Genomic DNA, 46795 nt, shown 5'->3' on the forward strand with positions numbered 1-46795 from the left:
GCCGGAGTTAGCCGTTATGCGTGCGAAGCAGAGTATCCTTGGCCTCGTTTACCCGGGCAGCGAGATACGTCGAGCCCCCCTGGTCGGGATGGAGTTTCTTCATCAGGGATTTGTGGGCCCGGCTGATGTCGTCGCGCCCCGCTCCCGGCTGCAAGCCAAGGATCTGATAGGCTTCCTCCGCCGTCATTTTGCTGCTCGCCGCCGTGCGGCGCTGCCGCCCTGCCGTATCGCCCTGCGCGTTCTGACGCCAAGCGGGAAACCGGCGGTCCAGATAGCTTTCAAGTAGGGCCACGCTCTCGGCGTCGAACGTCGGGACCATCACGAGCAAGCCGGCGAGATCGAATTCGTCGAGATTGCGCCCGGCATGAGGCCCCGCAACGATCTGGCCAGAAAGCTGGCCGGAATCGTGGTCGAGCCGCATGTCCAGAAATTGCGAGCGCACCCGCGAGGCCTGCCCGGACGGGCGCGTCGCACCGCCGCCGAACAGCCCGCCGACATTGCCGAAGCCGGCATTCGCGAGTGGTGTCCAGCCGAGCAGGCCCGCGCCGAAAATTCCGAGCGGGATCGCAACCGCCAGCTCGCCGCGCAAGCCGGTGAAGGCCGCAACCACCAGCGCCAGCACGCCGCCGCCGAACTTGAGGGTGCGCGCCAGCACCGCTGGATTGGCGGAGCGGAACATCTGGAGCAGCAGGTACAGCGTGATAACGGCGACAGCGCCGGCGATCAGGGTCATGGCCGGAATATAGTCGTGCTGTTGTCAAAAAGCATGGCGCCCAGCGCCGCAAGCCGCACCGGCCGGGCCGCTATTTCATCTGGCTGATCAGCTTCGCCGCGCCACTCACGCTTCCAGCCAGCTTCAACAGCGCCTCACGTCCACCCGCGGCATAGGCCGCAGCTGCCCGCAACAGCTCGCGCAGCTGCGCTGCCGCACCGGGATCGAACCGGCACCAGGCACCGCCAGTCAGCCGCGCCATCTCGCGGAAGGCCTGTTCGGCGACCGCGTCATGGCCCTCCTGAAAGACGAATACGGGCACCTTGAGCATGCCGAGCTCGCCGGCCTTGGCGCAGAGCTCGTCGATGTCTTCCTCCATGGCATCGCCGACGAAGACCACGGCCCGCACGCCGGATGCGACTGCCTCGCGCCTAGCCTCGCTCAGGACCTTGCCGATCTGGGTATCGCCGCCGCGGCAATCGATCTTGCTCATCAGCGTCGCCAGCCTGGCGCTGTCTGAAATCCAAGCCGTGGCGCGGCACTCGTTGAGGCCGCGATAGTAGACCAGCCGGATGTCGAGACTGCCGAGCGCTGCGGTCTCGCGAAACATGTCGGCCTGGAGCGCGCAGGCCATGTCCCAGGTCGGCTGCCGGCTCATGGTCGCATCCAGCGCGAAGATCAGCCGCCCCCTCGCGCCCGGGGCATGCGGCGAGAGGGTCCGCGCCTTGGCAACGAACGCGGCGATGTCTTCCGAGGTCGAGGTTTGCGCTTGCGGCAGCACGCCGTCTGCTCGCGCCGAGACGGTATCGCGGCCGCGCGGTTTGATGGGTTCGCCCGACATCGCAGCTACACCTTGCGTCAGCAGCTAATGTGGTCAGCGCATGCGGCCCGGTCAATGCGCAAAGCCTCCGCGGGCGGGCGCCGGCGGAGGCTTCGACGATTGGTGCAGCCTTGCGACGACGTCAGCTCGGTAAGCTCTTGGACGTCAGCTCTTGGCAGGAGCCATCAGGGCGACCGGGCCCGGCTCCAGGATCTTGGGCGGGGCGGACTGCGTGTCGACCGGTGCGATCTCGCTGTCGGTCGCGCTCAGGAACTTGTCGAGCATGCTCTGGATCGAGCTTTTCGCCACATCCGGACCGGTATCGCGCATGTCGTTGTGCTGGAACTCGGTCTTCACGACCTGAATGCCTGCCTGCTCGCATTCCTCGTCGGTCGGAATCACGCCGGCGTCGGCCTTGAACTGCGGATCCTGGGAGCGGAACGACAGGATCTTGAACTTGCCCGCGGTGACGAAGGGCACGCGCAGATTGTCGAGGGTGACGACCTTCTTGACCTCATCCGGATACTGCTTGGCGAAGTACATGGTGATGTCGCCGCCCATGGAATGGCCGACCATCGTAACCTTGTCGTAATCGGCGTTGGGCTGAACCTTCTTCATCTCGTGCACGGCGAGATGGATGTTGGCGACGCCGCGCAGGATCTGCGGCAGCCGGCCGACATAGAGCTCGCCGGGCTTGGTGACCATCGGAGGATCAGTCGGCAGATCGTGCTGCGGGCTCATGACCATGTAGCCGCGCGCAGCGAAGATGTTGGCGAGGAAGCCGTATTCGGTGTTCTTGACGGTGTTGCCGTGATTGATCACCGCGACGGGCAGCTTGATCATGCCGGCATTGGCCTGCATTTCCTTGTCGCGGCGCACCGCGATTGAAACAGGCACCGGACGGTTATCGCGCGAGGCATCGTAGAATGTGATGGTCTCGTGCTTGATCGCCCACTTGCTCGCCGTGAAATAGGCGATGCCGCAGAGGGCACTGACCGAAACCAGAACGGCAATTCCACGCTTCATTTTCGTCCTCAGCCTCAGGCCTAAGCGGCCTGAATCCCTGTTGAAAATCGTGTTCTCCGGGGCTCTTCGTCCCCTTGTCGCCTATTCCCTAATATATGTCACAGCAGCGTGACAGGAAGGCTAAATGTTGTGAATCGGCAGCCCTTTCATTGTGCGTTGCACTCGTTCGGTGAGCACCCCATTCTCATACCGCTACGTGAGGGTGCAGGTCCCTATTCGACGCAACCGGTCTTGATCGGGTTCGACTCGCGGTAAATGCAGGGTGAAAACGCGCGCGGCGCAGCCCCGGTTCCCGCGTCGGCCGAAGGCCCGGATCGGCCGGGAGTAGCCTTATACCGCGAGGTCAGGCGCCGAGGATATCGTGGACCTCGAGCGGCTTGTCGACCTGGCTGAACCACTCGGCCCGGTTAGCCGCGCGGCGGCGGCCGCGCTCGTCGAGCGGGAGCTTGAGCTGGCGGAGCAGGCTCGTCACCTCCTCCCGCGCAGTGAGATGGCCGAGATTGGGCCGCATGCCGAGCGTGGCCTCGTCGATATCATCGAGGGCGGTCAGGCCGCGCGGGAAGAATTCGCGGTACACGACGCGCTCGGCGAAGCCGTCGACGTAGCGGAAGCCGAGCCGCAGCGACAGATCCTTCAGGCCCTCGGCGACGAGCTGCTTGTTGCGCGAGCCGAGCATGGACAGGCGGTTGCGCACGACGATCCAGTCGGTGGTCGCGCCGTCGAGCTGGCGTCGCTTGCGCCTGACGTCACGCACCATCTCGGCGTAGTGGCTCTCGCCCGTCACTGCGTAAGTCGCGGGATCGACGGTGCCGAGCACGTCGAAATCGAGGAAGCTGTCGTTGATCGGCGTGACCAGGGTGTCGGCCATCGAATGCGCGAGCCGCATCAGATAGCTGTCGGTTCCGGGCGTATCGATGACGATGAAGTCGAAGCTGCTCTCGACCGCGGAGACGGCTTCCATGAACTGCTGGAACTCGGAATTCTCGTTCTCGGCAATCTGCATGGTCTCGCCGAGCTTGATGCAGCGATGCACCGGCAGCTCGAGGTCGAGCTTGGTACGTTGCGCCCAGGCGGACCGGTTGCCGATGTAGCGCGTGAAGCTCTGCTGGCGACAATCGAGGTCGATGGTGGCGACGCGCTGGCCGGCCTTCAGAAGTGCAACGGCGATGTGCAAGGCCGTGGTCGATTTGCCGGAGCCGCCCTTCTCGTTGCCGAGCACGACCACGTGCGCCGAGCCGGATTGGCCTTGGCTAGCCTGCACAAGCATGGCGATCCTCAACACCCCTTGCGAATATCTTCGAGTTGACCGCGTCAGCGGTCAAGTGAAATGCGTGACAGGAAATGCAAATTGCAACGCGCCGTTCTCACGATGTGTCGCGGCGCCGTCTTTCGTCTGTGATCCAGCCCAAAATGTCGCGACGTTCTACGCCGCCTTGCGCGGGATGCTGTGCCGCATCCGGATGCATGGCGTCCACGATCGCCGCTTGTTAAGGTTAGCCGGCCGGGCGCGACGCCCGCACCTGCGCCGCTTCCCAATCGTCGAGTCCCAATGTCAGCAAGCCCATTGATCGCCCGCACGGTCCCCGCCCTGCGACGCGCCGTCGACAATCTCCGCAAGCGAAAGGCCACGATCGCACTGGTCCCGACCATGGGGGCACTCCATGACGGGCATGTGTCGCTGGTTCGCCTCGCCAAGCGGCGCGCCAGCCGCGTCGTGGTGTCGATCTTCGTCAACCCGACCCAGTTCGCTCCGACCGAGGATTTCGGCGCCTATCCGCGCACCTGGAAGTCCGACATCGCCAAGCTCGCGGCCGAGGACGTCGATATCGTCTGGCACCCGGGCGTCGCGGCCATGTATCCGGAGGGGTTTGCCACCCGCATCGCGCCGGAGGGGCCGGCGCTCGCCGGCCTCGAGGACCGCTTCCGCCCGCACTTCTTCGGCGGTGTCGCCACGGTCGTCGGCAAGCTGTTCACGCAAGTCCGGCCGGATGTCGCGATCTTCGGCGAAAAGGATTTCCAGCAATTGCGCGTGGTGACGCAGATGGCGCGCGACCTCGACCTCGGTGTCAAGGTGATCGGCTCCCGCACCGTGCGCGAGCGCGACGGACTCGCGATGTCCTCGCGCAACGTCTACCTCTCGCCCGAGGAGCGCCAGACCGCCATTGTCCTCTACCGCGCCATGAGAGAGAGCGCCGGGCGCATCCGTGCCGGCGATTCGATCGCGCCGGCGATGGCCGGCGGTGCGGACATGGTCAAGGCGGCCGGCTTGGTGCTCGACTATTACGAGGTCCGCCATGCCGAGACGCTGGCACCGGTCACCTCGCGCAAGGACGGCCCCTTGCGGATCCTGGTCGCAGCCAAGCTCGGCACCACCCGGCTGATCGACAATATGGCTGTTTAGAGCAGTCCGAGGTCACGCAGCTCGCGCCGCATCGGCTCCGGCATCGCCGCAATCGAGCCGGCCGCTGACTTGCCGAGATCGGCCGGCACGGAATCGTCGGTCAGATAGCGCCAGCCCTGGAACGGGCGCATCGGCCGCGGCGAGACCGAGATCACTTTCGGCTGCATCACGATCCGGCAGCGCCCGATGCCGTCCTTGTCGCGGAACGGCTCGATGCCGATGATCTTTTCGCGCGCGGCGATCTCGCCCTTGATCACCCAGTAGAGCGAGCCGCCGGCGAGGATCTCGGCGTCGCGCTTGGGCACCATGCGCGTGATGTGGATGTGATGTTGCGGCAGACCCTTCTTCTTGGCGGTCTGCATCCGTTCGGCCACCCACTCCTTCAATTCCTTGACGGAGTCGCAGCCGACGGCGAGCTTGATCAGATGGAGTGGCATGCCCAAGCATTAGCCGGGCAACCCAGCATTTGGAATGCCGATCTACTCGTTATCCGCAGGCGCGGGCGCGGCGGTCGAGGCCGGCGGCGGCGCGAGCGGAACCGGCGCCGCAGGCGCACGCGCAGCCTTTTGGGGCGGCGGCTTCTTCGCAGCCGGCGGGCTCGATGCCGGAGGCGCTGCGGCCTGTGCGGAGGCCGCGGCCGGCGCACGCGGTGCTGCCGCCGCATTTGCGGCCGGCGCGGCCTGGCGCGTCGCCGCCGTGGGCTCCGGATTCATGATGCTCACCGGCGGCGTCGAGGACGCGCTCGGGAACTCGGCATTGGTCGGCCTGCCCGTCGGCATTGACGGCGGCAGTCCGGCGAGCGCGGCGTTGGCGGGCATCGCCGCTGCGGCTGCTGCGGGCGCGTTCCAGGTCGGCGCATAGCGCGCGACCAGGGTCTCGTAGAGATGGGAGTCCATGTTGGCGGCAACCTGCTGCTGGTCGGTCAGCGAGCGGAACGCGGCGCAATCGAACTTCGTGCAGCCGTCACGCGCCACCAGCACATGTGCAACGAGACCGTAACGATCTCGCTCGAGCGACTTGCGCAGCACCTTCATGTCGAGGGTCAGGCTCTTCTCCGCCGTGGCGACATCGCCGAGCGCGGTCAGGCGGTCGATCCTGGCGGCGGTGTAGGAGACCGCCGCGGCCGCAGCGTCAGGCGCGCCGAACAGCGCCTTCTCGCAGCCGGCGCCAACGGCATCGCCGGCGAGATCGTCGAGACAGGACAGCGCAGGCAGACTCGCGCTCACCACAGCTTGCGCGCGCGCCTCGGCCGGAGCGGACGGCGCGTCCGGTCCATAGAGACGCACCGTGGCTGCGCCGGCGATCGCGATGGATAGCAGGGTAATGACGGTCAGCGCGCCGTTCGCGACCGATCTGTCGGCGCGCAACAGCGTGATCAGCAGAATCAATCCGAAGAATCCGGCAGCCGCCAGCGTCATCCAAATCGGGAAGGCCGGCGAGAGCCAGATTTGGTCGAGCGAAGTGGCCCATGCCCAGTTCATGCGCGACGTCCCCTCACGCGAGCAAAGAGCGGATGGTCAAGCGAGCACCGCGAGTCGGCAACTGCCCCCGCCCACCCTTGTGAAGGTGAAGCGGGCCTTTTGACGGCGGCAGAGTACAATTCCCGGGAGGCGCCTATGCACTGACGGCGTCGGCCTTCAGGAGAGCGCGAGCTGGCTTTCCTTGGCGACGCGCTCGAAGGCTTCGGTCGAGCTTTTGATCCGATACTGGCAGTCGTCGCCTTCGGTCGGGAGCAGACGGATGACCTCATACGCGCCGCTCGCAGCCGGACGCGCGACATTGCTGGCCGTGAATAGGACGCGCGTTCCCACGGGGAATTTGTGCTTCAACACCCTCTCCATTACTCAAACAGCGCCCGCCTCGCCCAGTGTCCCACTGCGAGGGCCGGCCGGAAACCCGGGCGGCTGTATAGCACGCGTCCGATGCTTTTGGCCAGCGCCATGCCGGCATGGCCCGCGCACAATTTTTGCAGTTATTTCAGGATGATAACGGGACAGCCGGTGGGGCGATGGTACCGGCGGAGCTGCTTATTCCGCCGACCTGTCGCAGGCCTGTCGCACCCTCCTCCCGATCGGCTGGCGTCCTCGCCTCCGGCCGGCGCCGGTCGGACTGCCGCTCAGGCGTCCTCGAACTTGGCGATGACGAGCGTTTCGGCCAGTCCATCCCGGGTCCATTCCTGGAACGCCGGCAGCGCCATCATGGTCTCCATGTAGGCCCTGGTGTCCGGCGCCACCTCGATCGCATAGGTGCGGAAGCGGTGCACGACGGGGGCATACATGGCGTCCGCCGCACCGAAGCGGCCGAACAGGAACGGTCCCTGTGCGCCATAGCGGGTGCGGCACTCGCGCCAGATCTCCTCGATGCGCGCGATGTTCGCCTTGGCATCCGCCGACAGCGCCACGGCGCGGATCGGCCGATGCAGGTTCATGCCGCATTCGTTGCGCAGCGCCACAAAGCCGGAATGCATTTCGGCGCATACCGACCTGGCATGCGCGCGCGCGGCGACGTCGTCAGGCCAGAGCTTCGCTTCCGGATAGCGCTCGGCGACGTACTCGATGATGGCAAGCGAATCCCACACGGTGACGTCGCCGTCGACCAGCACGGGCACCTTGCCGGCGCGGCTGAAGGACAGGATCTGCGCCTTGTCGGCGGGATCGTCGGTGTAGAGCGGGATCAGCGTCTCCACGAACGGGATGTCGTTGGCGCGGAGCGCGAGCCAGGGCCGCATCGACCATGACGAGTAGTTCTTGTTGCCGATCGCGAGTTTCAGCGCAGCCATGTCACTGGTCCTTCGTTGAGTCCTGCAGTTGCAGCCGCTTTTAGCGCCATCGCCTGCCGCCAATCAATCGTTGCTCGCCCGCTTTGTGGGAGCTGAAATGCGTCGGCCTCGTGCTGATTTGCGTCTACGCCTTCTTCAAATTCGCCTGGGCCTATCGCCTGTTCAACTATGTCGCAATCCTGTTCGGCGGTATGCCGCCGGCCTCACAGCGCGACACCCCCGAGGCCGAAGCCCACGTCATCCGCACCTCGCGCCTGTTCGAATCCGCCGGCCGCCACTTCAACCGCGGCCAGCGTGCCTTCTTCTTCGCGCTCGGCTATCTCGGCTGGTTCGTCAGCCCCTGGGTGCTGTTCGTGACCACGGCAGCGGTCGTGGTCGTGACCTGGCGGCGGCAGTTCGCGTCCAGCGCCTGGGCCGCGATGGCGCCGGAGGTGGTGAATGGTGGCGAGGGGATGAAGCGGGGGCATTGAGGCACGTGTCCCGGACGCGATACAGCGCGAAGCGCTGCTTCGCCGAGCCGGGACCCAGCGCCACACGGATTGCTCGGAGACATGGGCCCCGGCTCTGCAGCGCACTGTCGAACCGGACGATGCTTCGCATCGCCGGGGGGACGCTGCGCTGCGTCCGGGGCACGAGATCGGATCACAGACATGCCTTCGCGATCTCGCGGCTGCTTCGCCCGAGCTTTGCTTCGTCTCGCCGCCCTCTTAGCCAAGAGGGCGCAGGGAAGGCCGGGTGCCGGCGGCACCCGCGGTCCGCTGCGCTAGAGCACACGCAGGAAGAACCGCACAGCAGCATACAGGTGAAGCCCAACACACGGCCTCCCCTGCGCGATGGTCGGACGGCTTATGCCGCGCTCTCCCGGGAGCCGAGTTCCCTCTGGCCTCCCTCACTCCCGCGAAAGTCGCCGGCACCGCGCCGGTTGACGCGAGGGCCGCATTCGCCAGAGCTTGGCCGTAGCAACGACGGCCAGGACCACACGGTTTTGCCGTACGCGCGGTTCGTTGGCGCCGCAGGGTTCGACGGCGTTGTGCACGTTGCCATCGAAATGCCGGCGCGACGAACCTGACGGCGCCGCTCGTCCGTACAAAGCCTCGGGCTCACGGAGAGCAATCCGCCCTGCCCTCAGCTCTCGTACACGACGCTGCCGCGTCCACCGCAAGCCCGGCTCGCGACAATGACGACCTCATGATCGCCCCTCGAGATTGAGCCGGGATGGGCGACACATACGTCATTTCCGAATTTCGGTAAAGCGGAATATTTTAGAGCGGGCAGGTTGACAGAGAAGCGAAACACCCTGCTCTCGTAGCCCGGATGGAGCGCGAGCGTAATCCGGGACAATTCGAGCTGCCGGGCGAGCAGCCCCGGATTACGCTTTGCTCATCCGGGCTACACGACTACACGACGACGCGCTATCCGCCGAAATCCTTCGGGCTGAACGGCAGATCCAGCACCTTCCATTCCCCGTACAGATTGGCCGGCAACATCTTGTAGGGTTGGCAGTTCTGCAGCGCGCTCGTTGCGGACTTGACGATGGCCACGCCCTTGGCGGACGGCGGCGCCTCGATCAGGATGGGCTCGCGCGCCAGCGTGCCGTCGGTGGCGAACACGGTGCGCAGCTTGACATGAACGTTGTCGGTCGGTGCGACGCCGGGCGGCAGCTTGGCGCAGCCGCGCAAGTGACGGCGAAGCTCCGCGATGACCTCGGGCGGAAGCTTCGCAGCGATTGAATCGTTGGCATCCCCGCCGTCGTCCTTGGCGCCTTTCGGCTCGACCGGCAATTCGGGCGGCAAGCCCAGCATGACCCCGTACTTGATGGTGACGTCCGGTTGCGGCGTCTGATAGGCCGGCGGCGGCGCGGCCGGCGGCGGCGGCTGCGCGTTGGCCTCACGCTGCTTCGAGGCCTGCGGCTGCTTCTGCTGCTGCTCAGGCGAGGCCTGCTGTGATGGCGATGGTGCTGCCGCCTGCGGCCTGGCCGCAGGCTTCGATGCCTCCGCCTTGTCCGTGATATCCGGCTTCGGCAGCTTCAGATCGGGGAGCGGCTCTGGCGGCTTCGCCTCTTCCTTCTTCTCCTCGGCCTTGGTTTCCTCCTGCTTCACCTGCTCCGGCGTGACGATGTCGACCGCGACGGTTTCGGGCGGCTGGCTATGAAACGGACGGACCTCGCTGATCACGATGATCAGCGCCACCAGCGTCAGATGGGCGATTGCCGAGGCGGCAATGTCCGTCCGTATGATCTTCCCCAGTTCCATCGACCGATCTTGGGTTGCCGCCGCGGTCCTAGCATACCCCGGGTCCCTCTTAATCCCATTTCGGGGCGAAGCCAAAGTCGGTCAGGCGTCCCTTCGGATTGGCGAGCGCGGCGATCCGGTCCATCTCGTCTTCCGACAGCTCGAAATCGAAGATCTCGATGTTCTCCGACAGGCGCTCGATGCGCGAGGTGCGCGGGATCGCAGCGACATTCTGCTGCACCAGCCAGCGCAGGCAGACCTGCGCCGCCGTCTTGCGGTGGACGCGACCGATCTCGGCCAGCGTCTGGTCGGACTTGATGCGGCCCTTGGCGATCGGGCTGTAGGCGACGAGGGCAAGGCCATGCTGGTCGCAGGCCGCCCGTACCTTCGCCTGATCGAGATAGGGGTGATACTCGACCTGGTTGCAGACCAGCGGCTCCGCCGACAGCGCGACCGCCTGCTCGATCAGTGCCACGGTGAAATTGGAGACGCCGATGTGGCGGGTCAGGCCCATCGTCTTCGCATGCGACAGCGCGCCCAGCGTCTCCGCGAGCGGCACATGAGGATTGGGCCAGTGCAGCAACAACAGATCGACCGAGGGAAGCCGCAGGCGAGCGAGGCTCTCCTTCACCGAGCGTTCGAGATCATGGGGTGCGAAATGGTTGGTCCAGACCTTGGTGGTGAGGAATACGTCGTCGCGGCGCACGCCGGAGGCGCGCAAACCGTCGCCGACCTCGCGCTCATTGTCGTAGACCTGCGCGGTGTCGATATGGCGATAGCCGAGCCGTAGCGCCTGCTCGACCACGCGCGCGGCCGGCCTTCCGCTCAGCTCCCAGGTCCCGAGACCGATCGCCGGAATCCTTGCGCCATTGGCCTCGACGAACAGCATGAGGAATCCTCTTCCGTTGCGACAGCCCCAGACGTCATTATGGACCCGGTCGATGATACTGCCAACGGAAGCCGCGGCAGCCAGGCGGGATATTCGATGCAGGCCTAACGGGAGGTTGTGCGTCAGGCTTGGCGTCAGGCTTGGCGTCAGGTCTTGGCGAGCGCCTGGAACACCGTGTCGGGGGCATGCGCGATCACCGTGAGCAGTGCGCGGGCCGGGCCGCGCGGGGCGCGTTTGCCCTGCTCCCAGTTGCGGATGGTCTCGACGGGTACGCCGAGCCTGGCGGCGAACTCCATCTGGGTCAGGCAGGCGCGCCGGCGCAGATCGCGCACCGCGAGCGGGCCGGTGTCAGACGGCGCCGCATTGGCCGTCGGCTGAACCGAAAGCGGCTGGACCGGAAATTCCTGCCCATTCCGCAATTCGACGATCCGTCCGTCCGCCTTCAGCCGCAACCGCATGCCCATTCCCCCAAGCAAAGGCGATGATGCGGCAGGTCGCTTAAAGTCGGATTAAAGACGGTTGTCGTCATTCCGGGGCGCGCGAAGCGCGAGCCCGGAATCCATTGTGCAGCGTCGACGCGGACAAATGGATTCCGGGTTCGCGCCAAGTGGCGCGCCCCGGAATGACGATGGGGTGAGACCTACTTCAACCCAAACCAGAGCGTCGCAATCCCGAGGAAGGAGAAGAAGCCGACGACGTCGGTCACGGTGGTCACGAACGTGCCCGACGCCACCGCCGGGTCGGCCCGCACGCGATCCAGCGCCATCGGGATCAGGATGCCGCCGAGCGCGCCGGCCACGAGGTTGCAGACGATGGCGAGCCCGATGACGATGCCGAGGCCCGGGATCTTGAACCAGGCCACCGCGGCGATGCCGGTGATCACGGCGAAGGCGAGGCCGTTGACGAGGCCCACCAGGGCCTCGCGCATCACCACGCGCCAGGCGTTGGAGGAACCGAGCTCGCGCGTCGCCAGCGCCCGCACCGCCACCGTCATGGTCTGGGTCGCGGCATTGCCGCCCTGGCTCGCCACGATCGGCGCCAGCACCGCGAGCGCGACCATCTTCTCCAGCTGGCCCTCGAACAGGCCGAGCACGGAGGACGCCAGGAACGCGGTGGCGAGGTTCACCAGCAGCCAGTTGAAGCGGCCGCGGGCGATGGTGAGGAACGTGTCCGACAGCTCTTCGTCGCTGGTGACACCGCCGAGCGCCTTGAGGTCCTCGTCCGCCTCCTCCTCGATGACGTCGACGACGTCGTCGACGGTGATGACGCCGACGAGGCGATCCTGGGTGTCGAGCACGGGCGCGGCGACGAGATTGTATTTGCCGAACATGCGCGCCACCTCTTCCTGGTCCTCCAGGACGGAGACGCGGCGGCGGTCCTCGTCGGTGAGCTCGGTCAGCGCCACCGGCCGGCGCGTGCGCAGGAGCACGTCGAGCGGCACCGCGCCCTGCCAGTGCTGTTCCTTGTCGACGACGTAGATCTCGTAGAAGCGGTCGGGCAGATCCGGCGTCTCGCGCATGTAGTCGATCGCCTGGCCGACCGTGAAATCCTGGGGCACGGCGATGAACTCGGTCTGCATGCGGCGGCCGGCGGAGTTCTCCGGGTACAGCAGGCTGCGCTCGAGCGCGACGCGCTCCTTGAGCGGCAGCTTCTCCAGAATCTCTTCCTGCTCCTCGGCACCGAGGGTTTCCAAGAGCTCGACCGCATCGTCGGATTCGAGCTCGCGGACGCCCTCGGCGACCGTCTCCGGCGGCAGCTCCTCGAGGATCTCCTCGCGGACGGTCTCATCGACCTCGTTCAGCGCCGAGAAATCGAAATCGCGGCCGGTGAGCTCGACCAGGCGGACGCGGTCGTCGGGCTCGAGGGCGCCGATCAGATCGCCGAGATCGGCCTCGTGCAGCTCCGCGACGCAGGCACGCAGCGCCGCGCTGTCCCCGGCCTCGATCGCACGGGCGACCTCCTCGACGAATTCGTGCCTGATATCGCCGTCTTCATTGCGCATCGGCACGTGGTCGAGTACCGAATCCGCAGCCGATGGGGCAACGTCCAGATGTTCATCCATGGCGCGCCTCGCCGTTTGACAGGTTGGAACCGGTGGTGTGAGCTGAGGCTTCAGGCAATACCCACAAGGCAAAGCCGAGCGCAATGGCAAAGATGCTGCGACTAAGGTGGACCTCGACCATGGCGGGCGCGCTTGTCGCAACCGTCATCGGCAATGCCGCGACCGTCATCGGCGCCGCCGAGACGGAGGCCGCCGAGTGCCCGCGCAAGGACGCGCTCGGCACCTCGCGCGTCCTCAGCGTCGATCCCAAGACCTATCCGCGCGTGGGCCTGAAGAGCTTTCCGCAGACGCTGCCGCTGGCCGATCGCGAGGTCGTGCTGACCTTCGACGACGGGCCGAACCCGCCGACGACGTCGAAAGTGCTGGCGGCGCTGGCACAGGAATGCGTGCGCGCGACCTTTTTCCTGATCGGCCAGCACGCCTCCGAGCACCCGGACATGGTCAAGCGCATCGCCCGCGAGGGCCACACCGTCGGGCATCACTCCTACTCGCATCCGTTCATGGGGCGTATTCCGTTCGAGAAGGCCATGGCCGACATCGATCGGGGCATTGCCGCAGACGAAATGGCGCTACACGGAGTCTCGACGACGACACCCTCGACGCCGTTCTTCCGCTTTCCCTATTTCGAGTCGACCCAAGCGCAGCTCGACCTGCTCCAGACGCGCGGCATCATTGTGTTCGGGGCCGATTTATGGGCCAGCGACTGGGAGGAGATGACGCCGGAGCAGCAATTGAAGCTCGTCACCGAGCGTCTCGCCGCGAGCGGAAAGGGCATCATCCTCTTCCACGACAACAAGGCGCGCACGGCCGCAATGATGCCGGCGTTTCTACGGTATCTGAGGGAGAACGACTATCGGGTGGTCCACATCGTCCCGGCGGGCACATCACAGAAGAGCGCCGATACGCGCTGATGCCGGAATGTCACGCCCGGGCAAAATGGGGTGATTTGGGGCCAATTAACACTCTGTTCATGCTACCCCGTGAAGATGAGAGCGGCTGCGGCTGAACCGTTTTGAGCCATCTCCGACCTATCTAGGGCGCCAAATTGCATGGGGGCAGACGAGGTTCATGATCGGAAGTAGCGTTGTTTTGCGGACGCGATCGTGGATCGTCCTCTGTCTGGGAATGCTCACCGCCGGTTCGCCGGCCGCGCTCGCAGCCGACTGTCCCGGCCACCCCGACGCCCTCGGCACCTCCCGCACCCTCGTTGTCGATCCGCGCGAACATCCGCTGATCGGCACCATGCAGTACCGCGAGACGCTGCCGCTGAAGGACCATGAGGTCGTCCTGACCTTCGACGATGGTCCGATCCCGAAATATTCGAACCAGGTGCTCAAGATCCTCGCCGACGAATGCATCAAGGCGACCTTCTTCATCGTCGGCAACCAGGCCAAGGCCAATCCGGAAGGCGTGCGCAAGCTGGTCGCGGCGGGCCATACCGTCGGCACGCACAGCATGGACCATCCGCTGACCTTCGACCGGATGCCGATCGAGAAGGCCGAGGCGGAGATCAATGGCGGCATCGAATGGACCGCAGCCGCGATGACCGATCCGTCGCAGCTCGCCCCCTTCTTCCGCATTCCCGGGCTGATGCGCGCCGAGGGCCTCGAGAACCATCTGATCTCGCGCGGCCTCCAGGTCTGGAGCGCCGACTTCCCGGCCGACGATTGGCGGCACGTCTCGTCCGACCGCGTCTACCAGCTTGCGATCCAGCGGCTGGAGGCCAAGGGCAAGGGCATCCTGCTGCTGCACGACATTCAGGCCCGCACGGTGGCGGCACTGCCCAAGATCATCCGCGACCTCAAGGCGCGCGGCTATCGCATCGTGCATGTGGTGCCCGCCAGTCCCGAGCGGCCGGCGACGCCGACCACGCCGGTCGAATGGCTGATGCATCCGCCATCCGAGACGACGCCGATCGCGCGCTGGCCGCGCGTGCCGCATTTCGTGTTCACGCAGACCAGGACGCTGCCGGCGCCTGCGCTCGCGAACCTCAATGTGCAGGGCGAGCATCAGTCGCTGCTGCCGCGCCGGAGCAAGGGCCAGATCGACCTCGCATCCACCCTGCCCGTCCCGGGTCGCGATCTGTTCGCGATTCCGGAAGGCTCGGTCGAGGTGCTGATGTCGACGACCTCATCGCGGCGCGCCGCGACCCGGCTCGCCATGGCGGCCGAGAGGCCACATCCGGCCAAGGACAAGGCAGCACAGGGCAGAGGCGCGAAGGGCAAGACGGCCAAGCTGCATGGGCGGCGTACCGCCCAGGCGGCGCCGGCTGCAGCGGATCACGCCGCGCAGCCCGTCGACATCGTACCCAAGAGTACCGCAGCGAAGAGCGCCGCGGCCAATGGCGCGGCCTCCAAGGGCGTGCCGCCCCGTCCGACCCGCGTCGCCAGCCTGAAAAAACGCGCCTGATCTGCTATTGCCGAATGATGGCGGCGACGCAGAGCAGCACGATCAGCGCCAGGAAGAACAGGTCCATGTAGGACTTGAGCTCGCCGTCCCGCCGCAGCCGCGCGACGTCGGTGATCACCTGCTTGCGCGCGGTGGTGCTGCCCGAACCGTCGTTGATCGGAGCCTGAAGGCGCTTGGTCTCGGCCTCCAGCTTCTCGATCTTCTGGAAGAAGTAGAACGCCCGCAGCGTCGAGGCCGCGCGCATGGCGGCATAGACCAGCACCAGGATCGCCAGGATCGCCCGGTTCGGATACTTTTCCATGAAGTTCAAGCTGAAATAGACCACCGCCATGAAGGCGAAATTGGTGAGGAAGCGGTAGACGAAACTGAGAAAAACCATGCTGGCTCGAACCTTGAGGGGTCGCAACCCTATGGTGTTGCGACGTGCGGGATCGGGACCCAGACCGGAACGGCGAGCCTGGATACGGCCCGTCTACGCCAAGTTTGTTTCAACAAAGATACTGCCGCCCCCGCAACTAGCCGCCTTTTAGCCTGAGGCGGCCATAAGGCAAGCCGGAGCATGGCCCATGGCCTCGCGCGCGCGAACGGCCCGCAACGGCTCAATGGCGATTTGGCCGAAGGCGCGGTAAACTGTGACCGCCACCAGATGTGGGGTTCTTCCGATGTCGAAGAAGGGAATCACGGGCCACGACGACTGGGTTCTGACCGAGGCACTCGCGACCGCCCTGGTCGCGCTGGAGCAGCTCGAACCGAAGCACCAGCCGAACGCGCATATGGAGGACATCCGCAAGCTGCTCGCGAACGGCAAGGAGCCGGCAGCGGTGAGCCTGCATCTTGCGCAGGCCAAATGCCGTCTGTTTCCCGAGCTCGACCCGCTGCAGATCTACCGGGAATACGGCATCGGCGAGGAGTATGGCTGAGGCCGCGGTCGACGATCGAGCTCAAGGCCCGCCGGCGACCGATCCTGCGATCACCATGACAAGCGCGCCGAGGTCGATCTTGCCGTTGACGGTCAGCTCCTCGGAGGCCGCTGCGTCTCCCGCGCCCTGCACCTTCAGCGATTGCGGCCGGTCGGCGGCCTGACGCTGCAATTCGCCGACGATCGCTTCCTTGAGTTTCTCTTCCAGCATGGGCACCTCCTCAAGCCGCCATCGCGCGGCAGGATTGGGCGCAGGAGCGGCACGTCGCGACGCATTCGTCCATGCCGCCGATCCGGGCGCAATCCTCGGCACATTCGGTGCAGATTTCGGCGCACTCACCGCAGGTGTGCTTATGATGCGGCGTGTTGATCAGCATGAAGTGCGCGGCGGTCCGGCAGATCTCGGCGCAGGCCATCATCAGGCGGAAATGTTTCGGCTCAACATGCTTGCCGCCGGTCTCGAGGCAATGGTTCATCGCCGTGCCGAGACATGTCTGGTAGCAGCTCATGCAAAGCGCGATGCAGCGGGTCATGTCTTCGGATTGAGCCATCGGTTGTCTCCAGTTGCGCGCCCCGCTCCGCTCGACCAAAGCGGGGCAACGCGCTTCGTTCCCGGTTCCAGTCGATTGTGAGGCTCACCGCCGCCCCATCACGCAAATCGCGGCGGCAGGCTGTTGTGGATCGTGCAGGCCGCGATGGCCGCGTGGCCGAACGCGACCGAGATCTGGTGCAGGTCGGTGACGACGTCGCCGATTCCGTAGAGCCCGGCGATCGACGTGCGCTGGTGATCGTCGACCTTCAAATGACCGTCCGCAGTGTGGTCGGCGCCCAGCGCCATCGCGAGCTGGGAGCGGACCTCCGCGCCCATCGCAGGATAGACGATGTCGAATTGCGCGGTACGTCCGTCGGCGAAATCCGCTTCAACGCCGCCGCCTCGCCGCGCCAGGCGCAGCTCGGGCGCGAACACGATTCCGACGCCCGCCTCGGACAGCTCCGACGTTGCGGCCTTCGCGTCGTCCGCGCCGGTCGCAAGCAGCGTCACGTCGCGCGCATAGCCACGCAGAAAGAGCGCCTTTGCGGCGGCACGATCCAGCGGCCCGACGACGCCAATGCGGCGGCCGGTGGCCTCGAAGGCGTCGCAGATCGGGCAGTAGCGCAGGAGTCCGTCCGCGACCGCCGCGCGCCACTCCGCGAACGGCGGATGGGTATCGACGATCCCGCAGGCGAGAATGACTGTGGCGGCCGCATGCCCGCGGCCATTCCAGCTCGCTTCAAAACCGTGTTCGTGACGCTGCAACGCCGTGACCTCGGCCTCCACGCGTGTGACGGCGAGCTCGTTCAGCTGGGCCGACATCCGCTCGATCAGTTCCGCGCCGGACAGGCCGTGGACGAAGCCGGGGACATTGTGGCTGCGCGGGATCAGGGCCGCCCGGCTCGCGCCGGCGTCCACGACGCAGACGCGGCGGCGGAAGCGCGCTAGATAGATCGCGGCCATCAGTCCCGCCGGCCCGCCTCCGACGATCAGGCATTCAAGGGGTGGCGCGCCAGTCATTTGGGGTTCGGGTCCGCAAGACCGGCGCCGGGCTCATCGAGGCGCCCGCTTCGCGCGAGCCGGACGGCATTGCCGAGCGCGCGCGCCGCATTCTGCACTTCCTGCTGGAATTCGCGGTCCTCGTCGAGCTCACGATGGGATGTGGCGTATGGCTCGTCGTAGCCGACATAACCGTCGAGCTCGGCGTAGCGCCCTGCCGAGATCAGCTGCATGTCGGTCAGCCAGTCGGACAAGGCCCGTCGCACGCCCTCGGCGCCGACCGCATCGCCGTGAACGACGAGGCCGAAATGGCGGCCGGCGAGATGACGCGGATAGGGCCAGCCCTTCAGCTCGATCGCCTTGGCTTCCGCGGCGTTCTTGCCGTGGGTCGAGGTCGGATCGGGATTGCCGCCATCGGCGCAGACCATGCGGTCCATCATCGCCTTGAGACCGGCGGGCACGTGATACCAGTTCACGGGCGCCACGATCAGGATGCCGTGGGCGGCAACCCAGAGCGGATAGATCTCGTTCATCCAGTCGTGGGTCTGGCCCAGCGAGTAGTTCGGATAGCAGCTGCACGGCCAGTGGCACAGCGGCATGGCGGTGCCGACGCAGGACTTGCAGGGATGAATGGTTTTGCCGAATTCCGAAGCGAGGCGCGACAGATCGAGGATGTCGACGGCAAATCCCATCTCGATGAAGACGGGCTCGGCCAGCTTGACCATCCGCCAGGTCTTGGACATCTCGCCGGGACAGGTGTGCTCGCTGCGGGCCGAGCCGTTGATGATCAGGATGCGCGGCGTCTCGTCGGCATCGTCGTGGCGACGCTGCGCCTCCAGGATTTTTGAGCGCGCATCGAGCCAGTCGACGGCAAGATCGTAGTCCGGGTCGGAAAAGCCTGCGCCGGCCTTCCGCGTCAACGGTGCCTTGCGCGAATGGCTGTAGGCGTCCCAGGCCGCAGCGATGATGGCATCGAGCTCGCGCCCAAGCGGAGCATAGGCGGGATCGACGAACTGACGCTTGTAGCGCCGCTCGAACTCCTCACGCGACAGCTTGACGGGCGGCATCCCCTTGCGAATGTCGGCGTCCGTCATGCTGGCTCCTGGCGAAGTCGAATCCCTCCGACCCAACCCGGCGCCCAGCGCGCGGTTCCCAAGCCTTACTGGCGAACAAGCTCCTGCGGCGCATCGAATTTGGCGATCCGTTGATCGAGCCGCCACAGCTCGATGCGATGCACCAGGACGAGCGAGGCGGCTTCGCGCTTGGCCTGCTCGTCGTCGTCGCAGACGAGGTTGATGCATCCGAACACGTGCCCGTCCGGATCGATCTGGAACGCACGGTAGTGCTTGATACTTGCCACTACAGGTGTCCTCGCCTTGGAGCGACGGGTGCGCTGAGCCAATCCGTGAGGTTCGAGGTCACTTCGTTCTGCTTGGCGCGACGCAGCAGCATCTCGCGTTCCCTGCCGGGCGGCAGGTTGCGGGCGCGCTCGCGGGCGCTTTCGGCGAAAGCGGCCAGCCGCTCCTGAAGCGTTTGGGTCTGTTTCCTGCGGTTACGTTTGGCGGTCATTTGTACTTTTGAACTTTCGTGGACAATTCGGTTGGAAGGAAATCGGCCCCGGCGGGGGATCGGGCGCCGGGGCCCAGGTTCTCTTGTCACTCAAGTCGCTTGCCGGTCGAGGCGGCTCGGCCCGGCAACGATTGTAGCTTCCGTCGCAACAGCCGGTTCCGGCATTTCAATAAGTTAACGCTGCGCGATTTTGCGCAAAGCACAACCGCAGGACCGATCGGTTTGGACCGCGCCGGAACCGAAATGCTGATTCGTATGTTCAAGGACGACTTGAAGGAGGATCATCATGGCAAGAGCAGCATGGAAACGACCGGGCTCACCGATCGGCCGCAAAGGACCGCGCAAGGCAAATCCCGCCTACAAGCGCCGCGCGCGCGAGCCGTGGACAGCGGCGGATGTAAGCAAGCTGAAGCAGCTTGCGAAAGGCAACACGCCGACCGGCGTGATGAGCATCAAGCTGCAGCGCCCCGTCACGGCCATTCGCAGCAAGGCGCAACGCGAAGGAATATCGCTGCGGCCGGTCAACCGCTCCCCGTACAATCGGCGAAGCAAGGCCGCGAAGCGGCGCTGACGACGCGCATCGCGCCGGGCTAGCTTGGCGGCTGCAGGCCCGGCGACCTCAGCCACTCGCTCATCTGAGACCCCGTTTCCGCCTGACGCGCCTTGCGCAGGACTTCGTCGCGCGCCGCGCCGGGCGGAAGCAAGCTGGCCTGTTCGCGTAGCCGCTCCGCCTCGGCGGCGAGCCGCGCTTCCAGAGTGTCGACTTGCTTGAATCGATGTCGCGTCCTCATCAGGCGTCCTCCTGGTGCATGAGGTCGATCGCGCCGTTGCGTTCCGACGGGTATTGATGCCAGGCTGCACAGCCTGGCCAAGGATCTAACGTTCCAGAAAGGGAACGGTTGCCTGTTTGGGGAAAAAGACCGGAGTTACGATTCCTCGTTGTCCCGGCGCGCCCTGATCTCGGAGCGAAGCATGGCGCTGTCCATAATGGCCAAACGTAAATCGTTCACGGTGTCGCCGTAGCGGCCCGCAACTTGTCTATGCTGCTCCCGGAGGGCGCGACTCTCTTCGATAGCGCGTGTTGCGCGGGCAAACAGGGCGTCTGGCATCAGGCATCATGCAACAGAGCTGGCGCGAGCGCCCTTGCATAAGTTACTCAAATCGCGCCAACGGCTCAAAAAGCGCCGGCGATTAACCTGGATCAAGCTGTTACAACCCCCGGGGGGACCGCCCTCAACTCCGGGCGGCGGCCTGGAACAAGAAATTGACCCGGAGATCCCCGATTTCCTTAGCTGAAGCGCCGCAGCCAGTGTACGGTCACGTCATCACCGGCTGTGGCTCTGCCGTAGGCGCCGGTGGCTGAGAGACCAATGGTGCTCCCGCCTGCATGACCGGGGGAGCGCCTGATGGCGAAGCCAACTCGTTATCCGTTGCAGTCCGATGAGAAGCACGTGCAGCAGATTCGCAAGGCGATCCGTGAATCGCTGGAGGTATTGACGCTTCCTCGACCGGATACGTTCCTGGGCCGGAAAACTCACGAGCCTTTTCCGAGTGAAGACGATGTTGGTGTGCAGGACGGACAGCGTCCCAAACCGGCGTGATTGCGAGCAGGACGACATCCTGTTCCGGCCCATCTCAGCGAAATGACTCGTCTGGCCGCGACGGAACGGCGTCAACGGACCGCTTCAGTCGCCCGGTAGATCCCGAGATAGCTAGGCGAATACAGCGCCGCGTTCTTGAGCGCATCGAGGTCCGGGATGGTCAGCGTCCGCTCGCGCAGCACGATCAGCTTCGCCGCGCGCAGCTCCTGGAGCGTCCGATTGAGGTGAACGACCGAAAGCCCCGTCGCATCGGCGAGATCCGTCTGCGTGACGGGCATGAGGCAGGAATTGCCGTCGACCATTCCCACCGGGCGAAGCCGCTCGAAGATTTCGCAGAACAGGTGCGCCACGCGCTCCAGCGCGACGCGACGGCCGAGATTGATCGCCCATTCCCGCTGGATCGCATTGTTGAGCAGCGTCTCGCACCAGAACGCTTCCGACAGCGTGGGATTGTTGGCCAGGAGGCTCTCGAAGCGAATGCGCTTGATCTCGGCATAGACCACGGGCGTCAGCGCCACGATCGAATGATCCATCTCCGACAGCAGGTAAGCATGCGCATCGCAGCTTTCGCCCGGGAAGATGAAATTGACGATCTGGCGCCGGCCGTCATCGAGCGTCTTGTAACGGCCGAGCCAGCCCGACAACAGGACGCGGACGGCATCGACGGAATCACCCTCGCTGATCAGATCCTCGCCGGATCCGGCGCGCTGGAGGCCCTCGAGCATGGCGTATTCCAGCGATGCGCGAGCCTCGGCCGACAACGGCCGTAGCGCGCTCAGCCGACGAATGGCCGGCTCCAAAACGCTGCGATCGGCTGTCGACAGCGGCATCAGGCAGCCACCACCGGTGTGTGGAAGGCGCGCTTTGTCAAGGGGATGGTGATGGTGCATTGCAGCCCGGCAGAATTGAATGCCATCGTGGTCTGCCCCTTCAGCTCGAACGCCAGTGTGCGCTCCAGAAGCTCGGTTCCGAATCCTTTTCGCGGCCTTGTCGTGACAGCAGGCCCGCCGCGCTCCCGCCACTCGAACACCAGCTCCGCCGGCTCGGTGCTCTCATCGACGCGCCAGGTGACCTCGATGCGCCCGCTTGGCTGACTGAGTGCCCCGTACTTGAGCGCATTGGTGGCGAGTTCGTGGATCGAGAGCGCGAAGGTTTCGGCGGCCTTGGGCTGGAAACGGATTTTGGGGCCCGAAACCCGCATCTGCTCGCCTTCCCTGGCATTGTAGGCGACCAGCTCCTCGACGACGAGATATTCCAGATCGACGCCGCCTTCGGGATCGCGCGTCACCAGCGCCTGGGTGCGGGCGAAGGCATTGAGACGCCCGTCGAGATGGGAAGCGTATTCCTCCACGGTCGAGCTCGTTTCCGCCGAGCGGCGGGCAATCGAGCGCACCACGCCGAGCGTGTTGCGGACCCGGTGCTGGAGCTCGGCCAGCAGCAGGCGCTGCCGCTCCTCGGCGCGGGTGATTGCGGTGACGTCGATGAAGGTCATGACGACACCCGCGATGAAATTGTCGATGCTGCGATATGGCAGGATGCGCACGATATAACGCGTGCCGCTGTCCGGCGCGCTCAGCTCGCGCTCGACGCTGGCGAGCGTGCGCAGCACCCGGCGGACGTCATCGTAAAGCTCCTCGATCGGGATGCGCGCCTTGATATGGCTGATCGGGCGGCCCGTGTCGGTCTCGACCAGATGCAGGAGCTGGGTGATGGCGGGCGTGAAGTTCATCACGCGCAAATCGTTGTCGAGGAACACCGTGGCGATCTGCGTGCTCTCGAGGAAATTCTTGAGGTCGCTGGTGGCGCGCGTCAGCTCCTGAACGCGGTGCGCCAGCTCGCCGTTGACGGTGGTCAGCTCCTCGTTGACCGATTGCAGCTCCTCGCGCGAGGTCTCCAGCTCCTCGTTGGCCGACTGCAACTCCTCGTTCAGCGATTGGTATTCCTCGTTCGACGATTTCAGCTCCTCGTTGGTGCTCTCGAGCTCCTCGATGGTCGCCTGAAGGCGCTCGCGGGTCGCACGCAGATCGTTCTCGAGACGCTCGACATGCTCGGTGCGCACCAGGGCGCTGGGATTGGCGGGGTCGGCCTCGATGGTCCGCGCCGGGCCGTCCTTGAACAGGACGACGAAATTGCGGTGGCCGCCGGCGCCCTCCTGGATCGGCTCGACTGTAATGTCCACCAGGACGCGGTGACCGTTCACCCCGAGTTGCACCTGCTCGGCATGGACGGACTCGTTGGTCTCGGCCGCGCGGCTGAGTGCGGTACGCAATTCCAGCCGGAGATCGCGGTGCACGAGCTGCAGCAGATCGAGCGTGGCGGCGCCTGCGTTCGGCTCGATGTAGCGGCCGGTGCGCCCGGAGAAATGCAGGACCTGAAAATTCTCGTCGGTGATGACATAGGCCGGCGCATAGCGCTCCGCGATGCGCTGCGCGCGTCGCTCGAGGCCGACGTCGGGCCCGAACGAGCGAACCGGCGGCACCTCGACCGGCGTCCTGCCCGCCGCGGTCGTGATCGGAAATTCCGGCGGCAGCCGCGTTCCGGTCTCGAGCTTCTTGAATATCCGGGCGCGGCGGTCGACCGGGGCGAACAGCTTCGGATGCCGGGTCACGTTCTCGGAATTGCCGAGGAACAGATACCGCTCCGGCAGCAGCGCGAAATGAAACAGCGGAATGACGCGGTTCTGCAGCTCGGCGTTGAGATAGATCAGCAGATTGCGGCAGGAGACGAGATCCAGCTTGGAGAACGGCGCATCCTTGATGACGTTGTGCTGGGAAAAAATGCACATCTCGCGCAGCTCTTTCACCACGCAATAGGTATCGCCCTCGCGCACGAACCAGCGCGCCAGCCGCTCGCTGGTCATGTCCGCCTCGATATTGGTGCGATAGCGGCCGACGCGGGCGGTCGCCAGCGCCCGCCCGTCGATGTCGGTGGCGAAGATCTGGACCTGCGGCACGGAATCCATTCGCGCCATGTGCTCGCGCAGGAGAATGCCGATCGAATAGGCCTCCTCGCCGGTGGCGCAGCCGAGCACCCAGACGCGGACCTGCTGGCCGGCGCCCTTGCCCTCGAATATCTGCGGTACAATCTGGGTTTCCAGAACCTCGAATTCGCGCTTGTCGCGGAAGAACTCGGTGACGCCGATCAGGAGGTCGTTGAAGAGGTGCTGGACCTCGTCCTTGTCGTTCCGAAGGAAATCCAAATAGGCGGCAATGTCGTCGATCCGCACCACCTGCATACGCCGCTGCACGCGGCGGAGAAAGGTGTTCTGCTTGTAGCCGTGGAAGTCGTTGCCGGTCTTGTTGCGCAGGATGTCGGCGATGCGCGACAGCGAGCTGGCGGCCGCAGCCAGCACCTCGTCGAAGCCCTGCTTCTCCTCCAGACGCCTGAGATGACGGGCATAGACCTGGATGTGCTCGGGGATATCCTCGGGCGGCAGCACGTAATCGGCGATCGCAGCCGGCGTGTTGCCGTCGAGATGGCCGGCCTCGTCCGCCTTTGCGATCTTCTCGGCGATGGCGAGACCGCCGTGATCCTTCAGCGTTGCGGTGCCGAGCGTACCATCGCCGCCAGTACCGGCGAGGATGACGCCGATCGACTGCTCGGCGCGCTCTTCCGCCAGCGAAACCAGGAAGCTGTCGATCGTGGCGCGCTCGCCGGGCGCCTGCTCGGCCTTGCGGATTGCAAAGCGATCACCCTGGACGGTGGTGATCATGGCGGGTGGACACAGATAAATGGTACCACCTTCGATGGGGTGGCCGTCGGCGATCTCAGCGATCCTGTGTCCGTTGGAATTCTGCACAATGTCGCGCAGCCGTGGCTCGTCGAATGCCTCGTGATGCTGAAGCGCCAACACGACGGCCTGATCGGTCCCAACGATCAGCTTGGCGAAAAAGCGTTCGATGCTGTCTGGCGCGCCTGGCGAGGCGCCGACCCCTATGATCAGCGGGGTCTTGCTCTGGTGCTGGGCGTCGACCGGCTGGTGGCCGTTTTCGGTCATGGCTCTGGTAGCTCACTGGCTGGCGGAACCCAAAGGGAGCCCCGCCCCTGCAATAACAGAATTCGATATTATCCCAACACTTCAAAGGCAAAAATGTCCCGGCGCCTCTTCCAGGTAGCCCGATTTAGAGGGACGAGCGCGTGTCGGGCGTCCTGCTGTCGCTGCGGAAGGGGCGCACGCGGGAGGTCAGGCGCCAACCGCCCTATGCTTCCGGATTAACCTCGTGCTGGAGAAAGGTCACGCGTTGCTCGATCAGCGTGCGGTGGCGCTCCCATTCGATCAGCGTCTGCTTGAGCAGGTCGACCAGCCGCTCCGCCTGACGCGTGTCATGGCCGCCTGCCATGAGCTCGCGCACCCGGTCCTCCTGATCGCGGACCCGCTGCCAGCCGCTCTCGATATCCTGCTCCGCCTTCACCAGCAGGCGTTGCTCGGCATCGAGCTGCGCGACGCGTTCGGCGAGGGAAATGGCCATGACTGCGCCTTCACGCCTCCCGTTTGCCCACGGAAGGATCGAGCGACTTTAGCACGACGCGTCGGATCATGTCGGCATATTCGCGGTATTCGAGCGCCCGAGCTTCGTACATCTCCGCGACGGCAGCCCGGCCCGTGCGCCGACCATCGTCGGCCATACGCTGCACCAGTTCCGCCCGCTCCTCGATGATCCGCAGCGCCACGCGCAAGGCTTCATCGACGCGCCCCTCCTGCTCCTTGGCGAGCGCATCGGCGGTGAAACCGTGGCCGACCTGGCAGCGGAAACGCATCGGGCGGGCGTTCTTGACCTCCGAGAGCACCCCACCGCAGGTTGGACAGGTCAGGGCGACAGGGTCGGCCATAGAGACGAGATTGTCGCTGCCGATCCGCTCACCGGCCGCGATCTCGACCTCGAGCCTGATCTCGGGCGGGATCGGCAGTGCGGCTCCGGCCTGCTCCCTGACCAGTTCAGACAGCACGTCGCCCATGGTGGCGCCGGGAACGCAGAGGTCGATGGTGGTCGCCTCCATGGCGCGCCGCGGCATTTCGTCCGAGATCGCGTCCGCGGGGTCTTGCACCACGGCCATCCCGCCGCAGCGCTTGATGGCGTTGAGGCCGGAAGCGCCGTCCGACAACAGGCCGCTCAGGAGCACGCCAATGACGCGCGGCCCGTGATAGAGGGCGGCCGAGCGGAACAGGGCATCGATAGCCGGCCGCACCATGTTCTCGCGCGGGCCGCGGCCTAGAAAGATGCGGTCCTCCGTGACGAGAAGATGATGGTCCGGAGCACCCAGGTAGATCTGACCGGGCTCGATCTTCATGCCGTCTTCGGCCTGCCGGACGGGAAGCGGGCCGGCACTGCTGGCGACCGTGGAAAGGATGCCGATGCCTTGGGCCGGGATGTGCAGCACGACAAAAACCGCGGCGGGCAAGTCCGCGGGCAGACGGCTCAAAATCTGCTTCAGCGGCGCGGTCGCTCCGGCCGAGCCCCCGATGACAATGATGTCGCGGTTGCCCATGGAACCGGCCTCCGATTGCATCGTTTGCAGTTTGCACCAAGGCGGATCGCCGGCTTATGTTCCTATGCGTTTGGAGGCTGACACACCATGGCGACGTCGTCGCATCAGCGCGCAGAGCTCAAGGGACGCCGCATCTTCGTCGTCGAGGACGAGTATTTTCTCGCCGATGACATCGGCAAGACATTCCGCGCGCTGGGCGCCGAGATCGCCGGTCCCGTCGGTGATCTCGAAGCGGCGCTCAAGATCCTGCATGACGGCAGCGTCCTGGACGCCGCCGTGCTCGACGTGAACATTCGCGACGAGATGATCTTTCCGATCGCCCGCGAGCTGAGAGCACGGAACGTGCCCTTCCTTTTCACCACCGGTTACGACAAGATCACGCTCAGTCCGGAATTTCAGGACGTGCCGGTGCTGGAAAAGCCGATCGATATTGCGGCGATGGCACGGAAGCTCACCGGGCTCATCGCCGCGCAGCCGGTCTAGTCAATGCGGTTGAAAGCTCGCAGCCGGGCGACGATCAAAATAGATGCGCGAAAGCAAGCCAGGCGGTCACCGCCAGGCACAGGATAACTGCGGCGTAAGGTAGCGCGATGCGCAAGACGGCAAGCTCCCCACCTTCAGCTCATCATCATCCAGACGATCGCAACCATCATCACGAGAAAACCCGTAACGGCAGTCGCGATAAAGGCCTGTTCGATGCGGTCCATCGCCACAGCAGCCCCCTCTTGGTTCAGCCCGTACAATTTGACGGTTTGAGGGCCGCGGCGCATTAGGCTATGTGAATCGGGGTCTTCTTTCGCCTCGCAAAACGGTTCGCGCGCACCGCAAGGGTGCGCGCGCGTCGCTCTAAGATCTCGCAGTACCCGGCTCCGCCATCTTGCGATGCTGCTTGGCCAGCATCTCGTTCGGCGTGACGTTCGCGACCGTCGTCTGGATCTTGTTCTTCATCCCGGCGACGACGTCGGACTCCCCCCGCATCATCGCATCGAAGCCGACCTTGGCAACATCGTAGGCGCCGTCCTTCTTGTCGGTGCCGACCTTGGTGTCCATCATGTCCGCGCGGCGGAAGAACTCGGTCTCGGTCGCACCCGGCATCAGGCAGGTCACGGTGACGCCGCTGTCGCGCAGCTCCTCGCGTAGCGCAAATGAAAATGAATCGAGGAACGCCTTGCTGGCGTTGTAGGCGGCCTGGAAACTGCCTGGCATGAAGCCGGCGATCGAGCCGGTGATCAGGATCCGGCCGGCATTGCGGCGGAGCATCTCATTGCCGACGCGGTGGATCAGATACAGCGTGCCGGTGATGTTGGTGTCGATGAGGTGTTTTACCCTGGCAAAGTCCTGATCGAGGAATGCCTTGCCGAGGCCGATGCCGGCATTGGCCAGCAGCGCATCGATCGGCCGATCGCCGACCGCCGCGCACAGCTTGTCGACGCCCTCAGTGGTGGCAAGATCGGCCTCGACCGGCTCCACGCTGCCGCCGTGCCGGCGCAGATCGACGGCCACCCGCTCGATCTGAGGCTCGTCCGCGGCGATGACGAGATTGAATCCGGCCTGCGCGCAACACCTGGCGAGTTCCAGACCGATACCGGTTGAGGCGCCCGTGACGACGGCGAGTTGATTGGCGGGCATGCGGCAAATCCTTGCAATTGAGGTCTCTGAATTGAGGTGATCTCGCTCAATCGCCGCCCTGCTCTCCCGTTCCTATTTGCGCAGCGCGAAGAATTTGCGCGCGGCGATAGCAACCATCGTACGGGCCTGGACTTAGATGGCACGTGGCTCAACCGGGAGGACGAAGATGAAGGCGCTGGTCTGGCACGGCAAGGAGGACATCCGGTGCGACACCGTCACCGACCCCGAGATCCAGGATCCGCGTGATGCCATCATCAAGGTGACGAGCTGCGCCATATGCGGCTCCGACCTGCACCTCTTTCACAATTTCATTCCGGGCATGCTGCCCGGCGACATCATGGGCCACGAGACCATGGGCGAAGTGGTCGAGGTCGGCTCGGGTGTCAATGGCAAGCTCAAGAAGGGCGACCGCGTCGTCGTGCCGTTCACGATCATCTGCGGTGAATGCGACCAGTGCAAGCGCGGCAATTTCTCGGTGTGCGAGACGACGAACCGCAAGCGTCATCTCGCCGACAAGGTGTTCGGACACGCGACGGCGGGCCTGTTTGGCTACACGCATCTGACCGGCGGCTATCCCGGCGGCCAGGCCGAATATCTCCGGGTGCCCTTTGCCGACGCCACCCACATCAAGGTTCCGGCGGGCATTCCGGATGAGCAATTGCTGTTCCTCAGCGACATCTTCCCCACCGGCTGGCAGGCCGCCGCGCAATGCGACATCGAGCCGACCGACACGGTCGCGATCTGGGGCTGTGGCCCGGTCGGGCAGATGGCGATCCGCAGCGCCATCCTGCTCGGCGCCAACCAGGTGATCGCGATCGACTGCCTGCCCGAGCGGCTCAGCATGGCCGAGGCCGGCGGCGCCACCACGATCAACTTCGAGACCGAGAGCGTGGTGGAGCGCCTCCAGGAGCTGACCGACGGCAAGGGCCCGGAAAAATGCATCGATTGCGTCGGCATGGAATCTCATGTGATGCCGTCGCTGCCCGACACCCTGCTCGACCGCGCCAAGCAGATGGTGATGGCCGAGAGTGACCGGCCCCACGTGCTGCGCGAGATGATCTATGTCTGCCGTCCCGGCGGCATCATCTCGGTGCCGGGCGTGTACAGCGGCCTGTCCGACATGCTCCCGATGGGCGCCTTCATGAACAAGGGCCTGACGATGCGAACCGGCCAGACCCACGTCAACCGCTGGACCGACGACCTGCTCCGCCGCATCGAAGAAGGCGAGATCGACCCGTCCTTCGTCATCACCCACACCGTCGCGCTCGCACAGGGACCGGAGATGTACCAGGTGTTTCGCGACAAGCGCGATTCCTGCGTCAAGGTCGTACTGAAGCCCTGAAGGACCAGCCATGTTTCACTTCTCCAACATCGTTCGCACCAAGGGCGACCCCAAGATCCTCGAGGGCGGACCGAGCCTGAAGCAGCCGGCGGACCAGCTCGCGCGCGCGCTCGGCTGGTTCAGCATCGGTCTCGGCGTCGTCGAGTTGTTCGCGCCGCGGCGCGTCACCCGCACGCTGGGCATGGAAGGCCATGAGACGCTGGTCCGCGCCTTCGGCGTGCGCGAAATCATGGCCGGGATCATGACGCTGTCGGTCGAGAAAAACGCCGGCCTATGGGCTCGCGTCGGCGGCGACGGCCTCGATGCCGCCGCACTGCTGTCCGGGCTGACGGCGGACAATCCCAAGAAGGGCAATATCGCACTCGCACTGCTGATGGTCGGCGGCATCGCTGTCCTCGACTACCGTGCCGCGCAGGACACCAAGCCGCGCCGCCCGTCGCGCGATGCACGGCGCAAGCTCTATCCCAACCGCAGCGGCTTTCCCAAGGGCATCGAGAGCGCCCGAACTGCGGCAAGGCAAATCGCGGCGCATGCCAAGACAGGTGTCGAGACAAACGAGGTGAAGCAAGGTGATGAGCGACGCGTCCCGTGACGAAGCTGCGTGGTGGGAATCCGCCGTCGTCTACGAGATCGCGCTGATCTCCTTTCAGGACTCGAACGGCGACGGCAAGGGCGACCTTGCCGGATTGATGTCGCGCATCGACTATTTGAAATGGCTCGGCGTCGATGCGGTGTGGCTGACGCCGATCTACAAAAGCCCCTTCCGCGACCTCGGCTACGACATCTCCGACTATTGTTCGATCGATCCCGCCTTCGGCAGCCTCGAGGAGTTCGATCGCCTGCTCGAAGCGCTGCACGGTGCGGGCATCCGGCTTATCCTCGACCTCGTCCCCAATCACACCGCGAACGACCACGCATGGTTCGTCGAGAGCGCGAGCTCGCGCAACAGCGCGAAAGCGGATTGGTACATCTGGGCCGATCCTGCCGAGAACGGCGGGCCGCCCAACAACTGGCTGAGCCGGTTCGGCGGCAGCGGATGGGAATGGTGCGAGGCGCGACGGCAATATTACTATCATTCCTTCCTGGTGGAGCAGCCCGACCTCAACTGGCGCAACCCGGAGGTAAGGTCAGCGATCGCCGATTCCATGCGGTTCTGGCTCGACCGCGGGGTCGATGGCTTTCGCGTCGACGCCAGCGCGGTCCTGATCAAGGACCGGCTCTTGCGCGACAATCCGTCGAACCCCAACGCAGAGGGCAAGCCGCCGCCGCAGCGGCACACGACGGTGTTTACCGACGACCGGCCCGAGACGATGGATTGCATCGAGTTCATCCGCGAGGTGATCGATGCCTATCCCGGACGGATGCTGTGCGGCGAGGTTCAGGGCAAGACCGATCGCATCGGCCACTTCTACGGCAACGACCGGCCGCGCCTGCATCTGCCGCTCAACTTCGCCCTGCTCGATTCCAAATGGGACGCCCTGTCGCTGCAGGCCACGGTCGACGCCTATCTCAACGCCATCCCTGACGATGGCTGGCCGGTCTGGGTCATCGGCGGCCACGACAAGCAGCGGATCGCGAGCAAGATCGGCGAGGCGCAGATGCGCGTGCTTGCGATGCTGCTGATGACGCTGCGGGGAACGCCGTTCTTCTTCATGGGCGACGAGATCGGCCGCAAGCGCGTGCCGATTCCGCAGGGCCGCGTCCGCGATCCCTTCGAGAAGCTCGTGCCCGGCTATGGCCTGTGCCGCGATCCCGAACGCGCACCGATGCGATGGGATGACAGCCCCGATGGCGGCTTCACGACGGGCCGCCCATGGCTGCCGCTCGAGCCGCCCGATGGTGCGGCCAATGTCTCTGCACAGCAGCGCGACGAGCGCTCGATCCTCGCTCTGTTTCGCGCGCTGATGGCGCTGCGGCGCGAGCATGCCGGCCTGCCACGGGGCGGCTACGAGCCGCTGCGCTCGCAGAATGATGTCCTGGCGTACAAGCGGAGGGATGGCCGCAACGAAATCCTGGTCGCGCTCAATCTCGCGGCCGAACCGCGGAAATTCCACTGGCAAGGTCGCGGCCGTCTCTTGATGTCGACGCATCTGGATCGGCCGCCCGAGCCGGTGCCGGATGCGTCCATCCTGCTCCGGGGCAACGAAGGCGTGATCATCGCGCTCGAAGCGCGGTGACGTCAAGAGGAACCATCCGCGTCGCGAAGAGTCTGATCAAGGCTTCCGGCGTCTCCCCCCGCCGCCGGAGGCAATTTGCAAGACCGCAGCCCCGGCGCCCACGCCCCCTTCAGGGCGCCGGGGTAGCGGCGTGAGCCACGGCAGGACATATCGGAGGCAGCTCATGGGCAAGACCAAAGGTCTGCAGCAGCGGATCGCCGGCAAGACCAAGCAGGCCGTCGGCGAGATCATCGGCGACCAGGATCTGCACGATGACGGCAAGGCGCAGGCCGAGCGCGGGCGCGACGAACAGGACAAGCCGAGCGAACTCAATCCGCTGAAGAAGCTCAAGCAGCTGACGTGAACGCCGAGCCGCGACCAGCACTCACGAGTGGGGCGCGGCGCACCACCGGCGAGCGGCGGCGTTCGCGCTGGATTGCCGCGGCCGCACTCGGCCTGATCAGCAGCACGTTTTCGACAATCGTCAGCCAGCTCTTCGCTGCCCGAATCGGCCGCGATGCGGCGGTCGATTGGATGACGGTTGCCGCGATTCCTGCGCGCGACTGGGCGATCAGCTCCGAGCCATCCTGGAGCGCGATCCTGGCCGGGATCGCCTTTCACCAATGGGCCGATTTTTCCTGGGCGTTGGTTTTCTTCGGCGTGCTCGGACGCTGGACGGCCGACTTGCGGCCGATGACGATCCTGCTGCTGGCGCTGCCCTGGGCCGCGTTCTCTTCAGGCATGGAATGGTTCGTGCTGGTGCCGCTGTTTCCATTCTGGCAGCCGCTGTTCACGCTGCAACAACCCTACTGGATCGGGCTGCTGGTGCATGGCTCCTCCGCCGTGATGTATCCCCTGTTCGCGCGCCTGCGCTGGAGGCGCGGGACTGCGCCTGACAGCGACGTGCGGTTCACGAATATATGGATCACCGGCGCGCTGGCCTTGATTGCGGTGCTCGGGGCGGTCGCATTGTTCGGCGGTCATGGTTACGAGCCGCCGTGGATGGGCCGCGACAGGGATCAAGACCAAGCCTACATCCGTCACATGACAACGCATCATGCCCAGGGCATCGAGCTGGCGCGGACGGCTGCCGAGCGCGCGCAGGATCCGCATCTGCGCAAGCTCGCAATGCTGATGGTCGCGAGCCAGACCGGAGAGAACCGCATATTCGAGAATTGGTGGCTGAGCTGGTTCGACACGGAGATGCCCGATTGCAGCACCGAGGAGCGGGCGGCGATGCCGGGCTTCCTGACGCCGGCCGAGATGCGCCAGGTCAAGACCGCGCCGCCGGACCAGTTCGACATGCTGTTCATCGAGGCGATGAGCCGGCATCACCGCGGTGCGGTCAGGATGGCCGACCAGATGTGGCACAGCCGCGGCGACCCTCGTCTGCGCATCATGGCGCATGCCATCCGCCACGAGCAGCAGGGCGAGATCGCGCTGATGCACGGCACGCGCGGCCTCGCCGCCGTGACCACAGGCGTCCGCAACATGCTCGGCGACAACGTCAATTGAACGTGAGGATCTTGTATCGGCAAGCGGCCTGCTGCCTCGCCGATACTCCAGACGAACCTATCAAACGTTAATGCTTTCCGCCGTCATTATCGGCCACACTTGGGCCGACGGGGGCCGTCGGAGATCAAATGCAGGCAGGATTTGCTTTCTCGAGGCTGGCCGACCGCCTGACGAGCCTCGTCGAACTGACCCCGGAACATCTCGATCTGCTTGCGGACATGCCGAGCAGCATCGCGCATTTCGGCGCGCATCAGACCATCCTGCGGCAAGGTGATGAGGCAACGCAATGCTGCCTGGTGCTCCAGGGATATCTGTCCTGGCAGAATGACGAAAGCGCAGATGGCCAGATCACCGCGATTTGCGTGCCCGGCGACATCGCCAACCTGCAAAGCCTGTATCGCCCGCGCATCGAGGGCAACCTGACCGCGCTCGGTTCCGCAATCGTCGCGCTCGTGCCGCACCGCTTCTTTCGCGAGCTCGCGGTGCGATCTCCGGCAATGTCGCACGCCTTGCTGTTGATGCTGCTTGCCGATCACGCCATCCAGCGCAACTGGACGGTGAACCTCGGCAGCCGGGACGCGTTGACACGTGTGGCGCACCTGCTCTGCGAGATCACGGTGCGGCTGCAAACCGTCGGGCTCGCCCGGGATTTCAGGTTGTCCTCGCCCTTCACCCAGTCCGACCTCGCCGCAGCCTGCAGCATCTCCCCGGTCCATGCCAACCGCACCATCCAGGAGCTGCGCCGCTGCCATCTGCTGCAATGGCAGGGCAAGACCTTGACCATCACGGACTGGCCGGGCCTGGTCCGGCTCGCCGGCTTCGACCCAACCTACCTGAGCATGCGGTCCGGCGCGGACGATGCTCGGCCGCCGCATGCGAGACCGGTGGCGGCCGACGTCGCGGTCGCTTGATCCGCCTCGTGGGCGCGAGGACCTTGCGCGGCTCAATGACGTCGGACCCTACTCCCGCCAGACCTCGGCCAGCTCTTCCGCTGTCACCAGGTCGACCTGGCCGTGGAAGCGGGTGCGGTACATCGTCATGAGCGCGTCGTGGCCGACGTCGGACGAGCTGCACAGCGCGTCCTCGACAAGGACGATCCTGAAGCCGAGATCGACGGCGCTCAGCACCGTCGAGAGCACGCAGACGTCCGTCTCCGCGCCCGATATCACGACGGTGCCGACGTTCTTCTCGACCAGCAGGCTCGCAAGACCGGGATTGCTGAACGCGGAATAGGCCGGCTTGTCGATCATCGCCGCCGGCGGAACGAAACGTGCCAAGGCCGGCACGAGCTCCAGAGCCGATGACGGCAGATGCCTGCGCGTGGCCTGGCGCCAGCGGCGGAAATAACTCTGCCACTGCCCCGGGCGATCCTCCGGATCCTGCGGGGTGATGAAGCGTGTGAAGATCGTTCTCTCCGCGTGGCGCGCAACGACCGAGACGACCGTCGGCAGCACCCGCTCCATCCAGGGCGTCGCCCAAAGGCCATCGGGGGCGAAAATGTTCTGCATGTCGATGCACAGGTGAACGGCGCCGCGGATCTCGGCAACATCGGACATAGCGTCCCTCATCGTCCTCCACCTTCAAGCGCATTCGGCGACCAGTTGCGAATGCGGGGCGAGGGCTTTGGTTCCGAATCGCGGCGTGCAGCGCGAACCCCGCCCAGAAAAGCTATAAAAATGAAGGTGGTGCGCTCGGAGGGCGGTCGCATTTTCTGCGATTTCAATGAGTTATCGAGGACTATCAATGCATCAGGGGCATTTCAAGTCTAAGAATATCTTTCAGGAAGGCCACCCAAGGCGCGTCTTGTCGGGTGGCGTTTTTCGAGAGATCGCGCTGTCCCACGGCACGATTGGTCCCACGCCGGCCACTCAAGGATCTAGGCTGCATATCAACCGACCAGTATGCGGAGCAGGCTGTTCAACATCGGCCCTGCGTCCTGCTCGCGAGACAATGCAACATTTCAAATCAGTAGGTCATGGTGCGCAGCTACAGGGGCGTGATGGGGACCGTTATTGCCATGGTTGGCCGCGGGATCATCCAGTCCGTTGGGCAGGATTTTGACGAGGATATCGAGGGTGGCCGTCTGACCGGGCTTGACGCGTGGATCGAGCGGAATGTGGACCTCTCTAGGTTCAATCGTGACGATGGGAGTGAAAGGAGTTGCGTCGCTGTCGAAGCGGAACACCCGCTCTTGATCGGCGGCGCCGGTCTCGAACGCAGCTTTAGCCGGCTGTGCGGCCTCCGATGCGATTGCGGCAGGTTGCGTAGCGTGCTGCGAGTTTCCGTTCCCTGCACTATCGCCTTTTGTGGCGCTCGATTCGGCAATTTCAGCTGCTGCTGATGCCTTTGCGGAGGTCGAGTGTGACGAGTGTGAATTGTATCCTGAATTACTGTGCTGCAGGTCAGCCAATTTTGCCGTGGCCACTGCTGCCGACGCGCTTGCGTTCGATGCACGATGATTGTCGCCATCGCCGACACTCATCTCGGACATGAAGACAGTTTCAGCCAACTCCGTGGTTGTCGCCTTTACAGGCTCCGGCTCCGCCGTTGCAACACTTTCGTCAGCCTTCGGGCCGTGAGCAGAGGTCGAATGCTCCCATTTGTTACTCTGCTCCACGCCGCTGGGCTCTGCCATCTTCGCTGACTCGCGCGTATAGGCTGGAGTCCAGGAATGATGCTCGTTGTCATTGCCGAGGCCATTGCCCGGTGTCGCCTTTGCTTCGGCCGTCTCGGTGGCCGCCGTTGCCGACCCTCGCTCCGACGCGCGCGAGTTGCTGTGGTCCAGACCGCCTGGTTCGGCCGCTTTTGATGGCCCTGACGAATCGTCCGAAGCCAGTGGATCATGCGCGTTGTCCTTGCCGGCGCGATTGCCCGGCATGGACTTCACTTCGGCCGTCTCTGTGGCCACCTTTGCCGACCCTCGCTTCGACGCGTGCGAGTTGCTGTCGTCCAGACCGCCTGGTTCGGCCGTTTTCACTAACCCCGACGGATCGTCCGAAGCCAGTGAATCATGCGCGTTGTCCTTGCCGGCGCGATTGCCCGATACGGACTTCGCGTCGGCCGTCTCCGTGGCCGCCTTTGCCGACCCTCGCTCCGACGCGTGCGAGTTGCTGGCGCCCAGGCCGCCTGGTTCGACCGTTTTCGCTGGCCCGGACGAATCGTCCGAAGCGAGTGAATCATGCGCGTTGTCCTTGCCGGCGCGATGGTCCGGCATGGACTTCGCTTCGGCCGTCTCCGTGGGTGCCTTTGCCGACCCTTGCTCCGACGCGTGCGAGTTGCTGTGGTCCAGGCCGCCTGGTTCGGCCGTTTTCGCTGACCCTGACGAACGGTCCGAAGCCGGTGGATCATGCGCGTTGTCCTTGCCGGCGCGATTGTCCGGCATGGACTTCGCTTCGGCCGTCTCCGTGGCTGCCTTTGCCGACCCTCGCTCCGACGCGTGCGAGTTGCTGTGGTCCCGGCCGCCTGGTTCGGCCGCTTTTGCTGGCCCTGACCAATCGTCCGAAGCCAATGAATCATGCGCGTTGTCCTTGCCAGCGCGATTGCCCGGCATGGACTTCACGTCGGCCGTATCTCTGGCGCCGGCCATTGCAGACATTTGCTCGGGAGCGTGCTGCGCCCCTTCGCGGTCGTCCCTGTGCGCTGTCGCGAGGCTCGATTCACCAAAATCGGCTGCTTCCGGTGCGTTTTTAGAGGTTGAATGCACCGGCTCGCCATGTTCCGCGCTGCCTGTTTCTGCCGTCTTCCCTGACCTTCCCGAAGGGTCCGAAGCCGGGGATTGACGCTCGTTCTCATCACCGACATCACTCCCAGGTATGAAGCCACCGTCCGTCTGCTCCGCACCTGTTTCCTTTGCAGGCCATGGCTCCAGAACATGCTGTGAGTTACTGCCGCCCGCGCTACCGGCCGCTGCGATGCTGGGGCCGGTGCCTGCATCGTTCCCCTGACTCTTCAATGTAAGACTTTCAACTTCCGTTACCGCTGCAGCATGAGCAAGCACGATCGGTGATATGCGAGCCGACCCCTCGGTCCCATCCACGCTCTCTTCCGTTGTGCGGACCGGCGCGAATTCAGTCCTCAAGCCGGCATCAGCCAGACTGTCCCAAACTCCATTGGTCCCGAATGTGCTCTCTCTCGTCCCGATACTTGCATGGGCACTGTCGGTACTCAGAATAGCTTCGATTGCAATCACGGATGTCAGCGCTTCTTCGAGCTGCTCCAACGTGAGAGCGGCCGCCGCGGCTGTCGGCTGGCCGACAAAATCCGATTCTGCGATGGATACAATTCCCGGCAGATGGATTTCCAACAGGTCGCGGTCTCCGATCTCCAGAACATGATCGGTCGCATTCACATAGACGATCGTTTCATTGGTTGTGGAGTTGAAGATCCAAGCGACGGTGTGTGGCGGTATGGACTTGCTTGCTGCTGTCATATGAAGCCTGGCAAGGGCTCCGAAAGCCGCAAGATTGATCCTGCTCGGCCCAGACGCGAAGTTGAAGACAGAGTCGGAAGAGGTAGAACTGGAATCGGTCGGGTCGCGATGAACAACGTTTTCAGTGACGTTGCCGCCCATCAGCTGATCGTGGCTATATCCGCTACTACCGGCATCGTGACTGAAGTGCACGAGGCCGGCAAGTTTTTGGAGAGTCTCCCCTACGGTACCATCACTCGAGTGGCCCCGAGTGCCTTCTCCGGCGGCGCTTTCATTTTCAGCGGCCACAAACGCGGAAGGCAGGCGAGAAGCCTGCGCAAGGAAACCCGGGACTGAATCATCTACATGATGATCGTCGGCATTGGTGATCGCAGCCAGTTTGGTGGCCGCATTGTATCCGGTAACGTCCACGAAGCTGTCGAGCGGCGCTTTGGCCGGGTCATGCGACGGCAATGCCAAATGGGGATCGCTGAGTGTGTAGATCAACGCACCGGTGAGGGTGGCGAAAGTACCATACCCTCCGTGAATCAAAGTCGGATTGGATGTCAGCCGCGAGAATAGATGTTCCTCGGTGGAGTCACCTCCAATCTTCGCGTCGTTCATTCCTCGCAGGGAAGGTGTGGCCAAACCGGGCGTGCTTGATCCAACAGAACCGTAGTCCTTCCACGATTTCGAGCCTGCGGATTGCTCAGCGGTGCGAGGCGCTTCCATTGCCGAGGCCGCGGTCGAGATTTGGCTCGCCCCGACAAAAACGCCTCTCTGAGTGAGCGACGGCTTTTCGTCGGAATCCGCGACGATGGCGTGACGGAGGATAGCTCGCTTCCAGAGCTCATATTCGGCATACTCCACCGCGGGGCCGGTGCTGTCGTCATGCGGAAGAATGTCGTTTGCCTCCGACGCCTTGAGTTCGTCCGCAATGGCGACCGCCAGGAGAGCCAGCGAGAGCATTCCGAACCCGGACGGGCGTTGTAGCAATGCGAGGGTGGCGAGCACCGTCCTGTTGGTTATTTCAAGCTTCTGAAATATGTTGTGCAGGTGTACTTTAACGGTTCCATCTGAAACGTTTAGCTGGTGCGCGATCTCCTTGTTCGACATTCCTTCTGACACCAGTCGTACAATTTGACGTTCGCGCGGCGTCAATAGCTCCAGTAGGTTGTCGATTTTGCTGCTGTCGGTTTTCTCGACGGTTGGCGAGAGATCGGACTGCTCCAAAAAGCTACGCTTCGTCATCAGTCGCAGCGATCGCAGCACAGCGTCCGGTGCAACATGCTTCGCGATTGCATCACACGCGCCAGCAGCGATGGCCAAGGTTAGATCGTGGTCCGTGTCGGAATCTGTAAAGAACACCAGGCGCGTGGGCAGCCGATCAGCTTTCGCAATGACGAGGATCTCGGATGCCGTTAGATCTGGCAGGGTGTCAGCAAGAAGTGCAACGTCGGGTGTCAAATTCCGCATCGCTTGGATGCAGCTTGTCCCGTCGCTGCACGACGCGATGACGTCGAAGTCCGGCTGTGCCCCGAGTATCGACTCTAGCCCCCGTAGAACGATCGGCTGTCGATCTACGATCACAAGCCGGACGGGCTTGAGTATCCGCTCTTTCGCAGACGTGTCTAACATGGACTCTGCCTCGACCCGGCCGTCTATGTCCTTCGGCATATAGCCGAGACCGAGTGAAGTCATTAAAATACAACGAATAGAATAAAGAAAGAGATTTAATCCGGTTTAACCATATCTAAAATCGCGAATTTGACGTGCAAATGTGCCCATTTGCCGTAGGTCCTAGCCTTTTGCCGAACAGTACGGCGACGCCAGGCCGTTGGGTGGGCTTCGAGTGGGGCACACGAACGGCTCACGGCCGTCATTCCAACGCTATTGGTCCCGGCGGCCAGAACGCCATCTTGGAAATTGTCCGCCCCTGAGACGAGACTTTCAGAGCGCGCTCGCGATCCGCGCCTGGCGCGCTTCACAACTCAAGGCCGATCAGCTGTTCGGAGACTGATCGTTGGCTGGGATGCTGTTCAGCCGCAGCGCAGGCTGCCGTCGGCGAGTCGACGACATCAATTGCAGGTCCGCGACAGGTCCGTATAAGCGCAAGCTGGAGTCGCGGGCGCAGGCCGTCCCTTGAATGGCGGACCAGCGCGTGCTGGCCTTCATCGCAGGAACCATATCTGTGGTTGCCAGTTGACTGCTGTTGAGCTGCACGCCGGACAGCAGCTTGACGAGCCGGCATGAGTTCTCGCGCCGAACATCCGTCGGGGGGTTGATCCCATGATGGACCACGCGACCAGGGTTGGTAATCGGTTGTTAGCAGCGTTGCCGCCGGCGGATTTTGCTTTGCTTGCACCTCATCTGCGGAAGATCGGGATCGAGCGCGATACGGTGCTCGTCCGATCAGGCGATCGGATCGAACATCTTCTCTTCCCCCTGAGCGGCGCGATAGCCACTATCATGGAGTTGCCGAACGGGCAGACGGTCGCCACGACGATAGTGGGCCATGAAGGGGCTGTGGGTCTGACGTCAGCGCTTGGCGCCTCCCACTCGCCCGTGACGGCCGTTGCTCGCATCGCCGGGACCGCGCTGCAGATCTCGCCCGCGCAATTCCTGACAGCGCAACATTGCAGCCCCGCCGTCGCAGCGATGGTGCAAGTGTTCACGAGATCGTTGCTGACGCAACTCCAGCACGTGGCTGCCTGCAACGCATTACATTCTGTCGAAGCCCGCTTGGCGCGCTGGCTGCTTCACATTCACGATCGGGCAAATGGCAGCGATCTCCTCCCGCTGACCCAAGAAACGTTGTCGGAATTGCTGGGCGTCCGCCGCACCACCGTCACACATGTCGTGAGCACAATGCGGACATCAAGAGCACTAAGATCCAATCGACGTGGCCAGCTTGAAATCGATCGGCCGCGGCTCGAAGCCATGGCATGCGAATGCTACAAGGTCATGAGCCGCAGAATCGATCGGATCGTCTCGCAGAGCACGGTCGGGCTCGTTCATAGGCCTCCAGCGCGGAGCGCCTCCCGCTCGCCTGGCGGCCGAATAGCCGGGACAGGCTCTTAGAACCAGTTCGTTTTCGCGAACCACCCCGCATTTGCCCGCGCCATTCGGCAAACCGCGCGAGGCTCGGTCGCTGCAAACGTCCGATCCTGCGCGGCATTTCTTTCGACTTTGCGGCCGGCTCCCGGCCGAAGCGAACAATGGACGAAAATTCCTGTCATCCACTCGCCTTGGGACGCTCGTCACAACAGCCCGACTTCTTGCGAATGAGCGGTATGGCCATGAGCTTTGCCTGTGCGAAGCCGGAAGGCCCACCCGCGGTCCGAGCGGGGTTGTTGGCGCTGCCTGCCTTGCGCAGCTTGCGCTGAAGATTCTCCTCTCGACCTACCCGCTCTCTGAGCTTTTCAAGTTCCGCAAGCTCTGCCACCAGCGCCTCGAGACGTTCTCGAAGCAGCGCCGCAGGACTCTCCGCTCGAACGCGGATATTCATGACACGCTCCTGATCGAGGTCTTGAGAAGAAGTCGCATAAGGTCAGGAAAAGTATGTAATTCACCACAATCGCATGAACATTTGGCAGTGTTTACACCGCAAATCGCGCTGCGGCGGTGCAACAAGGGACGACTCGGCCGGAGTTTAAGAAAGGTCCAGCCCTGCCAAACCGTACGGCGCCGCAGGCTCACGCATGGGCTGAGAAGACTGCTATCGGCTGGATTCGGCTGCACTCGAAATCCTGGTGTTAGCTCCCGGACACTCGGCCTTGCGCTTTTCCTCGTCTTCTTCTGCGCAATCGAGCCCACCACTTGCGTTTGGAATTCCAGAGCTGCCGCCGGTTGCGAAAGGCCCTTTCGCACTGCCTCCGCCACCGCCAGACCCGCCGCTACCGCCGGATCCGCCACCGGCTGCCCCTCCTCCGGCGCGAGATGATTTAGCAGAGCCCCCGCCAGGGGCTCCCCCGCCCCCTGTTGACCCGCCGCTGGAGCTCCCCGGTCCCGATACGGACGACCGGTCGTTATCGAAGAACGACGATTGCCTCCCATCCTTCTGCGTCACTCCACGCAGGCCCCCCGAGCTTGCAATGGCTCCTGAGGTCAGGGAAGTGGATAGAAGCAGAGTCATCACTGGGGGTGTGACGGCCGCAAATCTTCCGCAGGTTTTCAAGAACGCCCGCCGGTCGTCATCTTCGTTGCCGTCCCGGGTCACAACACGCTCTCCTCGGTTTAAAATATTAATTCACGGTATTATACATTAAATGTCTTTTCAACCGATAATTTTCTTTATGTGAGTGGCGTTGCTTGACGTGCGCCGTCAATTGATCGTGGGCAATCTCCCTGCTCGTTCTTGTACTTTCTGGCCTTTCGGGCGCAGCTTCGGAGTTGCGCTCGCCATTTAATATGATTAATTTGCGTTTTAACGGACGTCGAGCGCAGGGCTCGATTGCAACGGGTGATGACGATGCCACTGCAATTCCACCGGTCTGTCCGGGACATGGAGATCTGGAGCGCAACCAGCGAGGGCTTCTCGTTCGTGATCAGCTTCGGAAGCCCGAGAGGCCCCGGCTTTCATGGCCGCGCCGGCTATTTGGCGAGTTGGCGTCCGCTCCACAAAAACCAGGCGGCAATCAAGATTGGCGGTTCGCCCTTTCGAACGTTAGCCGAGGCCGAAGGGGCCTGCAGCGACATGGCTGGGCTTCTGGCGCCACGATAACCCCCCGCGCACGTTCGGAAGAGCCAGACACCCCATTATTTTACGCTCGCCGGATCCTGATGCAAAAGATCAGGGGGATCCATCTTACGTGACGCGGCATGCAGCTCATTTCGCGAAATCGCCAATGCCGCGAGAATCGTGCGATTGCTGATGTCCAGCTTTTGGAAGATATGATGAAGGTGGACCTTGATCGTACCGTCGGCAAGGTTCAACCGACGTCCAATCTCCTTGTTCGATAGACCCTCCGACACGAGCCGCATGATTTGCCGCTCCCGGTCCGTCAGTTGTGCCAGGGGCTTCTCATCGGGGCGGGCCTCATCATTGGCTAGCCATGCGCTCGGCGAGGCCGCTGCTTGGCCCTGGGCGGCTTTCCGCAGGGTTGAGACCAGTATCTCGGCATCCGAATCCTTTGAGAGGACGATGCAGGCCCCCTCCAAGGCCAGCCTTTGCAACTCACAATCGGCCGCGACACCGGCGAAGAAGACGACGGCGGGACTTGGGCCTGAAGCGTTTGCGGGAGCGAGGATCTGCTGCCGGCTGACATCAGGCAGTGCAGCATCGACGAGCGCGACGTCCGGCACAAGAAATCGGATTGCCTCATTGCAGCTTGCGCCATCGCTGCAGGACGCAACGATCGTAAAATCACGCTGCGCTGCAAGAACGCTCCTGATCCCTTGCAAAACGATCGGATGTCGATCCGCGATGACAATTCTGGTGCGGTGCATGCTTCCCCTGCCTATCGCTAACAACCCCCCGTGCAGCCGTTTAATCCAACAATTTCTTCAAAACGCGAGGATGACGGGTCCGCTCGGCGACAACGTCACACAGTCTCAAATCCTAGACAGCCGAACGTTCGACGACTGCCCCACGGTAACTTGACCGGCAAGTATGCGCAGCACCGTAAGAATGCGGTGCGAAAGCAGCGTTGTTTCGACAACGCATGATAGATTCGATCAGCAAATTCCCCCATAGAATGTCTAGGCGCAGGGATCGGCTGCTGTGTCATGATGGTCAACATCCAATTAACTTCGTTGGCACCGTTATTACCAACGATATATTGGGTTATTCACGATTCAAATCTAACATTCGACGAAGTTTCGACGAACACAAGATCGTTCAAAAAAGCAGCGTTTTTGAAGGGAGGAAAAGTAATACTATTCATCAAGGCGAAGCTGGTTAGTAAAGCACGAAAACGGCTGCGTCGCGCAGCCAGTGTAGCAACGACGAAATCCGGTCACCCAAATTGGAGCTGCATATTCGTCAATTCAGCAACTTCAATGAGCGGTCATGGAGGGCATCGTTGGCAATGAGTAGGTGGTCACATGTATTCTTCAGCAGTTTTGCGTCAAACTCATCAGGCTCTCATCATTCAATTCACTGAATTGCAGAACTTGCGTAGCCGCGTGTCGAAGGCCGAGCAGCGATTGCTTGCGCCGAGGCGACGAGCCCGGGGGCGGAGGGCGAAGCGACCGCTGGTTCGGAGGCACGGGCCCAGCCGGTAACTCCGACCACCACGCACACTGGCGCAGCGGCACGGGTGATCGTGCTTGCCGGACCCCGGTTTGACCTGATAAGCCCCCCTCCTGTTTCGGTTCGGAGGTAGTGGGGACGGCTTCCATGGAGAACGATGACTGGGCATCTATGACCACAGCTGAGCTGTGGCGACTCTACGATGAGGTCACTGCTGTTCTGAGTCGCAGGATGACCGCGGAAAAAGCCAAGCTCGAAGAGCGGCTTCGCAAGATCGAAGGTAAGACCGGGGGGCAAACCGAGGGACGTGCACGCCGCCCCTACCCTCCCGTGCTGCCGAAGTATCAGAACCCTAAGAACCCGTCCGAAACCTGGTCCGGCCGTGGTAAGCAGCCTCGATGGCTGAAGGCGCAGCTTCGCGCCGGCAAGAAGCTAAACGATCTCTTGATCGACCGCCCGTCCGCACAACGGCGCCGCCGGGCTGGCTGAACCTCCGACCGGTCCCCGGGACGATGGTGTCAGGGCTGGGCCGCCAGGCGCCACTTTAGCGAGTGCTATCTTCTTTCCCGTTAGGACTGCCGTCGCGACCACCGTTGCCCTTGCCATTATTGCCCTGCACAACATTTCCGCCAGAACTAGCGATGGCGGATGAGGTCAGAGAGGTCGAAAGCAGCAGCGTCATCACGGGAGGAGTGACGGCGGCAAATTTTCCGCAGCTTCTCAAGAACTCACGGCGGTCGTCACTATTGGAGTCGGTCGGGTTCATCAGCGCTCTCCCTGCGATGGTCATAGAAAATAAGCGGATTTGGATGCATCGCAAGTTAAATATGTTAATTCAACCAATTTAATTGCCACCTTCCGCAAGTCCACGCCACTAGCGTGCCATGTCCCGGGAGCTATTCCTTGGCGAAAGGAATGCACGAAAACGCAGCGTGGACACACGCTGAACAGGGGAAACCGATGCCCGCGAGCGGCCAAGCGTTCTTTGATTCGAGGCGGTTGATTGACGGCGGTCCGGGACCGAAACAACGCGATACTAAAAATAATTGAAATCCCAAAAATATAACTCTAATTTTTGAATCGGCGGTTCGCCCGGGCAGGTACCTCATGTCCACTCCGCGAAGGCCGTCGATTTTAGATGGACGCCGTCGGTACGAGTCAATTGACGACGACGCAAATGGGCTTTTCTGATGCATTCAAAGCTCGATCCCAGCATGTCTGATCACAATTTGGACCAGTGGCTCGCCTTCGCGCGCGAGTTCTTGCAGGCTCTGGCAGCTCGCAAGAGGAAGCAGTTCGATCGGAGGGTGTCGATCGGAGACCTTCTCACCGAGCGCGAGGATAACGCCGCAGCATATGGCTTTGGAGAGGGCAGCACGATGTACGACAACGTGCTCGTTCTTGGGCGCGTCAAGGTCGGACGGAATACCTGGATTGGACCGGGATGTATTCTGGATGGTTCAGGTGGAGATTTGCAGATCGGCGATTGGTGCTCCATCTCTGCTGGCGTTCAAATCTACACGCATCACACGGTAAACCGCTCAATTTCGCTCGGCCGGGATCCCATCGATTGCGCGCCCACCTCGATCGGCAATGGAGTCTACATCGGGCCGAATTCGGTGATTCAGATGGGTACAACCATCGGCGACCGCGCCATTGTAGGCGCGAACTCGTTCGTCGATAGAGACATTCCCGCGGGTGCAAAGGCGTTCGGCTGTCCAGCGCGAGTTCAGCTTGCGTCTAAAGCCACATAATGCAAGCCGCATTAGGCGCTCCTGGGAAGGCCGGACTACCGGTGCTTCACGATGCGGCTCGAGGATCTATTCGGTGATTCCGGGCTCATCTCCGTAGTCATTGCAAAGATCGATGGCGGCGTCTTCGTTCTCAATACCTGGCTCATGAGTTGCCGCGTGCTGAAGCGCCAGGTCGAGGACAAGATCATGTATGAGATTTTTCGACTCGCAGAGGTGGCCGGTTGCATGACAGTGCGCGTCATTTATCTTCCGACAACCAAGAACCGTATCGTCGCCGAATTCTACGAGGAGTTTGGTTTCGCGCGTATGGAAGACTCCGCAACCCGAAAAGAGTTCGAGCTGGAGGTGAGGAAGTATCAGGTGCATTCGACAAGATAGATGTTGCCCGGAGAGCCTATGAAGCCGGCTGAAGTATTAGCGAAGTTGCAGGAAGTATTCGACGGAATCTTCCTCGAGAAGATCGCGGCCACCCCCGAGCTCTCGGCGGCGGACGTCGATGAGTGGGACTCGCTCATGCAGATCTCGCTCGTGATCGCCGTCGAGCAGAAGTTTCGCGTTCGATTTCGCGTTGGCGAGGTCGAGGCGGCGCGGAATCTGGGTGAGTTCGCCGACCTAATCGCGAAGCGGATGGAACCATAAGAGTTGGACATCGCGAGTGCGTTCGAAGCTGGGCAAACGGCACATCCCGCTGAGTGCACGAGATCCGTGACGCGCGCCTGCCTTCAAGCTCAAGAGAAGTTGACGAACGGCGCTACTCCAAAGGCATAAATCGCTTCCGATTTAATATTTTTAATGTTATTTAAATATTGTTAATATGAACCAACATGACTGCCGCGATCAAAACTACAACCCGCACAGTTGGTGTTGCTACTTTAGATAGCGTTTGATCACGCTGGCTAGCTGGGGGAGTACAACTGACGTGGTCGGCAAGCGGATCCGCGTGAATGCCACCTACACCGACCTGTTCGGCGCCAACGAGAACGTGACCAGCGCGGCCACGGCGACGGTTGCCGCGGCGAGTGCCACCACTACGCTGTTCACCACCCAGACGCCTGTCATCACCAATGCCAGCGACGGAGTAGGTTATGAGTTGGGGATGCGCTTCACCAGCGACACCTCCGGCTCGATCCAGGCAATCCGGTACTACAAGGCTCCGAGCGAGACGGGCACGCATATCGGCCACATCTGGTCGGCCACCGGCCAGGAGCTGGCGACGGTCACGTTTACCAACGAAGGCGCATCGGGCTGGCAGCAGCAGGCGCTCGCCACACCCCTGACCATCCAGGCCGGCACGACCTACATCGTCTCCGTCAACATCAACAGCAACTACGTCTCCACCACGCAGGGCTTCGCCTCAGCCAT

49 protein-coding genes and 2 pseudogenes are annotated in these 46795 nt (G+C 63.5%); 20 read left to right on the forward strand and 31 right to left on the reverse strand.

The genetic code is table 11. The features are described 5' to 3' along the window. Nucleotides 1-7: 7 nt before the first annotated feature. The 4 genes from GA0061099_RS21030 to GA0061099_RS21045 form a co-directional block, all read right to left on the reverse strand. A complete protein-coding gene (locus GA0061099_RS21030; protein ID WP_036025617.1) occupies nucleotides 8-733 on the reverse strand; it encodes a DnaJ domain-containing protein in 726 nt (241 codons plus the stop codon). Nucleotides 734-803: 70 nt separating this feature from the next. Then, nucleotides 804-1553, reverse strand: a complete 750-nt coding sequence (locus tag GA0061099_RS21035) for a hypothetical protein (RefSeq protein ID WP_036025619.1) — start codon at nucleotides 1551-1553, stop codon at nucleotides 804-806. Between the two features lie 144 nt (nucleotides 1554-1697). Next, nucleotides 1698-2558, reverse strand: coding sequence for an alpha/beta fold hydrolase (locus GA0061099_RS21040; RefSeq protein ID WP_036015213.1), 861 nt, complete (start codon nucleotides 2556-2558; stop codon nucleotides 1698-1700). Nucleotides 2559-2901: 343 nt separating this feature from the next. Further along, nucleotides 2902-3825 carry a division plane positioning ATPase MipZ gene (locus tag GA0061099_RS21045; RefSeq protein WP_036015216.1) on the reverse strand — a complete coding sequence of 308 codons (924 nt, stop codon included), beginning with the start codon at nucleotides 3823-3825 and terminating at the stop codon, nucleotides 2902-2904. 282 nt (nucleotides 3826-4107) lie between these two features. Between GA0061099_RS21045 and panC the strand changes: the two genes are divergently transcribed. Then, nucleotides 4108-4959, forward strand: coding sequence for a pantoate--beta-alanine ligase (gene panC / locus GA0061099_RS21050; RefSeq protein WP_036025620.1), 852 nt, complete (start codon nucleotides 4108-4110; stop codon nucleotides 4957-4959). On the opposite strand, the gene GA0061099_RS21055 is transcribed toward panC, so the two are convergent. The 4 genes from GA0061099_RS21055 to GA0061099_RS21070 all read right to left on the reverse strand — a co-directional run bounded on the left by GA0061099_RS21055 (nucleotide 4956) and on the right by GA0061099_RS21070 (nucleotide 7738). Beyond that, nucleotides 4956-5396, reverse strand: a complete 441-nt coding sequence (locus tag GA0061099_RS21055) for a DUF1489 family protein (protein WP_036015220.1) — start codon at nucleotides 5394-5396, stop codon at nucleotides 4956-4958. The two genes, panC and GA0061099_RS21055, sit on opposite strands and share 4 nt — an antisense overlap. 42 nt (nucleotides 5397-5438) lie before the next feature. Next, a complete protein-coding gene (locus tag GA0061099_RS21060; protein ID WP_074448012.1) occupies nucleotides 5439-6440 on the reverse strand; it encodes a hypothetical protein in 1002 nt (333 codons plus the stop codon). A 156-nt stretch (nucleotides 6441-6596) separates the two neighbouring features. Beyond that, the gene (locus GA0061099_RS21065; RefSeq protein ID WP_085969273.1) at nucleotides 6597-6800 is read right to left on the reverse strand and encodes a hypothetical protein; all 204 of its coding nucleotides are present in this window, start codon (nucleotides 6798-6800) and stop codon (nucleotides 6597-6599) included. A 275-nt stretch (nucleotides 6801-7075) separates the two neighbouring features. Continuing rightward, nucleotides 7076-7738: a glutathione S-transferase family protein gene (locus GA0061099_RS21070; RefSeq protein WP_036025622.1), complete on the reverse strand. Its 663-nt coding sequence runs from the start codon at nucleotides 7736-7738 to the stop codon at nucleotides 7076-7078. A 68-nt stretch (nucleotides 7739-7806) separates the two neighbouring features. Between GA0061099_RS21070 and GA0061099_RS21075 the strand changes: the two are divergent. After that, nucleotides 7807-8208, forward strand: a pseudogene (locus tag GA0061099_RS21075) (DUF599 domain-containing protein); the annotation flags it as partial. Between the two features lie 942 nt (nucleotides 8209-9150). On the opposite strand, the gene GA0061099_RS21080 reads toward GA0061099_RS21075, so the two are convergent. The 4 genes from GA0061099_RS21080 to mgtE form a co-directional block, all read right to left on the reverse strand. After that, entirely contained in the window at nucleotides 9151-9990 is an 840-nt protein-coding gene (locus tag GA0061099_RS21080; protein ID WP_036025624.1) for a hypothetical protein, read from the reverse strand. Between the two features lie 49 nt (nucleotides 9991-10039). Next, on the reverse strand, nucleotides 10040-10858 hold the full coding sequence (locus GA0061099_RS21085) for an aldo/keto reductase (protein WP_036013757.1): 819 nt from the start codon (nucleotides 10856-10858) through the stop codon (nucleotides 10040-10042). Nucleotides 10859-11004: 146 nt separating this feature from the next. Next, entirely contained in the window at nucleotides 11005-11322 is a 318-nt protein-coding gene (locus tag GA0061099_RS21090) for a helix-turn-helix domain-containing protein (RefSeq protein WP_036013755.1), read from the reverse strand. 176 nt (nucleotides 11323-11498) lie between these two features. Next, nucleotides 11499-12920, reverse strand: coding sequence for a magnesium transporter (gene mgtE, locus GA0061099_RS21095; protein ID WP_036025625.1), 1422 nt, complete (start codon nucleotides 12918-12920; stop codon nucleotides 11499-11501). Nucleotides 12921-13039: 119 nt separating this feature from the next. Here mgtE and GA0061099_RS21100 point away from each other — a divergent pair, with 119 nt between their 5' ends. Both GA0061099_RS21100 and GA0061099_RS21105 read left to right on the forward strand, forming a co-directional pair. Then, nucleotides 13040-13831 (forward strand): polysaccharide deacetylase family protein, encoded by a 792-nt coding sequence (locus GA0061099_RS21100; protein ID WP_036025627.1) that lies wholly within the window; start codon nucleotides 13040-13042, stop codon nucleotides 13829-13831. A gap of 157 nt (nucleotides 13832-13988) precedes the next feature. Further along, nucleotides 13989-15329, forward strand: coding sequence for a polysaccharide deacetylase family protein (locus GA0061099_RS21105; RefSeq protein ID WP_036025629.1), 1341 nt, complete (start codon nucleotides 13989-13991; stop codon nucleotides 15327-15329). 4 nt (nucleotides 15330-15333) lie between these two features. Here the strand turns inward: GA0061099_RS21105 and GA0061099_RS21110 are convergent, their stop codons facing one another. Continuing rightward, complete coding sequence (locus GA0061099_RS21110; RefSeq protein ID WP_036025631.1) at nucleotides 15334-15708, reverse strand: hypothetical protein; 375 nt, start codon at nucleotides 15706-15708, stop codon at nucleotides 15334-15336. A gap of 283 nt (nucleotides 15709-15991) precedes the next feature. On the opposite strand from GA0061099_RS21110, the gene GA0061099_RS21115 reads away from it, so the two are divergent. Then, nucleotides 15992-16249, forward strand: coding sequence for a hypothetical protein (locus GA0061099_RS21115; RefSeq protein ID WP_036013744.1), 258 nt, complete (start codon nucleotides 15992-15994; stop codon nucleotides 16247-16249). A gap of 21 nt (nucleotides 16250-16270) precedes the next feature. Here the strand turns inward: GA0061099_RS21115 and GA0061099_RS21120 are convergent, their stop codons facing one another. The 6 genes from GA0061099_RS21120 to GA0061099_RS21145 form a co-directional block, all read right to left on the reverse strand. Further along, nucleotides 16271-16459 (reverse strand): hypothetical protein, encoded by a 189-nt coding sequence (locus GA0061099_RS21120; protein WP_036013742.1) that lies wholly within the window; start codon nucleotides 16457-16459, stop codon nucleotides 16271-16273. 10 nt (nucleotides 16460-16469) lie between these two features. Next, the gene (locus GA0061099_RS21125; RefSeq protein ID WP_036013740.1) at nucleotides 16470-16799 is read right to left on the reverse strand and encodes a four-helix bundle copper-binding protein; all 330 of its coding nucleotides are present in this window, start codon (nucleotides 16797-16799) and stop codon (nucleotides 16470-16472) included. A 98-nt stretch (nucleotides 16800-16897) separates the two neighbouring features. Next, entirely contained in the window at nucleotides 16898-17800 is a 903-nt protein-coding gene (locus GA0061099_RS21130; RefSeq protein WP_036025632.1) for an NAD(P)/FAD-dependent oxidoreductase, read from the reverse strand. Next, nucleotides 17797-18873, reverse strand: coding sequence for a flavodoxin family protein (locus GA0061099_RS21135; protein WP_036025633.1), 1077 nt, complete (start codon nucleotides 18871-18873; stop codon nucleotides 17797-17799). The genes GA0061099_RS21130 and GA0061099_RS21135 overlap by 4 nt, the downstream gene beginning before the upstream one ends. A 65-nt stretch (nucleotides 18874-18938) precedes the next feature. Then, a complete protein-coding gene (locus GA0061099_RS21140) occupies nucleotides 18939-19139 on the reverse strand; it encodes a hypothetical protein (RefSeq protein ID WP_036013732.1) in 201 nt (66 codons plus the stop codon). Continuing rightward, nucleotides 19139-19348: a hypothetical protein gene (locus tag GA0061099_RS21145; protein WP_036025634.1), complete on the reverse strand. Its 210-nt coding sequence runs from the start codon at nucleotides 19346-19348 to the stop codon at nucleotides 19139-19141. The genes GA0061099_RS21140 and GA0061099_RS21145 overlap by 1 nt, the downstream gene beginning before the upstream one ends. Nucleotides 19349-19634: 286 nt before the next feature. On the opposite strand from GA0061099_RS21145, the gene GA0061099_RS21150 reads away from it, so the two are divergent. Then, a complete protein-coding gene (locus GA0061099_RS21150) occupies nucleotides 19635-19919 on the forward strand; it encodes a hypothetical protein (RefSeq protein ID WP_036025635.1) in 285 nt (94 codons plus the stop codon). A gap of 19 nt (nucleotides 19920-19938) precedes the next feature. Here GA0061099_RS21150 and GA0061099_RS21155 read toward each other — a convergent pair whose 3' ends face one another. Then, nucleotides 19939-20139 carry a hypothetical protein gene (locus GA0061099_RS21155; protein ID WP_036025636.1) on the reverse strand — a complete coding sequence of 67 codons (201 nt, stop codon included), beginning with the start codon at nucleotides 20137-20139 and terminating at the stop codon, nucleotides 19939-19941. A 615-nt stretch (nucleotides 20140-20754) separates the two neighbouring features. Here GA0061099_RS21155 and GA0061099_RS21165 point away from each other — a divergent pair. Continuing rightward, nucleotides 20755-20949 carry a hypothetical protein gene (locus GA0061099_RS21165; RefSeq protein WP_074448013.1) on the forward strand — a complete coding sequence of 65 codons (195 nt, stop codon included), beginning with the start codon at nucleotides 20755-20757 and terminating at the stop codon, nucleotides 20947-20949. A gap of 71 nt (nucleotides 20950-21020) precedes the next feature. On the opposite strand, the gene GA0061099_RS21170 is transcribed toward GA0061099_RS21165, so the two are convergent. The 4 genes from GA0061099_RS21170 to GA0061099_RS21185 all read right to left on the reverse strand — a co-directional run bounded on the left by GA0061099_RS21170 (nucleotide 21021) and on the right by GA0061099_RS21185 (nucleotide 26436). Continuing rightward, entirely contained in the window at nucleotides 21021-21779 is a 759-nt protein-coding gene (locus GA0061099_RS21170) for a Crp/Fnr family transcriptional regulator (RefSeq protein WP_074448014.1), read from the reverse strand. After that, complete coding sequence (locus tag GA0061099_RS21175) at nucleotides 21779-24946, reverse strand: CheR family methyltransferase (protein ID WP_036025639.1); 3168 nt, start codon at nucleotides 24944-24946, stop codon at nucleotides 21779-21781. The genes GA0061099_RS21170 and GA0061099_RS21175 overlap by 1 nt, the downstream gene beginning before the upstream one ends. 202 nt (nucleotides 24947-25148) lie before the next feature. Further along, nucleotides 25149-25418, reverse strand: a complete 270-nt coding sequence (locus tag GA0061099_RS21180; RefSeq protein ID WP_036025640.1) for a hypothetical protein — start codon at nucleotides 25416-25418, stop codon at nucleotides 25149-25151. Between the two features lie 10 nt (nucleotides 25419-25428). Further along, nucleotides 25429-26436 (reverse strand): chemotaxis protein CheB, encoded by a 1008-nt coding sequence (locus GA0061099_RS21185; protein ID WP_036025660.1) that lies wholly within the window; start codon nucleotides 26434-26436, stop codon nucleotides 25429-25431. 87 nt (nucleotides 26437-26523) lie between these two features. Here GA0061099_RS21185 and GA0061099_RS21190 point away from each other — a divergent pair, with 87 nt between their 5' ends. Then, nucleotides 26524-26919, forward strand: coding sequence for a response regulator (locus GA0061099_RS21190; RefSeq protein ID WP_036025643.1), 396 nt, complete (start codon nucleotides 26524-26526; stop codon nucleotides 26917-26919). 363 nt (nucleotides 26920-27282) lie between these two features. Here the strand turns inward: GA0061099_RS21190 and GA0061099_RS21195 are convergent, their stop codons facing one another. Then, nucleotides 27283-28065: an SDR family NAD(P)-dependent oxidoreductase gene (locus GA0061099_RS21195; RefSeq protein ID WP_036025645.1), complete on the reverse strand. Its 783-nt coding sequence runs from the start codon at nucleotides 28063-28065 to the stop codon at nucleotides 27283-27285. Nucleotides 28066-28231: 166 nt separating this feature from the next. On the opposite strand from GA0061099_RS21195, the gene GA0061099_RS21200 reads away from it, so the two are divergent. The 6 genes from GA0061099_RS21200 (at nucleotide 28232) to GA0061099_RS21225 (ending at nucleotide 33989) form a co-directional block, all read left to right on the forward strand. Continuing rightward, nucleotides 28232-29407: a zinc-dependent alcohol dehydrogenase gene (locus GA0061099_RS21200; protein WP_036025647.1), complete on the forward strand. Its 1176-nt coding sequence runs from the start codon at nucleotides 28232-28234 to the stop codon at nucleotides 29405-29407. A 10-nt stretch (nucleotides 29408-29417) separates the two neighbouring features. Next, nucleotides 29418-29999 carry a hypothetical protein gene (locus tag GA0061099_RS21205; protein ID WP_036025649.1) on the forward strand — a complete coding sequence of 194 codons (582 nt, stop codon included), beginning with the start codon at nucleotides 29418-29420 and terminating at the stop codon, nucleotides 29997-29999. After that, on the forward strand, nucleotides 29980-31584 hold the full coding sequence (locus GA0061099_RS21210; RefSeq protein ID WP_074448015.1) for an alpha-amylase family glycosyl hydrolase: 1605 nt from the start codon (nucleotides 29980-29982) through the stop codon (nucleotides 31582-31584). Before GA0061099_RS21205 ends, GA0061099_RS21210 begins: the two co-directional genes overlap by 20 nt. Nucleotides 31585-31747: 163 nt before the next feature. Beyond that, nucleotides 31748-31927, forward strand: coding sequence for a hypothetical protein (locus tag GA0061099_RS21215; RefSeq protein ID WP_027575113.1), 180 nt, complete (start codon nucleotides 31748-31750; stop codon nucleotides 31925-31927). Next, the gene (locus tag GA0061099_RS21220) at nucleotides 31924-33078 is read left to right on the forward strand and encodes a DUF305 domain-containing protein (RefSeq protein ID WP_036025671.1); all 1155 of its coding nucleotides are present in this window, start codon (nucleotides 31924-31926) and stop codon (nucleotides 33076-33078) included. Before GA0061099_RS21215 ends, GA0061099_RS21220 begins: the two co-directional genes overlap by 4 nt. A 128-nt stretch (nucleotides 33079-33206) precedes the next feature. After that, nucleotides 33207-33989 (forward strand): Crp/Fnr family transcriptional regulator, encoded by a 783-nt coding sequence (locus GA0061099_RS21225; protein WP_036025673.1) that lies wholly within the window; start codon nucleotides 33207-33209, stop codon nucleotides 33987-33989. Nucleotides 33990-34037: 48 nt separating this feature from the next. Here the strand turns inward: GA0061099_RS21225 and GA0061099_RS21230 are convergent, their stop codons facing one another. Together GA0061099_RS21230 and GA0061099_RS21235 are read right to left on the reverse strand one after the other, a co-directional pair. After that, complete coding sequence (locus GA0061099_RS21230) at nucleotides 34038-34646, reverse strand: cysteine hydrolase family protein (RefSeq protein WP_036013669.1); 609 nt, start codon at nucleotides 34644-34646, stop codon at nucleotides 34038-34040. A 392-nt stretch (nucleotides 34647-35038) separates the two neighbouring features. Then, nucleotides 35039-39163, reverse strand: coding sequence for a LuxR C-terminal-related transcriptional regulator (locus tag GA0061099_RS21235; RefSeq protein ID WP_420886542.1), 4125 nt, complete (start codon nucleotides 39161-39163; stop codon nucleotides 35039-35041). Between the two features lie 612 nt (nucleotides 39164-39775). Between GA0061099_RS21235 and GA0061099_RS21240 the strand changes: the two genes are divergently transcribed. Further along, nucleotides 39776-40567 carry a Crp/Fnr family transcriptional regulator gene (locus tag GA0061099_RS21240; RefSeq protein WP_036025682.1) on the forward strand — a complete coding sequence of 264 codons (792 nt, stop codon included), beginning with the start codon at nucleotides 39776-39778 and terminating at the stop codon, nucleotides 40565-40567. A 154-nt stretch (nucleotides 40568-40721) separates the two neighbouring features. Here GA0061099_RS21240 and GA0061099_RS21245 read toward each other — a convergent pair whose 3' ends face one another. The 3 genes and pseudogenes from GA0061099_RS21245 to GA0061099_RS21255 all read right to left on the reverse strand — a co-directional run bounded on the left by GA0061099_RS21245 (nucleotide 40722) and on the right by GA0061099_RS21255 (nucleotide 42934). Continuing rightward, the gene (locus GA0061099_RS21245) at nucleotides 40722-40994 is read right to left on the reverse strand and encodes a hypothetical protein (protein ID WP_036013665.1); all 273 of its coding nucleotides are present in this window, start codon (nucleotides 40992-40994) and stop codon (nucleotides 40722-40724) included. Nucleotides 40995-41360: 366 nt separating this feature from the next. Next, nucleotides 41361-41621 (reverse strand): annotated as a pseudogene (locus GA0061099_RS42120) (hypothetical protein); the annotation flags it as partial. 623 nt (nucleotides 41622-42244) lie between these two features. Further along, a complete protein-coding gene (locus GA0061099_RS21255) occupies nucleotides 42245-42934 on the reverse strand; it encodes a LuxR C-terminal-related transcriptional regulator (protein WP_050995957.1) in 690 nt (229 codons plus the stop codon). Between the two features lie 892 nt (nucleotides 42935-43826). On the opposite strand from GA0061099_RS21255, the gene GA0061099_RS21260 reads away from it, so the two are divergent. Beyond that, nucleotides 43827-44168: an H-NS histone family protein gene (locus GA0061099_RS21260; RefSeq protein ID WP_036025684.1), complete on the forward strand. Its 342-nt coding sequence runs from the start codon at nucleotides 43827-43829 to the stop codon at nucleotides 44166-44168. Between the two features lie 55 nt (nucleotides 44169-44223). Here GA0061099_RS21260 and GA0061099_RS21265 read toward each other — a convergent pair whose 3' ends face one another. Beyond that, nucleotides 44224-44445 (reverse strand): hypothetical protein, encoded by a 222-nt coding sequence (locus tag GA0061099_RS21265; RefSeq protein WP_074448032.1) that lies wholly within the window; start codon nucleotides 44443-44445, stop codon nucleotides 44224-44226. Nucleotides 44446-44869: 424 nt separating this feature from the next. Here GA0061099_RS21265 and GA0061099_RS21270 point away from each other — a divergent pair, with 424 nt between their 5' ends. The 4 genes from GA0061099_RS21270 to GA0061099_RS21285 all read left to right on the forward strand — a co-directional run. Then, the gene (locus tag GA0061099_RS21270) at nucleotides 44870-45433 is read left to right on the forward strand and encodes an acyltransferase (RefSeq protein ID WP_050995956.1); all 564 of its coding nucleotides are present in this window, start codon (nucleotides 44870-44872) and stop codon (nucleotides 45431-45433) included. Between the two features lie 51 nt (nucleotides 45434-45484). Then, nucleotides 45485-45811, forward strand: coding sequence for a hypothetical protein (locus tag GA0061099_RS21275; RefSeq protein WP_036025687.1), 327 nt, complete (start codon nucleotides 45485-45487; stop codon nucleotides 45809-45811). A gap of 18 nt (nucleotides 45812-45829) precedes the next feature. Then, entirely contained in the window at nucleotides 45830-46072 is a 243-nt protein-coding gene (locus tag GA0061099_RS21280; protein WP_074448017.1) for an acyl carrier protein, read from the forward strand. A gap of 301 nt (nucleotides 46073-46373) precedes the next feature. Further along, nucleotides 46374-46795: DUF4082 domain-containing protein (locus GA0061099_RS21285; protein WP_245311229.1), on the forward strand; the 422-nt coding region annotated here is incomplete at its 3' end.

This window comes from Bradyrhizobium yuanmingense, from assembly GCF_900094575.1.
Classification (GTDB): Bacteria; Pseudomonadota; Alphaproteobacteria; order Rhizobiales; family Xanthobacteraceae; genus Bradyrhizobium; species Bradyrhizobium yuanmingense.

Coding starts and splice junctions, on each gene's coding strand:
- GA0061099_RS21030 (WP_036025617.1), bottom strand. CDS start 733: ATGACCCTGATCGCCGGCGCTGTCGCCGTTATCACGCTGTACCTGCTG.
- GA0061099_RS21035 (WP_036025619.1), bottom strand. CDS start 1,553: ATGTCGGGCGAACCCATCAAACCGCGCGGCCGCGATACCGTCTCGGCG.
- GA0061099_RS21040 (WP_036015213.1), bottom strand. CDS start 2,558: ATGAAGCGTGGAATTGCCGTTCTGGTTTCGGTCAGTGCCCTCTGCGGC.
- GA0061099_RS21045 (WP_036015216.1), bottom strand. CDS start 3,825: ATGCTTGTGCAGGCTAGCCAAGGCCAATCCGGCTCGGCGCACGTGGTC.
- panC (WP_036025620.1), top strand. CDS start 4,108: ATGTCAGCAAGCCCATTGATCGCCCGCACGGTCCCCGCCCTGCGACGC.
- GA0061099_RS21055 (WP_036015220.1), bottom strand. CDS start 5,396: ATGCCACTCCATCTGATCAAGCTCGCCGTCGGCTGCGACTCCGTCAAG.
- GA0061099_RS21060 (WP_074448012.1), bottom strand. CDS start 6,440: ATGAACTGGGCATGGGCCACTTCGCTCGACCAAATCTGGCTCTCGCCG.
- GA0061099_RS21065 (WP_085969273.1), bottom strand. CDS start 6,800: ATGGAGAGGGTGTTGAAGCACAAATTCCCCGTGGGAACGCGCGTCCTA.
- GA0061099_RS21070 (WP_036025622.1), bottom strand. CDS start 7,738: ATGGCTGCGCTGAAACTCGCGATCGGCAACAAGAACTACTCGTCATGG.
- GA0061099_RS21080 (WP_036025624.1), bottom strand. CDS start 9,990: ATGGAACTGGGGAAGATCATACGGACGGACATTGCCGCCTCGGCAATC.
- GA0061099_RS21085 (WP_036013757.1), bottom strand. CDS start 10,858: ATGCTGTTCGTCGAGGCCAATGGCGCAAGGATTCCGGCGATCGGTCTC.
- GA0061099_RS21090 (WP_036013755.1), bottom strand. CDS start 11,322: ATGGGCATGCGGTTGCGGCTGAAGGCGGACGGACGGATCGTCGAATTG.
- mgtE (WP_036025625.1), bottom strand. CDS start 12,920: ATGGATGAACATCTGGACGTTGCCCCATCGGCTGCGGATTCGGTACTC.
- GA0061099_RS21100 (WP_036025627.1), top strand. CDS start 13,040: ATGGCGGGCGCGCTTGTCGCAACCGTCATCGGCAATGCCGCGACCGTC.
- GA0061099_RS21105 (WP_036025629.1), top strand. CDS start 13,989: ATGATCGGAAGTAGCGTTGTTTTGCGGACGCGATCGTGGATCGTCCTC.
- GA0061099_RS21110 (WP_036025631.1), bottom strand. CDS start 15,708: ATGGTTTTTCTCAGTTTCGTCTACCGCTTCCTCACCAATTTCGCCTTC.
- GA0061099_RS21115 (WP_036013744.1), top strand. CDS start 15,992: ATGTCGAAGAAGGGAATCACGGGCCACGACGACTGGGTTCTGACCGAG.
- GA0061099_RS21120 (WP_036013742.1), bottom strand. CDS start 16,459: ATGCTGGAAGAGAAACTCAAGGAAGCGATCGTCGGCGAATTGCAGCGT.
- GA0061099_RS21125 (WP_036013740.1), bottom strand. CDS start 16,799: ATGGCTCAATCCGAAGACATGACCCGCTGCATCGCGCTTTGCATGAGC.
- GA0061099_RS21130 (WP_036025632.1), bottom strand. CDS start 17,800: ATGACTGGCGCGCCACCCCTTGAATGCCTGATCGTCGGAGGCGGGCCG.
- GA0061099_RS21135 (WP_036025633.1), bottom strand. CDS start 18,873: ATGACGGACGCCGACATTCGCAAGGGGATGCCGCCCGTCAAGCTGTCG.
- GA0061099_RS21145 (WP_036025634.1), bottom strand. CDS start 19,348: ATGACCGCCAAACGTAACCGCAGGAAACAGACCCAAACGCTTCAGGAG.
- GA0061099_RS21150 (WP_036025635.1), top strand. CDS start 19,635: ATGGCAAGAGCAGCATGGAAACGACCGGGCTCACCGATCGGCCGCAAA.
- GA0061099_RS21155 (WP_036025636.1), bottom strand. CDS start 20,139: ATGAGGACGCGACATCGATTCAAGCAAGTCGACACTCTGGAAGCGCGG.
- GA0061099_RS21165 (WP_074448013.1), top strand. CDS start 20,755: ATGGCGAAGCCAACTCGTTATCCGTTGCAGTCCGATGAGAAGCACGTG.
- GA0061099_RS21170 (WP_074448014.1), bottom strand. CDS start 21,779: ATGCCGCTGTCGACAGCCGATCGCAGCGTTTTGGAGCCGGCCATTCGT.
- GA0061099_RS21175 (WP_036025639.1), bottom strand. CDS start 24,946: ATGACCGAAAACGGCCACCAGCCGGTCGACGCCCAGCACCAGAGCAAG.
- GA0061099_RS21180 (WP_036025640.1), bottom strand. CDS start 25,418: ATGGCCATTTCCCTCGCCGAACGCGTCGCGCAGCTCGATGCCGAGCAA.
- GA0061099_RS21185 (WP_036025660.1), bottom strand. CDS start 26,436: ATGGGCAACCGCGACATCATTGTCATCGGGGGCTCGGCCGGAGCGACC.
- GA0061099_RS21190 (WP_036025643.1), top strand. CDS start 26,524: ATGGCGACGTCGTCGCATCAGCGCGCAGAGCTCAAGGGACGCCGCATC.
- GA0061099_RS21195 (WP_036025645.1), bottom strand. CDS start 28,065: ATGCCCGCCAATCAACTCGCCGTCGTCACGGGCGCCTCAACCGGTATC.
- GA0061099_RS21200 (WP_036025647.1), top strand. CDS start 28,232: ATGAAGGCGCTGGTCTGGCACGGCAAGGAGGACATCCGGTGCGACACC.
- GA0061099_RS21205 (WP_036025649.1), top strand. CDS start 29,418: ATGTTTCACTTCTCCAACATCGTTCGCACCAAGGGCGACCCCAAGATC.
- GA0061099_RS21210 (WP_074448015.1), top strand. CDS start 29,980: ATGAGCGACGCGTCCCGTGACGAAGCTGCGTGGTGGGAATCCGCCGTC.
- GA0061099_RS21215 (WP_027575113.1), top strand. CDS start 31,748: ATGGGCAAGACCAAAGGTCTGCAGCAGCGGATCGCCGGCAAGACCAAG.
- GA0061099_RS21225 (WP_036025673.1), top strand. CDS start 33,207: ATGCAGGCAGGATTTGCTTTCTCGAGGCTGGCCGACCGCCTGACGAGC.
- GA0061099_RS21230 (WP_036013669.1), bottom strand. CDS start 34,646: ATGAGGGACGCTATGTCCGATGTTGCCGAGATCCGCGGCGCCGTTCAC.
- GA0061099_RS21235 (WP_420886542.1), bottom strand. CDS start 39,163: ATGCCGAAGGACATAGACGGCCGGGTCGAGGCAGAGTCCATGTTAGAC.
- GA0061099_RS21240 (WP_036025682.1), top strand. CDS start 39,776: ATGATGGACCACGCGACCAGGGTTGGTAATCGGTTGTTAGCAGCGTTG.
- GA0061099_RS21245 (WP_036013665.1), bottom strand. CDS start 40,994: ATGAATATCCGCGTTCGAGCGGAGAGTCCTGCGGCGCTGCTTCGAGAA.
- GA0061099_RS21255 (WP_050995957.1), bottom strand. CDS start 42,934: ATGCACCGCACCAGAATTGTCATCGCGGATCGACATCCGATCGTTTTG.
- GA0061099_RS21260 (WP_036025684.1), top strand. CDS start 43,827: ATGGAGAACGATGACTGGGCATCTATGACCACAGCTGAGCTGTGGCGA.
- GA0061099_RS21265 (WP_074448032.1), bottom strand. CDS start 44,445: ATGAACCCGACCGACTCCAATAGTGACGACCGCCGTGAGTTCTTGAGA.
- GA0061099_RS21270 (WP_050995956.1), top strand. CDS start 44,870: ATGCATTCAAAGCTCGATCCCAGCATGTCTGATCACAATTTGGACCAG.
- GA0061099_RS21275 (WP_036025687.1), top strand. CDS start 45,485: ATGCGGCTCGAGGATCTATTCGGTGATTCCGGGCTCATCTCCGTAGTC.
- GA0061099_RS21280 (WP_074448017.1), top strand. CDS start 45,830: ATGAAGCCGGCTGAAGTATTAGCGAAGTTGCAGGAAGTATTCGACGGA.